54 protein-coding genes, 1 tRNA gene and 1 pseudogene (1 of these 56 running past the window's edge) are annotated in these 57,671 nt (G+C 41.8%); 45 read left to right on the top strand and 11 right to left on the bottom strand.

Annotated features, from left to right (window positions below):
- From ODU34_RS04480 to ODU34_RS04510, 7 genes and pseudogenes are all read left to right on the top strand, one after another.
- Positions 1–222, top strand: a pseudogene (locus ODU34_RS04480) (transposase); the annotation flags it as partial.
- 443 nt (positions 223–665) lie between these two features.
- Positions 666–1,421 (top strand): epoxyqueuosine reductase QueH, encoded by a 756-nt coding sequence (locus tag ODU34_RS04485; RefSeq protein WP_024387922.1) that lies wholly within the window; start codon positions 666–668, stop codon positions 1,419–1,421.
- A gap of 107 nt (positions 1,422–1,528) precedes the next feature.
- A complete protein-coding gene (locus ODU34_RS04490; RefSeq protein WP_136671171.1) occupies positions 1,529–2,119 on the top strand; it encodes a hypothetical protein in 591 nt (196 codons plus the stop codon).
- A gap of 149 nt (positions 2,120–2,268) precedes the next feature.
- Positions 2,269–3,300, top strand: a complete 1,032-nt coding sequence (gene holA / locus ODU34_RS04495) for a DNA polymerase III subunit delta (RefSeq protein WP_105179308.1) — start codon at positions 2,269–2,271, stop codon at positions 3,298–3,300.
- 111 nt (positions 3,301–3,411) lie between these two features.
- Positions 3,412–4,017 (top strand): superoxide dismutase SodA, encoded by a 606-nt coding sequence (gene sodA / locus ODU34_RS04500; protein ID WP_029751647.1) that lies wholly within the window; start codon positions 3,412–3,414, stop codon positions 4,015–4,017.
- Between the two features lie 261 nt (positions 4,018–4,278).
- Positions 4,279–6,303 carry a bifunctional UDP-sugar hydrolase/5'-nucleotidase gene (locus tag ODU34_RS04505; protein ID WP_105179307.1) on the top strand — a complete coding sequence of 675 codons (2,025 nt, stop codon included), beginning with the start codon at positions 4,279–4,281 and terminating at the stop codon, positions 6,301–6,303.
- Positions 6,304–6,499: 196 nt separating this feature from the next.
- Positions 6,500–6,571: transfer RNA gene (locus ODU34_RS04510), tRNA-Arg, on the top strand.
- A 20-nt stretch (positions 6,572–6,591) separates the two neighbouring features.
- On the opposite strand, the gene ODU34_RS04515 is transcribed toward ODU34_RS04510, so the two are convergent.
- The 4 genes from ODU34_RS04515 to ODU34_RS04530 form a co-directional block, all read right to left on the bottom strand.
- Positions 6,592–7,806 carry a chloride channel protein gene (locus tag ODU34_RS04515; RefSeq protein WP_105179306.1) on the bottom strand — a complete coding sequence of 405 codons (1,215 nt, stop codon included), beginning with the start codon at positions 7,804–7,806 and terminating at the stop codon, positions 6,592–6,594.
- Positions 7,796–8,074, bottom strand: a complete 279-nt coding sequence (locus ODU34_RS04520) for a chorismate mutase (RefSeq protein WP_105179305.1) — start codon at positions 8,072–8,074, stop codon at positions 7,796–7,798. Before ODU34_RS04520 ends, ODU34_RS04515 begins: the two co-directional genes overlap by 11 nt.
- An 81-nt stretch (positions 8,075–8,155) precedes the next feature.
- Entirely contained in the window at positions 8,156–8,425 is a 270-nt protein-coding gene (gene rpsN, locus ODU34_RS04525) for a 30S ribosomal protein S14 (protein ID WP_002940393.1), read from the bottom strand.
- A 141-nt stretch (positions 8,426–8,566) separates the two neighbouring features.
- The gene (locus ODU34_RS04530) at positions 8,567–9,028 is read right to left on the bottom strand and encodes a flavodoxin (RefSeq protein ID WP_012775265.1); all 462 of its coding nucleotides are present in this window, start codon (positions 9,026–9,028) and stop codon (positions 8,567–8,569) included.
- A 94-nt stretch (positions 9,029–9,122) separates the two neighbouring features.
- Between ODU34_RS04530 and ODU34_RS04535 the strand changes: the two genes are divergently transcribed.
- From ODU34_RS04535 to serB, 8 genes are all read left to right on the top strand, one after another.
- Positions 9,123–10,067, top strand: a complete 945-nt coding sequence (locus ODU34_RS04535; RefSeq protein WP_105179304.1) for a bifunctional oligoribonuclease/PAP phosphatase NrnA — start codon at positions 9,123–9,125, stop codon at positions 10,065–10,067.
- Positions 10,054–11,082, top strand: a complete 1,029-nt coding sequence (locus ODU34_RS04540) for an FAD:protein FMN transferase (protein WP_105179303.1) — start codon at positions 10,054–10,056, stop codon at positions 11,080–11,082. Before ODU34_RS04535 ends, ODU34_RS04540 begins: the two co-directional genes overlap by 14 nt.
- Positions 11,083–11,200: 118 nt before the next feature.
- Complete coding sequence (locus ODU34_RS04545; protein ID WP_012027466.1) at positions 11,201–11,443, top strand: type B 50S ribosomal protein L31; 243 nt, start codon at positions 11,201–11,203, stop codon at positions 11,441–11,443.
- 449 nt (positions 11,444–11,892) lie between these two features.
- Complete coding sequence (locus tag ODU34_RS04550; protein WP_012027447.1) at positions 11,893–13,122, top strand: FtsW/RodA/SpoVE family cell cycle protein; 1,230 nt, start codon at positions 11,893–11,895, stop codon at positions 13,120–13,122.
- Positions 13,123–13,135: 13 nt separating this feature from the next.
- Complete coding sequence (locus tag ODU34_RS04555; protein ID WP_105179302.1) at positions 13,136–13,675, top strand: DJ-1 family glyoxalase III; 540 nt, start codon at positions 13,136–13,138, stop codon at positions 13,673–13,675.
- A gap of 181 nt (positions 13,676–13,856) precedes the next feature.
- Positions 13,857–15,809, top strand: coding sequence for a DNA topoisomerase (ATP-hydrolyzing) subunit B (gene gyrB, locus ODU34_RS04560; RefSeq protein WP_105179301.1), 1,953 nt, complete (start codon positions 13,857–13,859; stop codon positions 15,807–15,809).
- An 88-nt stretch (positions 15,810–15,897) separates the two neighbouring features.
- Positions 15,898–17,622 (top strand): septation ring formation regulator EzrA, encoded by a 1,725-nt coding sequence (gene ezrA / locus ODU34_RS04565; RefSeq protein WP_398578383.1) that lies wholly within the window; start codon positions 15,898–15,900, stop codon positions 17,620–17,622.
- A gap of 51 nt (positions 17,623–17,673) precedes the next feature.
- Positions 17,674–18,309 (top strand): phosphoserine phosphatase SerB, encoded by a 636-nt coding sequence (gene serB, locus ODU34_RS04570; RefSeq protein ID WP_024406868.1) that lies wholly within the window; start codon positions 17,674–17,676, stop codon positions 18,307–18,309.
- 173 nt (positions 18,310–18,482) lie between these two features.
- Here the strand turns inward: serB and ODU34_RS04575 are convergent, their stop codons facing one another.
- Entirely contained in the window at positions 18,483–19,133 is a 651-nt protein-coding gene (locus ODU34_RS04575; RefSeq protein ID WP_105156077.1) for an HAD family hydrolase, read from the bottom strand.
- 107 nt (positions 19,134–19,240) lie between these two features.
- Here ODU34_RS04575 and ODU34_RS04580 point away from each other — a divergent pair, with 107 nt between their 5' ends.
- Positions 19,241–20,368 carry a glycerate kinase gene (locus ODU34_RS04580; protein ID WP_398578384.1) on the top strand — a complete coding sequence of 376 codons (1,128 nt, stop codon included), beginning with the start codon at positions 19,241–19,243 and terminating at the stop codon, positions 20,366–20,368.
- On the top strand, positions 20,359–20,586 hold the full coding sequence (locus ODU34_RS04585; RefSeq protein WP_105179299.1) for a hypothetical protein: 228 nt from the start codon (positions 20,359–20,361) through the stop codon (positions 20,584–20,586). The genes ODU34_RS04580 and ODU34_RS04585 overlap by 10 nt, the downstream gene beginning before the upstream one ends.
- A gap of 9 nt (positions 20,587–20,595) precedes the next feature.
- On the opposite strand, the gene ODU34_RS04590 is transcribed toward ODU34_RS04585, so the two are convergent.
- On the bottom strand, positions 20,596–21,048 hold the full coding sequence (locus ODU34_RS04590) for a DUF1694 domain-containing protein (RefSeq protein WP_105179298.1): 453 nt from the start codon (positions 21,046–21,048) through the stop codon (positions 20,596–20,598).
- 149 nt (positions 21,049–21,197) lie between these two features.
- Between ODU34_RS04590 and eno the strand changes: the two genes are divergently transcribed.
- Together eno and ODU34_RS04600 are read left to right on the top strand one after the other, a co-directional pair.
- Complete coding sequence (gene eno / locus ODU34_RS04595; protein WP_002935704.1) at positions 21,198–22,505, top strand: surface-displayed alpha-enolase; 1,308 nt, start codon at positions 21,198–21,200, stop codon at positions 22,503–22,505.
- A 413-nt stretch (positions 22,506–22,918) separates the two neighbouring features.
- Positions 22,919–23,566 carry an HAD family hydrolase gene (locus ODU34_RS04600; protein WP_398578385.1) on the top strand — a complete coding sequence of 216 codons (648 nt, stop codon included), beginning with the start codon at positions 22,919–22,921 and terminating at the stop codon, positions 23,564–23,566.
- Positions 23,567–23,593: 27 nt separating this feature from the next.
- Here the strand turns inward: ODU34_RS04600 and ODU34_RS04605 are convergent, their stop codons facing one another.
- Positions 23,594–23,779 (bottom strand): hypothetical protein, encoded by a 186-nt coding sequence (locus tag ODU34_RS04605; protein ID WP_002935693.1) that lies wholly within the window; start codon positions 23,777–23,779, stop codon positions 23,594–23,596.
- Between the two features lie 63 nt (positions 23,780–23,842).
- Positions 23,843–24,847 (bottom strand): lactonase family protein, encoded by a 1,005-nt coding sequence (locus ODU34_RS04610; protein ID WP_398578386.1) that lies wholly within the window; start codon positions 24,845–24,847, stop codon positions 23,843–23,845.
- Positions 24,848–24,982: 135 nt separating this feature from the next.
- On the opposite strand from ODU34_RS04610, the gene ODU34_RS04615 reads away from it, so the two are divergent.
- The 3 genes from ODU34_RS04615 to budA are packed head-to-tail and all read left to right on the top strand — an operon-like array spanning position 24,983 to position 28,088.
- On the top strand, positions 24,983–26,149 hold the full coding sequence (locus tag ODU34_RS04615; RefSeq protein ID WP_014638343.1) for an AI-2E family transporter: 1,167 nt from the start codon (positions 24,983–24,985) through the stop codon (positions 26,147–26,149).
- Complete coding sequence (locus tag ODU34_RS04620) at positions 26,139–27,368, top strand: tetratricopeptide repeat protein (RefSeq protein WP_015647105.1); 1,230 nt, start codon at positions 26,139–26,141, stop codon at positions 27,366–27,368. Before ODU34_RS04615 ends, ODU34_RS04620 begins: the two co-directional genes overlap by 11 nt.
- A 3-nt stretch (positions 27,369–27,371) precedes the next feature.
- Positions 27,372–28,088 carry an acetolactate decarboxylase gene (budA, locus tag ODU34_RS04625; protein WP_015647104.1) on the top strand — a complete coding sequence of 239 codons (717 nt, stop codon included), beginning with the start codon at positions 27,372–27,374 and terminating at the stop codon, positions 28,086–28,088.
- Positions 28,089–28,112: 24 nt separating this feature from the next.
- Here the strand turns inward: budA and ODU34_RS04630 are convergent, their stop codons facing one another.
- Entirely contained in the window at positions 28,113–29,771 is a 1,659-nt protein-coding gene (locus tag ODU34_RS04630; protein WP_015647103.1) for an NFACT family protein, read from the bottom strand.
- Between the two features lie 304 nt (positions 29,772–30,075).
- Between ODU34_RS04630 and licT the strand changes: the two genes are divergently transcribed.
- From licT to ODU34_RS04705, 15 genes are all read left to right on the top strand, one after another.
- Complete coding sequence (gene licT, locus ODU34_RS04635) at positions 30,076–30,915, top strand: BglG family transcription antiterminator LicT (protein ID WP_015647102.1); 840 nt, start codon at positions 30,076–30,078, stop codon at positions 30,913–30,915.
- A 10-nt stretch (positions 30,916–30,925) separates the two neighbouring features.
- Positions 30,926–32,767, top strand: a complete 1,842-nt coding sequence (locus ODU34_RS04640) for a beta-glucoside-specific PTS transporter subunit IIABC (protein ID WP_015647101.1) — start codon at positions 30,926–30,928, stop codon at positions 32,765–32,767.
- A 14-nt stretch (positions 32,768–32,781) separates the two neighbouring features.
- Positions 32,782–34,206, top strand: a complete 1,425-nt coding sequence (locus tag ODU34_RS04645; protein WP_015647100.1) for a glycoside hydrolase family 1 protein — start codon at positions 32,782–32,784, stop codon at positions 34,204–34,206.
- Positions 34,207–34,889: 683 nt separating this feature from the next.
- Entirely contained in the window at positions 34,890–35,891 is a 1,002-nt protein-coding gene (gene trpX, locus ODU34_RS04650; protein WP_015647099.1) for a tryptophan ABC transporter substrate-binding protein, read from the top strand.
- A gap of 22 nt (positions 35,892–35,913) precedes the next feature.
- Positions 35,914–36,780 (top strand): ABC transporter permease, encoded by an 867-nt coding sequence (locus ODU34_RS04655; RefSeq protein ID WP_015647098.1) that lies wholly within the window; start codon positions 35,914–35,916, stop codon positions 36,778–36,780.
- Complete coding sequence (locus ODU34_RS04660; RefSeq protein WP_015647097.1) at positions 36,777–37,535, top strand: ABC transporter ATP-binding protein; 759 nt, start codon at positions 36,777–36,779, stop codon at positions 37,533–37,535. The genes ODU34_RS04655 and ODU34_RS04660 overlap by 4 nt, the downstream gene beginning before the upstream one ends.
- A 182-nt stretch (positions 37,536–37,717) precedes the next feature.
- Positions 37,718–38,203 (top strand): prolyl-tRNA synthetase associated domain-containing protein, encoded by a 486-nt coding sequence (locus tag ODU34_RS04665; RefSeq protein WP_015647096.1) that lies wholly within the window; start codon positions 37,718–37,720, stop codon positions 38,201–38,203.
- Between the two features lie 5 nt (positions 38,204–38,208).
- Entirely contained in the window at positions 38,209–38,613 is a 405-nt protein-coding gene (locus ODU34_RS04670; RefSeq protein WP_002935678.1) for a lipoprotein, read from the top strand.
- 255 nt (positions 38,614–38,868) lie between these two features.
- The gene (locus ODU34_RS04675; RefSeq protein WP_002935677.1) at positions 38,869–40,530 is read left to right on the top strand and encodes a ribonuclease J; all 1,662 of its coding nucleotides are present in this window, start codon (positions 38,869–38,871) and stop codon (positions 40,528–40,530) included.
- A 65-nt stretch (positions 40,531–40,595) separates the two neighbouring features.
- A complete protein-coding gene (locus ODU34_RS04680; protein WP_105179289.1) occupies positions 40,596–41,372 on the top strand; it encodes an alpha/beta hydrolase family protein in 777 nt (258 codons plus the stop codon).
- A 65-nt stretch (positions 41,373–41,437) separates the two neighbouring features.
- Positions 41,438–42,133 carry a M57 family metalloprotease gene (locus ODU34_RS04685; protein WP_105179288.1) on the top strand — a complete coding sequence of 232 codons (696 nt, stop codon included), beginning with the start codon at positions 41,438–41,440 and terminating at the stop codon, positions 42,131–42,133.
- A 10-nt stretch (positions 42,134–42,143) separates the two neighbouring features.
- Positions 42,144–42,509: a hypothetical protein gene (locus ODU34_RS04690; protein ID WP_105179287.1), complete on the top strand. Its 366-nt coding sequence runs from the start codon at positions 42,144–42,146 to the stop codon at positions 42,507–42,509.
- A gap of 100 nt (positions 42,510–42,609) precedes the next feature.
- Positions 42,610–44,508, top strand: coding sequence for an ABC-F family ATP-binding cassette domain-containing protein (locus tag ODU34_RS04695; protein WP_105179286.1), 1,899 nt, complete (start codon positions 42,610–42,612; stop codon positions 44,506–44,508).
- A gap of 447 nt (positions 44,509–44,955) precedes the next feature.
- Positions 44,956–45,432, top strand: coding sequence for a DUF3955 domain-containing protein (locus tag ODU34_RS04700; protein ID WP_105139773.1), 477 nt, complete (start codon positions 44,956–44,958; stop codon positions 45,430–45,432).
- A gap of 1 nt (position 45,433) precedes the next feature.
- Positions 45,434–46,261: a putative RNA methyltransferase gene (locus ODU34_RS04705; protein WP_105179285.1), complete on the top strand. Its 828-nt coding sequence runs from the start codon at positions 45,434–45,436 to the stop codon at positions 46,259–46,261.
- Between the two features lie 38 nt (positions 46,262–46,299).
- Here the strand turns inward: ODU34_RS04705 and gatD are convergent, their stop codons facing one another.
- Positions 46,300–47,085 (bottom strand): lipid II isoglutaminyl synthase subunit GatD, encoded by a 786-nt coding sequence (gene gatD, locus ODU34_RS04710; RefSeq protein ID WP_105179284.1) that lies wholly within the window; start codon positions 47,083–47,085, stop codon positions 46,300–46,302.
- Positions 47,085–48,428: a lipid II isoglutaminyl synthase subunit MurT gene (gene murT / locus ODU34_RS04715; protein WP_105122024.1), complete on the bottom strand. Its 1,344-nt coding sequence runs from the start codon at positions 48,426–48,428 to the stop codon at positions 47,085–47,087. The genes gatD and murT overlap by 1 nt, the downstream gene beginning before the upstream one ends.
- Before the next feature lie 181 nt (positions 48,429–48,609).
- Between murT and cdaA the strand changes: the two genes are divergently transcribed.
- The 8 genes from cdaA to ODU34_RS04755 all read left to right on the top strand — a co-directional run.
- Positions 48,610–49,464, top strand: a complete 855-nt coding sequence (gene cdaA, locus ODU34_RS04720; RefSeq protein ID WP_024399762.1) for a diadenylate cyclase CdaA — start codon at positions 48,610–48,612, stop codon at positions 49,462–49,464.
- Entirely contained in the window at positions 49,454–50,158 is a 705-nt protein-coding gene (locus ODU34_RS04725; RefSeq protein WP_024399761.1) for a YbbR-like domain-containing protein, read from the top strand. The genes cdaA and ODU34_RS04725 overlap by 11 nt, the downstream gene beginning before the upstream one ends.
- 12 nt (positions 50,159–50,170) lie before the next feature.
- Complete coding sequence (gene glmM / locus ODU34_RS04730) at positions 50,171–51,520, top strand: phosphoglucosamine mutase (protein WP_024385421.1); 1,350 nt, start codon at positions 50,171–50,173, stop codon at positions 51,518–51,520.
- 163 nt (positions 51,521–51,683) lie between these two features.
- On the top strand, positions 51,684–53,228 hold the full coding sequence (locus tag ODU34_RS04735) for an ABC-F family ATP-binding cassette domain-containing protein (RefSeq protein ID WP_009910410.1): 1,545 nt from the start codon (positions 51,684–51,686) through the stop codon (positions 53,226–53,228).
- A gap of 131 nt (positions 53,229–53,359) precedes the next feature.
- Complete coding sequence (locus ODU34_RS04740) at positions 53,360–54,136, top strand: class I SAM-dependent methyltransferase (protein WP_105179283.1); 777 nt, start codon at positions 53,360–53,362, stop codon at positions 54,134–54,136.
- A 161-nt stretch (positions 54,137–54,297) separates the two neighbouring features.
- Positions 54,298–55,503, top strand: a complete 1,206-nt coding sequence (sstT, locus tag ODU34_RS04745) for a serine/threonine transporter SstT (protein ID WP_079739250.1) — start codon at positions 54,298–54,300, stop codon at positions 55,501–55,503.
- Between the two features lie 315 nt (positions 55,504–55,818).
- A complete protein-coding gene (gene pepV / locus ODU34_RS04750) occupies positions 55,819–57,219 on the top strand; it encodes a dipeptidase PepV (RefSeq protein WP_398578387.1) in 1,401 nt (466 codons plus the stop codon).
- 202 nt (positions 57,220–57,421) lie between these two features.
- Positions 57,422–57,671, top strand: the 5' portion of a protein-coding gene (locus ODU34_RS04755; RefSeq protein WP_105257184.1) for a GNAT family N-acetyltransferase. The gene runs 209 nt beyond the window's last position; only the first 250 of its 459 coding nucleotides appear in the window; the start codon lies at positions 57,422–57,424; the stop codon falls past the right edge of the window.

A 57,671-nucleotide genomic window follows, 5' to 3' on the forward strand; every position in this document is an offset into this window, starting at 1 on the left:
CTACGTGGAACTATTTCAAGAACTTAGTCAAAGACAAATTGACAAGTAAAGAGGGAGCCCGCATTTATGCCAAACGCAAGGTGGATGTCGAACCTGTATTTGGTAGGATGAAGGGTGTTTTTGGCGTGCGCAGAGTGCATGTCAGAGGTCAAAAAGTGGTTGAAACTGAGATAGGATTCCTCCTAATGAGCATGAATCTCACGAAATTGGCGAAGAAATTAGTCCAAGATAGTAGAAGCAGAAAGAAAAACACAGACAGTTCGGCTGAATTTCATCAGAATCAGCTTGAATCTATCTGTGTTTTTTATTTACTGGCTAGTTTTTGCCCAGTCTCTGTCTCCCACCCTGACAGGTTGTTTTAGGTCGGAAATAGGGACCGTCGGCAGACGGTCTTTCTTTATGTTGAAAATTAAAAACTCTCAGAAACGCCGAAATATCAATGTTTCTAAGAGTTTAATGACTTGCTATCTTTCGCAAACTTCTTCAATTTTTTATATTTTTAGGGGGTTGTCTACGTTCCGAACCGCTGGCAATCGGTTTTCTTCATCACGAGTAGGTTGTTTAAAGTTGGAAATGGGGATTCTTATCAAGCGCTCTCCCTCGTTATTACTATCTATGCAGTAAGCTTCAAATATAGTATAATGAATGTATATTTGGAGGTTTGTATGATTAAAGTTGAAGAGATTTTATCGACTCTATCACCGAATCAAAAGGTTAACTATGATAAAGTGTTTCAAAAAATGGCGAGCACGTGGCAGGAAGCGGGGCTTCGACCGAAAATTCTCATGCATGTCTGTTGTGCACCATGCTCGACCTATACATTGGAGTACTTGACTCAATATGCAGATGTAACCATCTATTTTGCGAATTCCAATATTCATCCAAAGGCGGAGTACCAGCGGCGAGCAGCCGTTACAGCCCAGTTTGTCAAAGAATTTAATCAGAAAACTGGACAGTCGGTAGGCTACCTAGAAGCTGACTATAGCCCTCAGGAATTTTTCAAGAAAACTCAGCATCTTGCCAATGAGCCAGAGGGGGGAGATCGGTGTAAGGTTTGCTATGATTATCGGTTGGATAAGACTGCGGAGAAGGCAGTTGAGCTTGGTTTTGACTATTTTGGTTCGGCTTTGACAATCAGTCCACATAAGAATTCGCAGACCATCAATGCTGTTGGGATTGAGGTACAGAAATTATACGATACCCAGTATCTTCCGAGTGACTTTAAGAAAAATGGAGGCTATCAGCGTTCAGTTCAAATGTGTGAAGAGTATGACATTTATCGCCAGTGCTATTGTGGCTGTGTCTATGGGGCCAATGCCCAAGGTGTCAATCTCGTACAGGTAAAAAAAGAAGCCTTGGAATTTTTAAAAACGCACAGAGATTATTCCCACATTCCTTTCAAGGTGCTGGATAAGAATTGAGTTTTTGAGTTTAGTTTTTACTTAAGGAGCGTTTTTTCTTGCTTTCTCTATGAAATTGGTATATACTAATTATGGTTAATATATTGTACTACTAGGAGAAAAGCAAAATGAAATTGAGAAAAGTATCATTTATTTTAGTTACCTTTGTCATCGGTTTACTATCGTTATCAAGTGTAAAGGCGGAGACTTCAATGTTTGTACCAGTAGGTCAACAGAATGTTCCGGGGGTAGAAGTAGCTCCTTTTAGAACGGGTTCAGATTCTATTCATGTCCATGTTGGCTCATTTGGTTATGTCGCTACATATATAAATGGAGAACGGTTGAAGGTCGAGCCTGTAAAGCATGAACTCAAGTGTCCGAGTTATACTACAGAGAATTGCCAAACTAAAGAGTGGTATACAAGTGGGGAACGTGCGGACGGCAGTGGAGATTATGTTGTAAAATTGAATAAGAAACTCGAAGAAGGTGATGTTGTTACATTAAAATTTGCAGACGATGGGAATTTGTATTTTGGTCAATTAGTATATAAAAGTGAAAAGAAACGAGTTGAACAGAATCAAAAGGAACAAGAGGATGAGTACGCAGATGCCTTGTTCAAACGTTCTATTGAGGAAGAAGAAAATAAGACTTGGAGAGATCGGATAAAGGATACTTTTCAAGATGCTTGGTGGAATTTCAAAGGGTGGTGGAATAGCTAATAAAGGAACTGCTATTTGGAAAATAGGCCATTTGGAGTGATTATCAATTAATTTTTTCTACCTTCCTGATATAAATTTAAATGAAAGAGTCCAGACTTTATGTCTAGGCTCTTTTTGTGGTACAATGAGAAAGGAATTTTGAGGTTTTTATGACAGTAATTGAACAGATTGAAAAATTAAAAAAAGAGAAATTAGAGCTTCTGACCGTTTTATGCGGTGAAGACATCGGACAATACCAAATAGCGAAAGACTTACTTCTGAGGAAGCTTGATTTTGATGCGGCAGATTTAGGTTTTGCCTATTTTGATATGTCGGAGGCTGATTATCATCAGGTAGACTTGGACTTAGTTTCTCTTCCCTTCTTTTCAGACGAAAAAGTAGTGATTCTTGATTATTTTGCAGATTTAACGACAGATAAAAAACGGCATTTGACGGATGATGAACTCAAACAGTTTGAGGCCTATTTGGAAAATCCTGTCGAAACAACACGTTTGGTCATTCTAGCACCAGGTAAGTTGGACAGTAAGCGTCGTCTGGTCAAGCTCCTCAAACGAGATGGACTAGTATTAGAAGCCAATCCCCTGAAGGAGCTGGATTTGGAAAATCATTTCCAAAAGGAGATAATGCGTCTTGGATTGCAGATGGGAGGAGAGGTTTTTCAATATCTTTTAGAAAAGTCCAATTTTGATTTTGCAGAAATCAGTAAGAACCTAGCCTTTCTTCAATCTTATAAGGGAAAAGAGACGATTGAAATTTCAGATATTGATGCGGCTATCCCCAAAACACTACAAGATAATATCTTTGATTTAACACAGTTAATTCTACAATCCAAGGTAGACGAGGCTCGCAACTTAGTTCGTGACTTGCGGTTGCAAGGTGAGGAAGAGGTTAAGTTGATTGCCATCATGTTAACCCAATTTCGAACCTATCTACAAGTGCAAATACTACTAGAGCAAGGCCGAGGGGAACAGCAGATAGTAGCTGAGTTATCAACTATTATGGGGCGTAAGGTGAATCCATACCAAGTAAAGTATGTTTTGCGTGATTCACGCCATCTGTCCATTGGATTTTTGAAAAAAGTCGTCAAGCTCCTAATTGATACAGATTTTCAAATTAAAACAGGCCAATTTGATAAGGATTATTTATTTGATTTGGTATTATTAAAAATCGCGATTGCATAGTAAAAAGAGTATTTTAGATTTAGGGGCAACCATGGTTTCAGACAAATAAATTGAAAAGGCTCTCACATTGGAGTAGAATAGAACTATCACTTAGTATAGGAGAAAACGAAAATGACAATTATTTTACCAGACCTTCCATATGCATACGATGCTTTGGAACCACATATTGATGCAGAAACAATGACCCTTCACCATGGTAAGCACCATGCGACTTATGTTGCAAATGCTAATGCAGCACTTGAAAAACATCCTGAAATTGGCGAAGACCTTGAAGCTCTTCTTTCAAATGTTGACCAAATTCCTTCAGACATTCGCCAAGCTTTGATCAACAACGGTGGTGGTCATTTGAACCATGCTCTTTTCTGGGAATTGCTTTCACCTGAAAAAACAGAAATTTCAGCAGAATTGGCAGCAGATATTGATGCAACTTTTGGCTCATTTGATGCTTTCAAAGAAGTCTTCACTACAGCCGCAACAACTCGTTTCGGTTCAGGTTGGGCTTTCTTGGTTGTTAATAAAGAAGGCAAGTTGGAAGTTATCTCAACTGCTAACCAAGACACACCAATCATGCAAGGTTTGAAACCAATTTTGGCATTGGATGTTTGGGAACATGCTTACTACCTTAACTACCGCAATGTCCGTCCGAACTACATCAAAGCCTTCTTTGAAGTAATCAACTGGGACAAGGTTAACGAACTTTATAAAGCAGCTAAATAAGAACAGTTCTCTTCCTTTGGGAAGAGATTTTTTAGTTGCCAGGATTATTTTTGAGAGAATTGTGTAAGGGAAGAAGGGGAATTTTCGTATTATAGATAAAAATGACAATATATTTTCAGAAAACCGATGTAAAAGTAAGAATAAACGAATATTTTTATAATTTTTTGTTATAAATGACTGATTTAATATTGAAAAGCTGTAAAAAAAGGATTATTATAGATATGTCAATATGAAAAAAATAGAAGGAGCATTGTTTTGCTTATGAAAAAGAATATTCGGTTGAAAAGCAGTATACTAGCTCTTGTAGCTGGTTTTAGCGTTATTGCAACACAAACTGTTTTGGCAGATGAATTAGCTGTCCAAATTATGGGAGTTAATGATTTCCATGGTGCGCTTGATATGACGGGGACAGCGCGATTGGAAGGGGAAACAGTTCGGAATGCAGGAACTGCCGCCTTACTTGATGCTTACATGGATGATTCACAAGCAGAATTTGAAGAAACAGCAGCAGAAACAGAGACACCTGCAGAGTCTATCCGTGTTCAAGCTGGGGATATGGTTGGTGCAAGTCCATCGAATTCTGGACTTTTGCAAGATGAACCAACTGTAAAAGTCTTTAATAAAATGGATGTTGAATACGGGACTTTGGGGAACCATGAGTTTGATGAGGGACTTGATGAGTATAACCGTATCATGACTGGTGAAGCTCCAAAAAAAGGTCAGTTTAATGAGATTGTAGATAATTATACTCGTGAAGCTGCTAAACAGGAGATTGTTATTGCTAACGTTATTGACAAAGAAACGGGTGAAATTCCGTATGGTTGGAAGCCCTACGCTATTAAGACTATTCCCGTGAATGATAAAGAAGCTAAGATTGGCTTTATTGGTGTAGTTACGACAGAAATTCCTAATCTTGTTTTGAAGAAAAACTATGAGCAGTACACTTTTTTGAATGAGGCAGAGACGATTGCTAAATATGCGCGTGAGTTAGCTGAAAAAGGTGTAAATGCGATAGTTGTACTGGCTCACGTTCCAGCTACAAGCAAGGATGGTGTGGCTGCTGGTGAAGCTGCAGATATGATTGCTAAGCTAAATGAAATCTATCCTGAACACTCAGTTGACCTTGTATTTGCTGGTCATAACCATGTCTATACAAACGGTACAACGGGCAAAACCTTGATTGTTCAAGCTACCTCACAAGGTAAGGCTTACGCAGATGTTAGGGCTGTTTATGATACAGATATTGCCGACTTTAAAGCTGTTCCGACTGCGAAAATTATTGCAGTAGCACCAGGGCAGAAAACACCAAGTCCGGAAATTCAGGCAATTGTGGATGAGGCAAATACCATTGTTAAAAAAGTAACAGAGCAAAAAATTGCTACAGCTAGTCAAGCGACAGATATTTCTCGCGAAGTGAATGAATTTAAAGAAAGTGCTGTAGGTAATCTAGTAACATCGGCTCAATTAGCTATCGCTAAGAAATCGGGTTATGATGTTGACTTTGCAATGACAAACGATGGCGGGATTCGGGCAGATTTGAAAGTCCAAGAAGATGGAACAGTTACTTGGGGTGCAGCACAGGCTGTGCAACCATTTGGGAATATCTTGCAAGTTGTTCAGATGACAGGTGAGCAGATTTATACAGCCTTAAATCAACAATATGATGAAGGTGAAAAATATTTCCTTCAAATGTCTGGCATTAAATATATCTACACGAAGACTGACAATCCAACGGAAGAAAATCCTTATAAGGTTGTTAAAGCCTTCAAAGAAGATGGAACGGAGATTGTTCCGACAGAAACCTATACACTTGTCATCAACGACTTCTTATTTGGTGGTGGGGACGGCTTCTCGATTTTCAAAGAAGCTAAACTGATTGGTGCTATCAATCCAGATACAGAAGTATTTGTGGAGTACTTGACTGATTTAGAAAAAGCAGGTCAAACCATTAGTGCAACAATTCCAGGTAGAAAAGCATTTGTAGAGAAGTACGTAGAAGAACCAAAAGTAGAAGAAAAAGGAGATACTGCTGGGACAACTACCGATACGAAAACACCTGAAAAAGCAAGCGACGGTGGCGATAGTGTAGCAAATCAGAAAGCAAACGAGCAACCGGCACCATCTGGAAGTGTGGCTCCTATTTCAAATAAGAAAGCTGAAAAAGCATCAGGAAATCAAACACTTCCAAATACCGGTCAAGAAGCCCTAGGCTCACTTCTTATTAGCTTGGGTGGCTTAGTCTCACTCGGAATGGCTGTTTCAATGAGACGTAAGGAAGGGCAATAGGGATCAAGCATAAAAGTGACAAACTTTCGAAGTATGTTCTAGAATCGCTTCTTTTAGAGACTATCATGAGAGAAATACATAAAAACAATAGTGTTTCATCTTAGAGTAAGTTCTGCTTTTTTGTAAAAATTTGAAAAAACTTACATAACCTTGCTCTTGCAATCTGCTCTCTTCTGGGGTACAATAGAGAGGCAGACTTCCCTTAGTTAAATGGATATAACAAATTCCTCCTAAGAATTAGTTGCAGGTTCGATTCCTGCAGGGGAGATGGAGAGTATACGAAAAAGCCTAAATGATAGGCTTTTTTGCATTATTGAATTTCCTCACCTGCTGTCCATAAATAGTCTGTTTTCTGTTTATAAGATAAGCTATGGCAAGTACAGGAATAGCATAGGGCAGGATATTAGCTCCGAATACTTCATAACTAATGAAGAGAGGAGCCAGTATGGTATTGGAGGCTGTTCCAAATACGGCACAATACCCAAGGGCTGCAACAAGTTCAGTTGGTAGACCTAGTAATCCTGCTAAAACAGCCCCAGCACTTGCTCCAATCGCAAAGAGTGGAGTAACTTCGCCCCCTTGAAAACCTGCAGCCAAACAAAGACAGGTTAGTAGGAGTTTTAGTAGCCAATCGTAAGCAAACACCTGTTCTTCAGCTAAACTGGCATCGATCAAATTGGTTCCGAGACCAGTATAACGACCTTGATGGAAGAAAAATAGTAGAACGGTCAGTCCAACTCCCATGATAGCTATTTTAATGTAAGGATTTGGAAGCCATCGAGTTGAGATGCTTTTTGCTTGCGCCAGAAACCAAGCAAATAAATTACCGACAACTCCAAAGCAGATGGCAATCAGAAGCCATTTAAAACTATCTGTAAAATAGAATGAGGTAGTAGTGATGGTATGCGAAAATTTCTCCAATCCCAGTAAATGGGAAGTAGTAGAAGCCGTGAAAGCGGCAACTAGACAATAGGGGAGACTAGTCCAAGAATATTGGCCAACGATTACTACCTCAATGGCAAAGAAACTAGCAGCCAATGGTGTTTGAAATAACCCTGCAAAACCTGCGGCCATACCAATCTTTGTTACCATGTCTTTGGACAAGTGTGTGAAACCATGTTTTTGTAACCAGTGTGAGAGACTGGCTCCAAGTTGGACAGCTACTCCTTCGCGGCCAACGGAAGCGCCAAAAATATGACTGAGCCAAGTTGTAGTGATGATGAGCGGAATGAGAACTGGAGAAATGTGCACATTCTCACCTTGTCCAACTCTGAAGACTAAGCCCATACCTGCTTGGACTTCCCTCCCCCATTTTTGATAGACGAAAACAATCACCAACCCTGCAAGTGGCAGAAAGGGGATTAGATAAGTAAAGAATTCAGACCGTAAGTCACCAATCCCTAGTAGAATTTTTCCAAAGAGTGTGGTCACCAATCCTGCTATCAGTCCCATAAGAATAGAAAAGGCGAGGAATTGGCTAGCTTGCTTGACTTTACTGGTCATCTTGAGCTAATTTTGCAGCTTGATAGGCTCTCGATTGGGCCATGATATCGCTAAAGGTCGCTTGAATGGCAGAGCGGTAATCATCCTTTTGGACTAATTTTCCAACTCGTTCAAGGACAGCATTTTCTCGGCTGGTATCCAAAACAGGCTTACCTGTTGCTCGTTTGTAGGCTGTGACTTGGTCGACCAACTCCATTCGTTTTTCAAGTAGTTCAACCAATTGGCTATCAATCGTGTTAATCTGTTCGCGGATGCAATCCAAATTCATCTTATAAACCTCCGTATATTGTTTCAGTTGTTTTTTAGTATAGCAAAAAACAAGGCAGAATACTAGCCTTGTTTGAGGAAGTTACCAACTTGCTTTTTTTACCCCAGGAAGTTGACCAAGATGGGCTAATTCACGGAAGGTAATCCGACTCACACCGAATTTTCGCATATAAGCATGCGGACGGCCATCGGTCCTGTCGCGGTATTTCAGTCGATTTGGATTTGAGTCGCGAGGTAATTTTCGAAGTGCTTGATAGTCACCTTTTTCTTTGAGACTTTTTCGCAAATCCGCATAACGTTCGATTAATTCCAACTGTCTCTGATAGCGTGCCATTTTTGATTTTTTAGCCATAAAATTCTCCTTTTTTTAAAAAACTTAACCAGTTAATTATATATCAAAAAAATAAAGATTGCAAACAATAGGTGTACAATCTTAATAAATGGCTAAAAGAAAACAGACTAGACCTATTGATGAAGCCAGTCTGTTTGTCAGTTAATTCATTGTATCTAATTTTGCAACAAGGTCTGTCGCGAATTGCTCAAGGTTAACAATATCCTCATCTTCAGCGGCAAGGTCTACCTTAACATTTTCGGCACCCTTAGTTGCACCACGTGAACCCAACATGACATCAAAGTCATCTACTGCACTACAGAAGTCATCATAGAAGGTATCGCCAGAACCACAAACACCGTAGACCTTACCAGTCAAATCTAAGTCAGCTAGGTCAGCATAGAAATCAACAATTTCATCTGGAAGCTCACCGTCTCCACCGTAAGAATAGGTGTAGCTGGCTACCACGATGAGGTCCGCATCCAAGATTTCTTCGGTTTCAATAGTCGTACATTCGTGAACCTGTACTTCCAAACCTAACTCTTCTAGCTTACTGGCGACGATGTCAGCAATTTCTTCTGTGTTACCAGTCATACTAGCGTAAACTATTTTTGCTAGTGCCATAATTTCCTCCAAATTACATAGTAATTCCATTATACCACACTCCCATCATTTTCAAAAGGGGAAGTTTATGCTAAAATGATGAAAAGGAGTTGCTATGACAATTTACAGTAAAATTATTGAAAAAATTCACGAATACGACACGATTATTATTCATCGACATAAACGACCAGATCCGGATGCCATTGGTAGTCAAGTTGGCTTGCAGAAACTCTTGCAGAAGAATTTTCCTGAAAAAAACATCAAGGTAACCGGTTTTGAGGAACCAAATCTTGCTTGGATGGCAGGAATGGACGCAGTTGCAGACCAAGACTATCAAGGAGCCTTGGTTATCGTGACAGACACTGCCAATACGGCGCGTGTGGATGACGACCGTTATACTCAAGGAGATTTCTTGATTAAAATCGATCATCACCCCAATGAAGAGCCTTATGGCGACCTGCTCTGGGTCAATACGGAAGCCAGTTCATGCAGTGAAATGATTGCGGAACTGGCCATCCAGAGCCAACTGGAACTAGATGGAGAGATTGCTCGTCTACTCTATGCAGGAATTGTGGGCGATACAGGCCGCTTTCTCTATCCAGCAACCAGCTCGCGCACCTTTGAGATTGTTGCTCGTCTCCGCCAAGAAGATTTTGACTTTGCAAGGATGTCTCGCCAGATGGATACCATTGATTTCAAGATTGCCAAGTTGACAGGTTACGTCTACGACAACTTGGAAGTGGATGAACATGGTGCGGCACGTGTCGTTTTGACACAGGATATTCTCGAAAAATATGGCGTGACCGATGCGGACACTTCCTTTATCGTAGGTGCACCAGGACGGATTGGAATCGTTCAATCTTGGGGGATTTTTGTGGAACAAACTGACGGAAATTACAGAGTCCGTTTGCGCAGCAAGTATCTTCCAATCAACGAGATTGCCAAACGCCACGATGGCGGTGGCCACCCACTAGCAAGTGGTGCTAACTCTTATTCACTCTCCGAAAATGAACAAATATACCAAGAAATCCAAGAGGTAGTGAGGAATGCAAGCAAGTAGTCGCTCCCTTCGTCTTATGGGAACCATCATTGAAACCAGAATATGGCATCCTCAGGCAGAACCGATTTTGGATCAGGTAGAAGAGCTTCTCTATCTCTACAAGGACCGCTTTTCTGCCAATGACTTGACCTCTGAATTGATGGAGGTCAACCTCAATGCAGGTGTTCAGGCGGTTCCTGTTGCTGATGACCTGTATGAATTGATTAAGTTGGGCAAAGAACACAGTCTGGCTCAGGGATCTTTTTTGAATATTACCATTGGCCCCCTTGTGCAAAGCTGGCGGATTGGATTTAGCGATGCCAAACTTCCAAACCCAGAAATGATCAGTGAAAAACTCCAACTCATCAATCCAAGGGACATTGAATTAGATGATGAGGAGCAGACAGTCTATTTGAAAAAAGAAGGCATGGCGATCGATTTGGGTGCTCTTGCTAAAGGATATGTGGCAGATAAGATTGTCGACTTCCTTAAAAGAATAGGTGTGGAGGCTGGACTGATTAACCTGGGTGGCAACGTCCTGACCTTTGGTCAAGCTCCTCACAATGCCGATGGCTATTGGCGAATTGGTATACAGGATCCTCAGAAACCACGTGGTGAAAATGCCCTCGTCCTCAAAATAGGAGAAGAATCGGTAGTCACCTCTGGTATTTACGAAAGAACCCTTACCGTGAATGGAAAGACCTATCATCATATTTTGAGTTCCGAGACCGGCTATCCAATCGAGTCGCAGCTGGCTAGTTTGACCATTGTGTCCAAACAATCTGTTGATGGTGAGATTTGGACGACACGACTGTTTGGTCAAGACATAACTCGGATTTATAAGATGGTAGAAGAAACTGATGGTATCGAGGCGGTCTTGATAGGGCTGGATGGGAGGATTCTAGTGACTTCGGGACTTTCTGATAAAGTTCTTGCTGGTAAAGAAAGAATTTCTGATAGCTTGGGCAGTCCTTCAAGAGGCGGATTTGGCGCCAGAGTAACTTCTGACCTTGCTTCGGGTGCTTCCGTACTATAACTTGAAAAAATATTAAAAAAATAGGTAAAAAGACTTGCCATAAGAACAAACTTTTGGTAAACTTAAATGGTTATAATCTATGGCTCGGAAAGAGTCCATGGCAGAAAGGAATTTTAAAATGAAAAAAGATATCCATCCAGAATATCGCACTGTTGTCTTCATGGACACAACTACTGGCTACAAGTTCCTGAGCGGTTCAACTAAGAAATCTAACGAAACAGTTGAATTCGAAGGTGAAACTTACCCATTGATCCGTGTGGAAATTTCATCAGACTCACACCCATTCTATACTGGACGTCAAAAGTTCACTCAAGCAGATGGACGTGTGGATCGCTTCAACAAAAAATACGGTCTCAAATAAAAAAACAGTCCTTAACGGACTGTTTTTTCACGAGCTTGAAAACAAAAGAGCGAGTTATGGTCCAGTGGACCATTTTTTCTTTGCCTCTAGAAATTGGAGAGGGCTTTTTTGGTGCGTGATTGCCAAAATGATTGCCATTGGTTTACATACTCATGGCTTTGGCAAACTTAAGGGGTGTGTGAAGGTAAAGCATTATATTTCAGCCTGTTCGAAGGTATGAAGATACACGTATTTTATGATTTGTGCACTAGTAATACTCTTCGAAAATCAAAATTATCCGTTGTCAACTTGCCTTGATGAACTCCAGTTCTATCTTCGACTTCGTTTCCTAGGCTACTTTTGATTTTCGTTGAGTATAAATCGTATCCCCTCAGATGTAACTAGATTTTTAGTTTCAATGAGAGATGATTTTTGCTATAATGGAACGAGTAAGAATTTGAAGTGAAAGTATGAGGAAATTGATGAAAAATAGGGGAACAATCGATAGTCGAGTAGACTACTCACTTATTTTACCGGTCTTTTTTTTATTAGTTGTGGGGATTATTTCTCTCTACATTGCGGTTAGTCAAGATTATCCGGATAATGTTGTACAGATGGTTGGTCAACAAATTGCTTGGATAGGAATTGGAACAGTGGCAGCTTTTTTGGTCATGTTCTTTTCCACTAAGTTTCTGTGGCAAATCACACCTTACTTGTACGTACTTGGGCTAGGACTTATGGTATTGCCTTTGTTTTTCTACAGTCCAGACTTAGTAGCATCAACGGGAGCAAAAAACTGGGTAACGATTGGTGGAATGACTCTTTTCCAACCATCCGAATTTATGAAAATAGCCTACATCATTATGTTGTCAAGGGTGATTGTCACCTTTCATAAGTATTATCCAAATCGAAAAATTCGTGAGGATTTTATGTTGATTGGTTATATGACACTGTTTACTATCCCAGTCCTGATTTTGTTGGCCTTACAGAAAGATTTAGGAACTTCCTTAGTATTTGTAGCAATCTTTAGCGGAATGCTTCTGTTATCAGGAGTTTCTTGGAAAATTCTATTACCGACTGCCTTAACGGGGATTGTTTTGGTTGGTGGATTTATGCTGATTTTTATTTCTCCTGGTGGAACAACATTCCTCCACAATTTGGGGATGGATACTTATAAAATCAATCGTATTGCAGCCTGGCTTGATCCCTTTAAAAATGCCCAATCAACGACCTACCAGCAAGCTCAAAGTTTGATAGCTATCGGAAGTGGTGGCTTAAAAGGACTAGGTTTCAATAAAACAAATCTTCTTATCCCTGTTCGAGAAAGTGATATGATTTTTACGGTGATTGGCGAGGACTTTGGCTTTATTGGAGGGACGGTATTGATTGGACTATACTTGTTGCTCATTTATCGAATGCTGCGGGTAACGTTGAAGTCAAATAATCGATACTACACTTACATATCAACTGGCTATATCATGATGCTGTTGTTCCATGTGTTTGAAAATGTTGGCGCTGCGACTGGTTTGTTACCTTTAACAGGTATTCCTTTGCCGTTTATCTCCCAAGGTGGTTCGTCCATGGTTTCAAATCTGATTGGTGTTGGTCTAGTGCTGTCAATGGGGTATCAGTCACGACTAGCTGATGAGAAGGAAACAAATCGATCACGTCGCTATAGAAAAATTACGATAAAACGTTAGAAAGTTGGTTTATATGACAAGAGTTGCGGTTGTTTTAGCCGATGGTTTTGAAGAAATCGAAGCATTGGCCCCTGTAGATGTATTTCGTCGAGCTCATTTTGACTGTCAGATTGTTGGTTTAGATAGTCATGAAGTGGAGGGATCGCACGATATTCGTGTTCAAACTGACCAAGTCTTTGATGGAGACTTGTCTTCCTTTGATCTGATTGTTTTGCCAGGAGGAATGCCAGGTTCTGTTCACCTTAGAGATTCAGAGTCACTGATTACGGAATTGCAAAGAGCGGTTGCATCGGGAAAATCAGTAGCAGCAATTTGTGCGGCACCAATTGTTCTGGATAAGGCTGGTTTGTTAGATAGTCGTCACTATACATGTTTCCCAGGGAAAGAAAAAGACATTCCGTCAGGTATTCATCTGGAAGAGGATGTGGTCGTTGATGGTCCAATTATCACTAGCCGAGGCGCTGGAACAAGTTTGGATTTCGCCTATAAATTGGTTGATTTATTTGGTGGAGATGGGGAAAGCCTAGCTCAAACAATGGTTTATCATAGTTAAAGTAATGAAGAAGATGGAGCTAATGTTTCCTCTTCTTTTTTCTATCAAAATATTAGAAAATATGGTATAATAAGGGGTATTCGTTAGAATGATTTTTGCTCTAAAAATATGTCTCGCTTTTATCCAGATGGATTGGTTTTTCTATTTTTAAGGAGCAACAAATAGAAAATAAGGAAAAGAAATGACAGAAGAAATCAAAGATTTACAAGAGAAGGCTCAAGAATATGATGCCAGTCAGATTCAAGTCTTGGAAGGTCTTGAAGCTGTTCGAATGCGTCCAGGGATGTATATCGGCTCAACATCTAAAGAAGGTCTCCATCACTTGGTTTGGGAAATTGTCGATAACTCAATCGATGAGGCGCTGGCTGGTTTTGCGGATAAAATTGAAGTTTATATTGAGCCAGATAACTCTATCACGGTTATTGATAATGGACGTGGTATTCCGGTAGATATTCAGGAAAAAACTGGTCGTCCAGCGGTAGAAACTGTCTTTACAGTGCTCCATGCAGGTGGTAAATTTGGCGGAGGCGGTTATAAGGTCTCAGGTGGATTGCACGGCGTAGGTTCATCAGTCGTAAACGCCCTATCTACTCAGCTAGACGTCCATGTCTACAAAAATGGTCAGGTCTATTTCCAAGAGTATAAACGAGGTGAAGTCGTTGCAGATTTGGAGGTTGTTGGAGAAACAGACCGTTCTGGTACAACTGTACATTTTACACCTGATCCAGAAATTTTTACTGAGACGACTGAGTTCGACTTTGCAAAATTAAATAAGCGGATTCAAGAATTGGCCTTCCTAAATCGTGGTTTAAATCTCTCTATTACGGACAAACGTGAGGGAGTAGAGCAAACAAAGGAATATCACTACGAAGGTGGTATTGCTTCCTACGTTGAGTATCTTAATGAGAACAAGGATGTCATTTTTGAGACCCCTATCTATACAGAAGGTGAAATGGATGATATTACCGTTGAGGTTGCCATGCAATATACAACGAGTTATCATGAAAACGTAGTTAGTTTTGCCAACAATATTCACACGCATGAAGGTGGTACTCATGAGCAAGGATTCCGTACAGCTCTGACACGTGTTATCAACGACTACGCCAAGAAAAATAAAATTCTCAAAGAAAATGAGGACAATTTGACTGGTGAAGATGTGCGTGAAGGCTTGACAGCGGTCATTTCTGTTAAGCACCCAGGGCCTCAATTTGAGGGACAAACTAAGACAAAACTTGGGAATAGTGAAGTGGTCAAAATTACCAACCGCCTTTTCTCTGATGCCTTTGCAGAATTTCTTTTGGAAAATCCACAGATTGCTAGACGGATTGTTGAAAAAGGGATCTTGGCAAGCAAGGCTCGTATTGCTGCTAAGCGTGCGCGTGAGGTAACTCGTAAGAAATCGGGTCTTGAAATCTCAAACCTCCCAGGTAAGTTAGCGGACTGTTCCTCAAATGATGCAACGAAGACAGAGCTTTTCATTGTTGAGGGGGACTCAGCCGGTGGTTCAGCTAAATCCGGTCGCGACCGTGAATTTCAGGCTATTTTACCGATTCGTGGTAAGATTTTGAACGTAGAAAAAGCCAGCATGGACAAGATTTTGGCCAACGAAGAAATCCGTAGTCTATTTACAGCTATGGGAACTGGCTTTGGTGCGGATTTCGACGTTAGCAAGGCACGTTATCAAAAATTAGTCATTATGACAGATGCCGATGTCGATGGTGCCCATATTCGGACACTCCTTCTGACATTATTTTACCGCTACATGCGTCCTGTTGTAGAAGCGGGATACGTACATATCGCTCAACCACCTATTTACGGTATCAAGGTTGGAAGTGAGATAAAAGAATATATTCAACCTGGGGTTAATCAAGAGCAAGAATTGCAAGATGCCTTAGAAAGATATAGTACGGGACGGTCCAAGCCAACGATCCAACGTTACAAAGGTTTGGGAGAAATGGATGATCATCAGTTGTGGGAAACTACGATGAATCCTGAAAATCGTCTCATGGCACGCGTTTCAGTTGATGATGCGGCAGAAGCCGATAAGATTTTTGACATGCTAATGGGGGATAAGGTTGAACCTCGTCGAGAGTTTATCGAGGAAAATGCTGTTTATTCAACATTGGATGTTTAAAAACTAAAAAAACAAGTGCATATACTAGAGATTTATGGTATAATTAAGCGATATTTTCTAGTAATTACTATGAGCTAAGGAGATTTACATGCCTACAGGAACAATCATCTTAATCGTTTCGATTGTTATTATTTTAATCATTGCCTATGTAGCTTGCCTGATTGTTCGTAAACGAAATGACAACCTTTTGGTTGCATTGGAAGAACGTAAGGAAGAGCTATTTAACCTTCCAGTTAATGAAGAAGTCGAAACTGTCAAAGCACTTCATTTGATTGGTCAAAGTCAGGTGTCATTCCGTGAATGGAATCAAAAATGGGTTGATTTGTCTCTCAATTCATTTGCCGATATTGAAAATCATATCTTTGAGGCAGAAGGCTATAACAATGCCTTTCGCTTTGTGAGTGCAAAGAACGCTATCGAGAGTATCGACAGCCAAATTGATTTAATTGAAGAAGATATTGCCTCTATCCGTCAAGGTTTGATGGAGTTGAAGGAGCAAGAAGAGAAAAACTCTGGTCGCGTAAAACATGCGTTAAACTTGTTCGATAGTTTACAGGAAGCTGTTCGTGAAAATCCAGATAGCTACGGTGAGACACTACCAGAACTTGAGAAACAATTGAAAAATATTGAAGTTGAGTTTTCTGAATTTGTGATGCTCAATTCCTCAGGTGACCCGATTGAAGCTTCTGAAATCCTTGATAAGACTGAAGAGCATATGATTGCTCTCAATCAAATCATGGATCGCATTCCAAGTTTGATTGAACGAGTTACAAAAGACTTCCCAGAGCAATTGGAAGATTTGGAGTCGGGTTATCGTAAACTGGTTGAGCAGAATTATTTGTTCACAGAAGCTAACATCGAGTCACAGTTCCAAAATATTCGTGTTTCAATTCGTGAAAATACTGCTTTGATTGTTTCCTTTGATTTGGATGCGGCAGAAGCTGAAAATGAGGGAATTCAAGCAAAAATTGATCATTTGTATAAAGTCTTCAATCGTGAAATCGAAGCGAATAAGGAAGCTGTTAAGATTAGTAAAAACTTGCCAAAATTCTTGGAGCATGTTGTCCAAAATACACAGCTCTTGGATGAGGAAAGCCAACGCCTAAACGCAACTTACTTGCTGGCAGATAGCAAACTTTCACGGATCAATCAGCTTAAAGCTCGTTTGGAATCGATTGAAATTGTTGTTACAGAAAGTGTGGAAGACATTGAAAATCCACAAGTTGCATATTCTATTTTGGAAGAGCGTTTGGACCATTCATTGGCAAGCTTGAAAGAAATCGAAGAGGAGCAGCTTGTTTTAGCTGACTATCTTAAATCACAAGAATTGTCAGAGAGCACAGCGCGTAAGAAAGCTACACTTTATATCAACAAATTGCATACCCTTAAGCGTTATATGGAAAAACGCAACCTTCCAGGAATTCCAGCTGAATTTTTAACAAACTTCTTTAGAACGAGCGATCATGTGGAAGCCTTGATTGCCGAGCTAGACTATAAACGAATCAATATCGAAGTTGTTAACCGTTTGTTGGAAAATGCAACGTATGATATGAATCAATTGGAAGAGTTAGCGTATTTGATTGTGCAAAATGCGACTTTAACAGAGCAGTTGCTACAATACTCTAACCGTTATCGTTCATTCGATGAAAGTGTGCAAAAAGCATTTAACCGTTCATTATCAATTTTTGAAAAGGATTTTGATTACCAAGCAGCATTTGAAGAAATTTCATTTGCTCTGGAAACAGTTGAACCTGGTGTAACAGAGCGTTTTGTACGTTCATACGAAAAAACTCGCGAAGCCATTCGCTATTAGATAAAAAGCCATTTGGCTTTTTATTTTTATACTTTGAAAGGAATATCGGAAATGACAACTGGATTATTAGTTATGGATGTTGATTCAACATTAATTTTGGAAGAAGGAATAGATCTACTTGGAGAAGAGGCCGGTTTAGGAGCGCAAGTTGCAGCAATTACCGAACGTGCTATGCGTGGGGAATTGGATTTTGAAGAAGCCTTACGTGAACGTGTGGCGTTGTTAAAGGGACTGCCTGTTTCTGTGTTTGATCGAATTATCAAAAAAATCCACTTTACGCCTGGAGCAGCAGAATTAGTCTCAGAATTAAAAATGCGAGGCTATAAGGTAGCAGTCGTTTCAGGCGGGTTTCATGAAACAGTCGATCGACTAGCTGCACAGTTAGAGTTAGACTATGTTCGGGCTAATCGATTAGAAGTAGTAGATGGAGTATTGACGGGACAAGTATTGGGTGAAATTGTAACGAAAGATACTAAAAAAGCATGTTTAGAAGAATGGGCGACAGAAAATGGGCTGAGTCTATCTCAAACGATTGCCATGGGGGATGGAGCAAATGATCTACCAATGATTCAACGAGCAGGAATTGGAGTAGCTTTCTGTGCTAAACCGATTGTCCAAGAACAGGCGCCCTACCAAATAAATGAAAAAAATCTCTATAAACTAATAGAGATTTTAGATAGTAAATAATGGGAGCGGGAAAGAACTCGACTAGTCAAAAAAAGAGTTCGTCTTCCCGCCCCCGCACAGTTGATTAGGTCAGATTTGGAGTGTAAAACACGAACAAATCTGCCAATCAACCACTGCGCTGAGATGTTGACACGAACCCTGAGAAGCGAGGTTGGTCTTTTTGCCCAGCCTCTTTATTCTGTTGTCAGTAAAATCCTTTTCAAATCTTGGACGGTTTCGACAATCATGGTGGCCCCAGCCTTTTCAAATTCCTGTTTGTTCCCATAGCCGTAAAGAACACCGATAGCGGGAAGTTGGTGTTTGCGTGCTCCTTCAATATCATGTTCCCTATCTCCAATCATCACAGCATGGTTTGGAAATGCTTCTAATTGATTTATAGCATAGCCGATGACGTCCGCCTTACTGATGCGACTACTATCCAGACTAGCACCGGCAATGACATCAAAGTAGTGAGCAATACCAAAATGTTCTAGAATCTGTTTGGCAAATATTTCTGGCTTTGAGGTAGCAATTACTAGTGTTTTTCCAGCTGTTCTCAATTCTTCAAGCAGAGGGATGATTCCAGGATAGAGTTGATTTTCAAACATTCCTTTTTCTTTAAAATAGATACGGAAAGCATCAACTGCACTTTGTGTATCTTCAGGGCTGAGTTGGTAGAATCGTGAAAAAGATTCATAGAGTGGCGGGCCGATGAATCGGTTTAAATTGGCTGTATCTGGTTCTTCAATTCCCATTTTTTCTAGTGCGTAGGCGACGGAGTTTAAGATTCCTTGTCCAGAATCAGTAAGAGTTCCATCTAAGTCAAATAATATAGTTTGATACATACTTATCTCCTTTCTTTCAGTATAACACAGACGATGAAAAACAGAAAAGATTTATTGAAAGCTGAATAGTAGCGTGATATACTAATAATATAAAGGAGGTTAGTATCATGCATATTCTCATTGCTCCAGATTCATTTAAAGAGTCTCTTTCAGCTACAAAGGTTGCTGAAGCGATTAAAAAAGGATTTTCTAAGGTTTATCCACAAGCAGGGTATGACTTAATTCCCCTAGGAGATGGTGGCGAAGGGACAGTTGAGAGTCTAATGCAGGCCTTATCCTTGGATGTAACCCAGACTTGGGTGACAGGCCCATTTGGAGATAAAATTAAGGTTTCCTATGCGGTTAAAGATGATCTTGCGGTTTTTGAAATGGCTGAGATTGTAGGGCTTGCAAGTATCCCGCATGGAAAAAGGAGTCCTCTCTTTATTAAGACACAAGGAATTGGGGAGCTGATTGTAGAGCTCGTTCAAAACGGTGTCAAACGCATATTTATAGGAGTAGGTGGCTCTGCCAGCCATGATGGTGGTATCGGAATGGCGGCAGGTTTAGGAGTGAAATTTTATAATCGAGAGGGAAAAGAAGTAGAGGCAATTGGAGCTCATATCGGGGAGATTGTCAGTTTTTCCACAGAGGATATGTTGGTAGATTTATCTCAGGTCAGGATTGATTTGGTAACGGATGTGGAGAATCCGCTTTGTGGACCAGCGGGAGCCACATTTGTTTTTGCAGGTCAGAAAGGTCTTGCCTCTGCTGAATTTGAACTAGTAGACAAGAAAATGGAGTCCTTTTATAAATTAGTTAATCCAATGCTACTCGATTTGGCTGGAGCGGGTGCTGGAGGAGGTATGGCAGCAGGTTTAGTCCAATTTGCTGGTGCTCGCATTCAAAAAGGCATTGACTTTGTCTTGGACCAGTTGGATTTTGATCATTGCGTTGCCAAAGCGGATCTGGTTGTGGTCGGAGAAGGGCGGATGGATGCCCAAAGCTTATCAGGGAAGACTCCGATAGGAGTAGCTAGACGTACGCCGACTGGGATTCCCATCATTGCAATTTGTGGTAGCCTCAAAGACGATCTTCCCGAGTTTCCTTTTGAAAATATCTGCGCCGCTTTTCCGATCATTGCAAGCGTTGAAAGTTTGGAGGACACGCTTCAAAAAGCAGAAAAAAAACTGGTCCGCACGGCAGAACAGGTGGCAAGAATTCTTCAGTTAGGAGGTCAACAAAGATGGAATTAGTGAAATATGTGGCTATTATCTTATTTATTGTTATTTGTCTTGCAAAGCTAGTATCTGTTATGAGACTTTCCAAAAAAGAAAGAGGAATGGAAACGAATGTAATAAAGGCAAATGGAGCAATGTTCTTTTTCAATGAAAAAAATGAAAGAGGCAGATTGCTAGGAATCCTTTGTCTAACCTGTATTATTTTTACTTTAATATTTATACTGCTTTATTGATAAATAAGTCTAACCAAATAATTTTTTCCAGAAGGAAGGTTTTGCATCTTCCTTTTTTTCTTCTGGTTTTGAGATAAGATTTGGAAATATAGATTCTAAGCTAACTTCTTCATTATCCACAGCGTGGTCTGTATGAAAGACAAGTGCGTAGGGAGATTGTCCTATTTTTTCATCGATGATAGCGGTAGTAATGCCGAAGTTCTGAGCAATTTTTAGTAGTGAAATTTGTTGCTTGTCAGACAGGGCTGGCGAGAGTTTGAGGAATAGAGGAGAGTAGCTACTTGCTAGTTTTTGGCAAATTGTATCGAACTTATTTCCGACGACTTCACTACTCAAATCGTCAAAGGAAACGAGCAGGACAACCCGTTCGCGATAGGTTCCCATGTATAGACGTTGTTCATCTGGATTCAATCGTGTTTCGCCAGAGGCTTTCTGTAGTATGGTAGTATTTAAATCATTCATGGTTTCAGTATAACATACTCAGTTAACTTTGAAAAGGAAGGCGTTTACATTATTTCTTTCAGTAAAATAACCTGTTTTTTCTTGAAAAATCCCTTCTTTTAGGGTATGATAGCTATGTAACAATTTTAAACTCAAAGGAGAGTAATATAATGTCAATTATTACTGATGTTTACGCTCGCGAAGTCCTTGACTCACGCGGTAACCCTACACTTGAAGTTGAAGTTTATACTGAATCAGGTGCTTTCGGACGTGGTATGGTTCCTTCAGGAGCTTCTACTGGTGAGCACGAAGCAGTTGAGCTTCGCGACGGTGACAAATCTCGTTACCTTGGTCTTGGTACTCAAAAAGCTGTTGACAACGTGAACAACGTGATTGCTGACGCTATCATCGGTTTTGACGTTCGTGATCAACAAGCTATCGACCGCGCTATGATCGCTCTTGACGGTACTCCTAACAAAGGTAAATTGGGTGCAAACGCAATCCTCGGTGTTTCTATCGCTGTTGCGCGTGCTGCTGCTGACTACCTTGAAGTGCCACTTTACACTTACCTTGGTGGATTCAACACTAAAGTATTGCCAACTCCAATGATGAACATCATCAACGGTGGTTCTCACTCAGATGCTCCAATCGCTTTCCAAGAATTCATGATCTTGCCAGTTGGCGCTCCTTCATTCAAAGAAGGTCTTCGTTGGGGTGCTGAAGTATTCCACGCTTTGAAGAAAATCTTGAAAGCTCGTGGTTTGGTAACAGCTGTTGGTGACGAAGGTGGTTTCGCTCCTAAGTTCGAAGGAACTGAAGACGGTGTTGAAACAATCATCGAAGCTATCGAAGCTGCTGGTTACGAAGCTGGCGAAAACGGCATCATGATCGGTTTCGACTGTGCGTCATCTGAATTCTACGACAAAGAGCGTAAAGTTTACGACTACACTAAATTCGAAGGCGAAGGTGCTGCTGTTCGTACATCTGCAGAACAAATCGACTACCTTGAAGAATTGGTTAACAAATACCCAATCATCACTATCGAAGATGGTATGGATGAAAACGACTGGGATGGCTGGAAAGCTCTTACTGAGCGTCTTGGCAAACGCGTTCAATTGGTTGGTGACGACTTCTTCGTAACAAACACTGACTACCTTGCACGTGGTATCAAAGAAGGTGCTGCTAACTCAATCCTTATCAAAGTTAACCAAATCGGTACTCTTACTGAAACATTTGAAGCTATCGAAATGGCTAAAGAAGCTGGCTACACTGCCGTTGTATCACACCGTTCAGGTGAAACTGAAGATTCAACAATCGCTGACATCGCAGTTGCAACTAACGCTGGCCAAATCAAGACTGGTTCATTGTCACGTACAGACCGTATCGCTAAATACAACCAATTGCTTCGTATCGAAGATCAACTTGGTGAAGTTGCAGTCTACAAAGGCTTGAACTCATTCTACAACTTGAAAAAATAAATTAGTACAGTGTACTAATTTATCCCCGAGCTAGAATAGCGAGGGTTATAATAAGAACAAGTCTGGAAAGTTCCAGACTTGTTTTTCAATGTCTGGGAGACTGTTTTATCCCCGAGCTAGTATAGTGAGGGTTATAGTAAGAACAAGTCCGAAGATTTTTGGACTTGTTTTTCTATGTACATTGTACTAATTTATCCCTGAGCTAGAATAGCAAGGGTTATAATAAGAACAAGTCTGGAAAGCTCCAGACTTGTTTTTTCGTCGTACAGTGTGCTAATTTATTTTCGGACTAACAAAGTGAGGGACAGCAAAACTCTCTAGGGAGTTTTCTTTGTCTTGATATTGATAAAATGATATTCTAAAAAGGCAGATCAACTTAAGTATTCTCATTTTGAAAAGAGATGGAGAGTGGGATGATAGAGTGGATATTTTTTGATTTGGGTTCAACGCTTTTAGATGAAGAGGCTGCTTATGGTTATTATATAGACAAGTGTGTGAAGAAGTTAGAGTCTCTGGATATAGAGGTTTCATCAGATTCTTATAAAAAGAAAATGGTGGAGTATGCTCATAAGTCGCTGGACCCCATTCGTGTGACCTGGCAATATTTTGCACCGACCGAGCCACGTCCTTTGTGGACAAATGAGGGTGTGAGCCTGTATCCTGAAACAATAGATGCTCTAGAGAAGTTATCACAAAACTATCGATTGGGGATTATTGCCAATCAGTCTAGTAGTATTAGAGAACTGCTTAAAGAGTGGGGAATTGAGTCTTATTTTCAACTCATCGTCCTCTCTGAAGAGGTTGGGCTATCTAAACCAGATACAACGATTTTCACACTTGCCTTGCAAAAAGCAAACATCCCTGCAGATAGAGTTGTCTATGTCGGGGATAGGTATGATAATGATATTCTACCTGCTAAATCTTTGGGAATGTGGACTGTACGGATACTGACAGGTTTTGGAAAGCATGCCAGTGAAAATGAAAAATTGAAGAGTGATTTGGTAATTCCTTCATTGCAAGAGATAACAAATATTTTTGAACAAACAAAAAAACTAGACTGAACCTCCTCAGCCTAGTTTTTACATGTATTAGAACAAGCCTTTAACTTTATCTAAAAGACCGTTAACACCTTCAGAACCTGATAACAAGCCTTTTGCTTGTTCCAAGTATTCACCGAATTGGTCCTTGTTTTCTTCGATAAATTGTTTTGCACCATCAAAGTCTTTGTTTGCAATCAATTCTTTTACTTGGTTAAAAAGATCTACTGGATTCATGTTGAAATCACCTCCTATGAGACTATTAAACCAAAACTGTACGGATTTCACAACTGAAACGACTTATAAAAATGTAACGCAAACTGCTTCAGGAACATAGAAATCGTGTGAGAGCTCAGTCAAACAGCCATTTTCGGCATCTCTTTCGAATACAGTTGCATTGTCAGAATCTTGATGGACAACAATCAAATGCTTTTCATCAGGACTAAGCGTGAAATCGCGAGGAGTTTTTCCATTTGTTGGGACGATTTCAACTAATTCTAAGCTGGCATCAGCAAGCGTTTTGTAGACTGCGATAGAGTCGTTTCCGCGGTTGGATCCATAAATAAATTTACCATCCTTTGTGATGCGAATAGCGGCAGTACCGTTGAAACCAGTATGGTCTTCTGGGAGAGTAGAGACAGTTTGTAGGTGTTCAAATTGTCCCCAGCCGTCATAGATAAGCACCTCAATAGTTGAATTGAGTTCACAGATGAGATAGGCGATTTTTGCGACAGGATGGAAGACAATGTGACGTGGACCACTTCCTGGTGCAGCCTGATAGGTTGCGATTCTCTCTACTTTTCCTTGGTCAGATACCTTATAGGTTACCACTTGATCACATCCTAAATCACAGGTTACTAAAAATTTATCGGGCGTCAAATCAGAAAAGTGAACGTGGGCGGAAGCTTGGTTTTCGTGCGGCCCAGATCCTTCGTGTTGAGCGACATCAGCTAATTCTAGTGACCCATCCGCCAAACGTTTATAAACAAGTAGTTGCCCTTTGTGGAAATTGGAGCCATAAACTAAATCTCTTGCTTCATCTACAGCGACATAGCAAAGTGGTGCACCCTCTGATACAACATGGTTGAGTAGAGTATAGTCAGCATTAAAGGCAGCGATACCTCCTAGACCATTTTCAGCGCCGACGGAGTATAGATGTCCGACCTTATCAAAGGCAAGGTAGGTAGGGTTAGGTTCTTCAGTGACCAATTCTAGATTGCTAAGTTGTCCTGTTTCAGAGTCAAAATTTGCTTTATAAATTCCTTTTGATTCACGTTTTGTGTAGGTACCGAAATAGATAGTCATAGGATTCTCCTTTTTGGAAATGATTGATAAAATTATACCATGTTTTTCTGAGAAAGTCGTATAAATTCTGTAGTTGATTTTTACAAAAATCCTTTCTCCATGTTACAATAGAAAAAAAGACTAGGAGTGTATTAGATGGAGGATAAGCATCAAAAATTTAGTCTGACTTGGTTTTTCCGCTTGTTTTTGAATAGCCAAGCAGTGACATTTTTATTAGTAACCTTGCTGACTTTTTTGACCATATTTATTTTTAGTAAAATTAGTTTTTTATTCAGACCAATAGGAAGCTTTTTAGAAATTGTATTGTTACCGATGATTTTAACAGGTCTTTTGTATTACCTGTTAAATCCGATGGTTGACTGGATGGAAAAGCATAAAATTTCTCGTACAGTTGGTATTTCCATTCTCTTTGTTTTAATCAGTCTTCTCATTATCTGGGGACTGGCGGTGGCAATTCCGAGTATTCAAGAGCAAGTGACATCTTTTGCGCAAAATCTTCCTTCGAATATCCAGAAAATCGAAGGACAGGTAACAGGGCTCCTACAGGATCAGCGCTTTGAACAATTTAGACCAACAGCTCTGGAGATGTTAAATAAGGTCAATGATCAGGTCGTTGCCTATGCTCAGAAGTTTTCTTCAAGCGCTGTGAACTGGGCAAGTAATTTGATTTCAACCGCTTCGCAGATTATTGTTGCTATTTTGATTATGCCTTTTATTCTCTTTTATCTGTTACGGGATGGTCAGTATTTGAATAAACACATCACCCAATATCTACCAACCAAGTGGAGAGAGCCGATTGGAACAGTACTATCAGATGTGAATGGGCAATTATCAAACTATGTTCGTGGTCAGGTGACCGTTGCGATTATTGTTGCCCTGATGTTCTCAGTGATGTTCTCAATCATTGGTCTTAGCTATCCAATAACCTTGGGGGTGATGGCTGGTTTCCTCAATCTAATTCCGTATTTGGGTTCTTTCTTGGCCATGATTCCAGCTGTTATTTTAGGATTGATTGCTGGTCCAATCATGCTGATAAAGGTTTTAGTAGTCTTTATGATTGAGCAGACTATAGAAGGTCGTTTTGTGACACCATTGATTATCGGAAGCTCCCTAAGTATTCATCCGATTACCATCTTATTTGTATTATTGACAGCTGGTCAGATGTACGGTGTCCTGGGAGTTCTTCTGGGAATTCCAATATATGCCTCTATTAAGGTTTTAGTGAAAGCGGCATTTGAGTGGTACAAGGCACACAGTAGTTTGTATGAAGATGAAGAAAATGAGGTTGTGAATGAACAATAGTGAAAAAATGTTGGTTTGTTTGGACCAACAGGATTTAGATAAGGCAGATAAGTATTTCAAGCGGGCCTTGGTGCAAGATGATAGTGAAACGCTTTTGTCCTTGGCAGCCTACTTAGAAGGCATTGGTTTTTTCCCACAGGCTAGACAAATCTATGAACAGGTCAAAGAAGAATTTCCCGAAGTACTAATCAATCTTGCCCAAATAGCATTTGAAGATGGCTTGGTTGAAGAAGCTTTCGGATATTTGGAGGAAATTTCGGAAGACAGTCCTGTCTATGTGGAAGCCTTGTTGGTCAAGGCGGACCTGTATCAGGCAGAAGGCTTGTCGGATGTGGCGCGTGAAAAATTGTTGGAAGCAAGTCACTTATCAGATGAACCCATCATCCTTTTTGGCTTAGCAGAATTGGATATGGAACTGGAGCTTTTTAATGAGGCTATTTCCTATTATGCCCAGTTAGACAATCGTGAAATCTACGAATTAACGGGAGTTTCTACCTATCAGCGAATTGGTATTGCCTATGCAAGTTTAGGGAAATTTGAAGCAGCCATTGAATTTTTGGAAAAAGCTGTTGAGTTGGAATATGATGATCAGACGGTCTTTGAATTGGCAGCTCTGCTATTTGAACGAGAAGAATACCAAAAAGCCAATCTCTATTTCAAGCAGTTGGATACGATCAATCCTGATTTTGAGGGCTATGAATATGCCTATGCACAGTCGCTTCATGCCGAGCATAAGATTGATGAAGCCTTGGCTATGACGCAAAAAGGCCTGGCTAAAAATGACTTTGATGCCAATCTCTTGCTCCAGGCTTCTCAGTATGCCTATGAATTGCATGACGAGGCGGGGGCAGAAGATTATCTTCTACGGGCAAAAGAGGTGGCAGATGATAGTAACGAACTAGCTCTGCGCTTGTCCAACCTGTATCTTGAACAGGAGCGATTTGAAGAGGTTGTGGCTTTATTTGATGAAGAGGTAGATAACGTTCTAGCTCGCTGGAATGTGGCCAAGGCCTATCAAGCTCTAGAAAGAGATGATGAAGCTATTGAGCTTTACGATGAATTGGCCGGAGAATTGGCTGAGAATCCTGAATTTTTGGCTGATTACGTAGCGGTTTTACGTCAACTTGGTCGCTTGGATGAGGCAAAAGAGCAAGCTAGTCGTTATATCCAATTGGTGCCAGACGATTTAGCCATGCAAGAATTTTTGAATGAAGAGTAGGTTATGCAAGTAAATCGATTATTTCAATACAATACACTCGGTGCCTTGATGGCTGGACTGTATGGCGGCTCCTTGACGGTTGGCGAATTGTTGGAACATGGTGATTTGGGTTTGGGAACCCTGGATTCCATTGACGGCGAGCTGATTGTTTTAGATGGAAAGGCCTATCAGGCCAAGGGAGCAGGGGAAAAACCAGAAGTGGTTGAAGTTCCTGCTGATATGAAGGTCCCCTATGCGGCGGTCATTTTCCATGAGGCAGAAGTCATTTTCAAACAACGCTTTGAAATGACTCATGAGGAACTGCATCAGCGGATTGAATCCTATTATGATGGGGAAAATCTCTTTCGCTCCATCAAAATCAAGGGGATGTTTGCTCGGATGCATGTCCGCATGATTCCCAAATCGGCTTCGGATGTTCGTTTTGCAGAGGTGGCTAGTCGCCAGCCTGAATATACGGCTGAGAACATTTCGGGTACCATTGTTGGTATTTGGACGCCAGAGATTTTTCACGGAGTTAGCGTGGCTGGCTATCATTTGCATTTTATCTCTGATGATTTGACCTTTGGTGGGCATGTCATGGACTATGTTATCTCAGAAGGAATGGTTGAAGTAGGACCAGTAGATCAACTAGACCAACGCTTTCCAGTCCAAGACCGCCAGTATCTTTTCGCTAAGTTCAACGCTAAGGAAGTCAGAGAAGATATTGACAAGGCGGAGTAGTTTCAATACAGAAAAATCCATGAACTAGATTTTCATGGATTTTATTTTGTCTTCTGTTGGGGTGACACGGAGGGTCTTCTGACCGCGGTAGGTTACAAAGCCTGGCTTGCCACCTGTTGGCTTATGCAGTTTCTTGGCCTCAATCATATCGACTTGGACCAAATTGGAATGTCTAGCCTTGGAGAAGTAGGCAGCCAGCTCCGCCGCGTCTGTCTTGACCTCGTCGCTTGGGTCCAAGTTATCTGTGATGACCACGTGACTGCCTGGAATGTCTTTGGCATGGAACCAGAGTTCGCCTTTCTTGGCCATTTTGAAGGTCAACTCATCATTTTGCAGGTTATTTTTCCCGACCAGAATAATGGTCTTCCCGTCCGTCGCCAAGTACCGCTCGGGCTTCTGGCGTTTATGGATTTTCTCACGGTGGCGACGTTTGAGGTAGCCTGTTTCAATCAATTCCTCGCGGATTTCATCGATTTCTGCCAGACTAGCCTGTCCCAGCATGGTGTCAACGGACTCCAGATAGACAATGGTTGCCTTGGTTTCCTCAATCAAGTTGGTCAGGTGCTTGACCGCCTCCTTGAGTTTCTGGTACTTCTTGAAGTACCGCTGGGCATTTTGGCTAGGAGTCAAAGCCACATCCAACTCAATCTCCAGTTCCTGACCCGTATAGTAGTTGTCTAAGGTCACACTAGCCTGGTCATTTGGCACTTGATGCAGATAGGTGGTCAGGAGCTCGCCCTTTTGCCGCACCAACTCCGCCGTCTCCGTATCCGCCAATTCCTGCTCCTGCTTGACCAGTTTCTTGCGATTTTTCTCCAACTCACTGGCTACCCGCTTGATCAGCTCATTGGCCTGCTGGGCCACCCGATCCCGCTCCGCCTTGTCCTGATAGTAGAAGTCCAGCAGACTGCTCAGGCTCTCAAAGTGTGGCTGTTTTTCAGGGCTATTGGCAAATGGCAGAGCAGCATAGGATTTGTCTGTCAGGCTAGGCTGAGTTGCCTGTTCAAAAAAGGCACGGAAGTTCTTCAGGCGGTCTGACTGCAAATGACTGGCCAGTTCAGAAGCCGTATCCCGACCCAAACCTTGAAAAAGTTGTTGGAGATTTTTTGGACTCAGTTCCTGAGTCGATAAGATTTCAAACAATTTCTCATCAGACACCGTATAAGGATTGAGAGAATGCGTTTCCGGTGGACGAATGTAGGTGGAGCCTGGCAAGATGGTTCGGTAGGAATTTTGCGAGAAACCAACATGCTTAATTGCCTCGATAATCTTCTGTTCGGACTTATCTACCAAGATGATATTGCTGTGCTTGCCCATGATTTCCACAATCAAGGTAGCTTGAATATGGTCGCCAATCTCGTCCTTGTTGGACACCGAAAATTCTAAGATGCGGTCATTGTCCAACTGACGAATCTCCTCGATAATGGCTCCCTGCAAGTATTTCCGCAGAATCATGGTAAAGGTATTGGGAACCTTTGGATTGGTAAAGTCCGACTGGGTCAGCTGAACCCGACCGAAAACCGAATGGGCGGACAGGAGCAATTTATGGCTCTGACGGTTGCTACGGATGTTCAGAACAATTTCCTGTTCAAAGGGCTGGTTGATTTTCTGAATCCGCCCACCTTCTAAATTGGCCCTTAACTCAGCCGTCATGTGATGTAAAAAAAATCCGTCAAAAGACATGGTGTTCCTCTTTCTAATCGCTCTAACTCAGTCTAGTATATCATAAATCAGTGACTTTTTAACGAAGGGTACTAAAAGAAGTATTCTTATATTTTATAAATTATTGACAAATTCTTTAATTTATATTAAAATTGAAAATGGTTACAGAGTTATTAAATTTTTTAAGCTAGAAGTACCAACTAATAATTGAAATAAAAGGATGTTATCGCTTTAAGGCGAGCAGGAACCTATTTAAATGAATCGATACGATATATGTCGATTTCTTTTAAGTAGGTTCTTTTATTTTAAGTTTAAAGGAAAATTTATGATCATAAAGCGTGTATTAAATCATAATGCAGTCATAGCACAAAATAATAAGAACGTTGATATCTTGTTGTTTGGTAAAGGAATTGCATTTGGAAAGAAGGTCGGAGATGCGGTCCCACCTTCTTCGATAGAAAAAAGTTTTTTGCTCAAGAATAGCGATAATATGAATCGCTTTACGGAACTATTTATCGATGTTCCTATTGAATTGGTTTATGTTTGTGAGAAAATAATAAATTTAGGAAAGATAACACTTGGAAATCATTTTGATGAGATTATTTACATCAATTTGACAGATCATATCAATTCTAGTATAGAAAGACATAAGGAAGGAGTAGTCGTTACGAACCCTCTTAGATGGGAAATTGCCAAATATTATAAAGAGGAGTTTGAACTGGGGAAAAAAGCATTATCCATCATAAAAAAAGATTTACATGTCGAACTCCCAGTTGATGAAGCAGCCTTCATCGCTTTGCATTTTGTCAATGCGAATTTGGAAAATATTTTTCAAGAATCTTATCGTATTACTGGAATTATCATGAAGATTGAACAAATTATTCAAGACTATTATTCTACAGAATTCAATCAGGATTCTATTGATTATTACCGATTCATCACACATGTTAAGTTGTTTGCTCATCGTTTGGTAGAAGGGAATGAATACCATGATGAAGATGATGTGGATCTTTTAGAGTTAATGAAAAAGAAGTATCCAAGAGAGTACCAATGTGGAACTCGAGTAGCGGACTTTATTCGGTTAGAATATGATTATCTACTGAGTCCAAGTGAATTAGTCTATTTAATTGCTCACATTCGCCGTTTAACAAAAAATTTATCATAAGGAGTCTATTATGAAGTACAAGAATACTGCATTGGCAATCCTAGAGGCAGTCGGAGGAGAAAAGAATGTTCTTCGTGCAACCCATTGCGTTACTAGATTGCGACTGGAATTGAAAGATGAGAATATCGTGTCCGATGAACGTGTTAAATCCATTTCTGGAGTACTCGGTATTATGAAGAAAAATGGACAGTATCAAATTATCTTAGGTAATGATGTAGCTAATTACTATAAAGAATTTACTGCATTAGGAAAATTTGATTCTGATTCAGTTCAACAGGTTAAAAAAGCAAATGTCTTAGAACAAGTCATCGAGTATATCGCTGGCTCTATGACACCTCTTATTCCAGCTATGCTTGGTGGAGGTATGATAAAAGTTCTAGTCATTGTCTTACCGATGTTGGGGCTTTTAAAAGCTGATTCCCAATCTATTTCATTTTTAGCCTTTTTTGGAGATGCACCATATTACTTTATGCCGATTTTTTTGGCCTACTCAGCTTCACAAAAACTCAAAGTTACACCTGCTTTAGCTATGTCGGTTGCTGGTATTTTGCTACATCCTAATTTTGTTCAAATGGTATCTACAGGTGATCCACTTCATTTTTTAGGTGCCCCTGTTACACCTGCTAGCTATGGTTCATCAGTTATTCCAATTCTTATTATGGTTTGGCTAATGAAGTATATTGAAGCTGTTTTCAACAAGGTCACTCCAGCTGTAACGAAAAGTTTCTTACAGCCAACCTTGGTCCTGCTTGTTTCAGGTTTCATAGCTTTAGTTCTTGTTGGACCTCTCGGCGTTATTGTTGGTGAAGGATTATCGCAATTGGTTGAACAAATGCATGGTGTAGCTGGTTGGTTAACTTTAGCAGTTCTTGGAGCAATCATGCCATTTATCGTTATGACCGGTATGCACTGGGCTTTTGCACCGATTTTCTTGGCAGCTTCAATCGCGACACCTGATGTATTGATTCTACCAGCGATGTTAGGTTCTAACTTGGCACAAGGTGCCGCTTCTATGGCAGTTGCATTTAAGAGTAAAAATAGTAACACGAAACAAATAGCCTTTGCAGCTGGATTTTCAGCTTTATTTGCTGGTGTCACTGAGCCTGCTTTATATGGTGTTACTCTAAAGTATAAAAAACCATTGTATGCAGCAATGATTGGTGGTGGTCTAGCAGGATTATTTGTTGGTTTGACAGGTGTAAAAGCATACCTTTTTGCAGTACCTTCTCTCATTGCTTTGCCACAATTTATTTACTCTGAAGCAGCTTCAAACATTACTAACGCTATGATTGCTGCGGCAATTTCAATTATTGTCACATTTATTTTGGCCTATTTCCTAGGTATCGATGAAGAAACGTCAACAGTTAATTTAGAAAAAGTAGCACCTGGCATTTCAAGTAGAAAAAATGTCTTCTCTCCTCTTTCAGGTCAAATTCTCCCTTTAGAAAAAGTAAATGATGCAACATTTTCAAAAAAAATGCTTGGAGAAGGAGTTGCAATTATCCCTAAGGATGGAAAAGTCTATGCTCCATTTGACGGGGCTGTTACCAGTCTTTTTCCAACAAAACATGCAATCGGTTTAACAAGTGATGAAGGGGTAGAGTTGCTTATCCACTTTGGATTAGAAACAGTCGAGCTAAAAGGAAGAGGTTTTGTAAGTCATGTTTCAGATGGGGAAAAAGTTGAAAAGGGTCAACTGATGCTGGAAGTGGATGTAGAAATGCTTGTCGCAGAAGGGTACGATATAGTGACTCCTGTAGTTGTTACAAATACACAGGAATATCTGGATGTTCTCTTGCTTTCGACAAAAGAGGAAGTCAACTATGCTGATGATTTATTAGCAGTCTTATAATTCGAGGAGGGTATATGTCAATTTTTCCAGACAATTTCTTATGGGGAGGAGCAGTAGCTGCAAACCAAGTAGAAGGTGCATATAATGAGGGAGGAAAAGGATTATCCGTTCAAGATGTTCTCCCCAATGGCGGACTGGGTGAAGCTACCCAAGAACCAACGGAAGATAATTTGAAATTACAAGCTATTGATTTTTACCATCGATACAAGGAAGATATAGCCCTGTTTTCAGAGTTGGGATTTAAGGTATTTAGAACATCAATTGCTTGGAGTAGAATATTTCCGAATGGAGATGAAGAATTTCCAAATGAAGAAGGGCTACAGTTTTATGATGAACTTTTTGATGAACTTCTAAAGAATGGTATAGAGCCTCTTGTAACTCTTTCTCACTATGAAACTCCCCTGTATCTGGCAAGGAAATATCATGGCTGGGTGGATAGAAAAATGATTCAATTTTTTGAAAAATTTGCTCGTACAGTTTTTGAGCGATACAAAGATAAGGTTAAGTACTGGTTGACATTTAACGAGGTCAATTCTGTCTTAGAACTGCCTTTTACAAGTGGTGGAATTGACTTGCCGAATGAAGAACTTTCAAAACAAGATTTATATCAGGCCATTCACCATGAACTTGTAGCTTCTAGTCTTGTTACCAAAATTGCTCATGAAATTATTCCGGACTGTAAGGTTGGCTGTATGGTCTTAGCTATGCCGACCTATCCAATGACACCCAATCCTGAAGATGTTTGGGCGGCTCATGCCTATGAAAATTTGAACTATTTATTTTCGGATATACATGTTAGAGGATATTATCCTAATTATGCCAAAAGGTACTTTAAAGAAAATGGCATAAAGATTACTTTCATGGAAGGTGATGAAGAGTTATTAAAAAATAATACGGTTGATTTTCTCTCCTTCAGTTATTATATGAGTATTACTCAGGCAGCAGATCCATCAAAATATTCATCTGGAAGAGGAAATATCTTGGGTGGTTTGGTCAATCCTTATTTAGAAGCTTCTGATTGGGGTTGGCAGATTGATCCAATTGGTTTAAGATTGACACTAAATCGTTATTATGATCGATACCAGATTCCTTTATTCATTGTTGAAAATGGTTTGGGAGCTAAAGATCAGCTAGTGAAGGATGAGGCTGGTGGTTTGACTGTTCATGACGATTATCGAATTCAATACATGCAAGAACACCTTTTACAAGTTGCGGAGGCGATACAGGATGGCGTAGAAGTCATGGGTTATACTTCTTGGGGCTGTATTGATTGTGTATCTATGTCTACCGCACAATTATCTAAAAGATATGGACTAATTTATGTTGATAGAAATGATGATGGAAGCGGCAGTCTAACTAGATATAGAAAGAAATCATTTTACTGGTATAAAGAAGTTATTCAATCCAATGGCAGTATCCTGAGCAATAGCTCAAAATAGACTCTTAAGGTATTAAAAAGTTTTCAGAAAATTTAATCAAAAGTATTGACAAAGACTGATGGATGCCGTATAATCATCTGTAATCAGAAGAAGTAGTAAAGCAGAAGTCTTCAGGGAGCCTGTGGTGCTGAGAACGGGTGGCGGAGTTTTATGAAATGGGCTGATGTGCATTTATGTCTATTTTATGACGTCGTTAGTCGTGCTTGCCGTACCACCAGTACTGCCTTCACCCGACTGCCTAGTCCTAAAATGTCCTAAATTCACAAGGATTGTTTGGCATAACTTACTTTCAGTAATCGACCAAATCAATCACGCAAATGAACTTAAAACAATGATAGTTCGGTCCGCACACCTTACAGTGCAACTCCTTGTTAGAGGAGATGAGATATGGGAGGATTCTAGACAATTCCCATAAGTGAGGTGGCACCGTGTCATTGACGCCCTCGCAGGAAGTTTTTTCCTGCGGGGGCTTTTCCATTGTCTTCGTAGAGTGCTTTTATATTGCGTCACATTCGGCTTGCCTAACTTGAGTTATGTCTGCGCCTCCGTTCCTTATCTAAAAGCAACCTACTTTGACAATTATTAACAAAATGAGGTAATCATGATGAAACGATGGCGATGGTGGAATAAAATTTTGAAGACGTAGAAATTGGATATTGTGCATTTTTAAAAGGAGATTGGATATGTTGAAAAATAAAAATTTACTTGCTACAATTGTTGCCCTTACTGTTATGGTAGTTGCTGCTTTGTTTATGACACAGAAAGAGCAGAACAATTCATCTACATCAACGGAGAAAGTTAAGATTGGGGTTCTTCAGTTTGTAACCCATGATTCACTAGACGAAATTTACAAGGGAATCAAAGCAGGACTTGAAGAAGGTGGTTATACCACAACGGATAATTTAGAAATTGATTTTATGAATGCTGAGGGTGATCAATCCCAAGTTCAAACCATGAGTAAAAAATTGGTGGACAATGGCAATGAATTATTGATTGGTATCGCAACACCTGCTGCACAGGGATTAGCAAACGCTACGACAGAATTACCTATCATCATGGGGGCTGTAACAGATCCTGTTGGTGCTAACTTGGTAACTGACTTGAAAAATCCTGGTGGAAATATCACAGGGGTATCAGACCAAACACCAGTAGCAGACGCAGTTTCTCTCATTAAAGAAATTACACCAGACGCTAAAACTATCGGTGTCCTCTATTCTTCAAATGAGGACAATTCAAAAATTCAAGTAGCGAAATTTAAGGCAGCAGCAGAAGAGGCTGGCTATACTGTTCTTGAATATGCAGTTGCTTCTAGTAATGAAATTGCAGCGACAGTAGAGGTCGCAAGTAGTAAAGCAGATGTTCTCTTTACACCAGTAGACAACACAGTTGCCTCAGCATTTTCAACTGTCGTATCTGTGGCAAATAAAACCAAAACTCCGATTTTCACCAGCGTAGAAGATATGGTAGAAGGCGGAGGTATCGCATCTGTTACCCTTAGCCAATATGACTTGGGTGTGGCAACTGGTAAGATGGCTGCGAAAATTCTTGATGGTGCCAATCCAGAGGATACACCTGTACAAATCTTTAACGAGGGTACCGTTGTTGTCAACCAAAAAGTTGCTAAAGAATTAGGAATTACCTTGTCAGATGATGTGATTAGTAAAGCAAGCAAGGTTATCGAATAAGAGATAAGAGAAAAGGAAAAATATGATTGTATCAACAGTTTCACAGGCTCTTTTATGGGCTGTACTAGGTTTGGGAATATTCGTTACCTTTCGGATTCTGAATTTTCCTGATATGACGACAGAGGGCTCTTTCCCGCTTGGAGGAGCGGTTGCTGTTACCTTATTGACGCAAGGAGTTCATCCTATCTTGGCTACTCTAGCAGCAGTTCTTGTTGGCTGTTTGGCGGGCTTTGTCACAGGCTTGCTTTATACCAAGGGGAAAATCCCCACTCTCCTAGCTGGTATCTTGGTCATGTCTTCCTGTCACTCTGTCATTCTATTTATCATGGGTAGGGCAAATCTAGGCTTACTGAATACCAAACGTTTACAAGATTTCCTTCCTTTTTCTGAGCAAATTAATGGTCTCTTGCTAGGTCTAGGTAGCCTAGCGGTGGTGATTGGTGCCTTGATGTTCTTCCTCTATACTCGCCTTGGACAGGCCTTTATTGCAACCGGGGATAATCCAGATATGGCTCGCAGTTTTGGTATCAATACAAGTCGAATGGAGTTGCTAGGTCTTGTTCTTTCAAATGGGATCATCGCTCTTGCAGGTGCCTTGATTGCACAACAAGAAGGCTATGCGGATGTGTCGCGTGGTATTGGTGTCATTGTGGTCGGTATGGCTAGTCTGATTATCGGTGAGGTAATTTATGGTAACCTTACTATGTTAGAACGGTTCTTGGCCATTGTTGTCGGAGCGATTTTCTATCAGTTCTTAATTTTGGTGGTCATTTCCCTCGGTATCAATACCAGCTACCTCCGTATCTTCTCGGCCATGATTCTGGCAATTTGCCTCATGGTTCCTGAGTTGAAAAATAAACTTCTGAAAGGAGCCAGTCTGTCACGATGAAAGCAATTGTTGAATTAAAAAATGCCACCAAGGTGGTGACAAACGGTTTTGATGAAGAACGTGTGATTTTGGACAATGTCAATCTGACCATCTACCAGGGTGATTTTATTACCATTTTGGGTGGCAATGGTGCTGGGAAGTCAACCCTCTTTAATGTCATTGCTGGAACCCTACCCTTGACTAGTGGTTCAGTCCATATTCTTGGTGAGGACGTAACCAATTGGCCTGCAGAAAAACGTGCTAAGTATCTGTCACGTGTTTTCCAAGATCCTAAAATGGGTACAGCGCCACGGATGACGGTGGCAGAAAATCTACTTATAGCTAAGTACCGTGGCGAGGGACGGGGCTTAGTGCCACGCAGATTAGCCCAACAGACGGAAGAATTTGCCCAGCTTTTGCCGAGAGTGGGAAATGGTCTAGAAAAACATCTGGACACGCCAGCAGGACTTTTATCAGGTGGTCAACGCCAAGCATTGAGTTTGTTGATGGCGAGTTTGAAACAGCCTGAACTTTTACTCTTGGATGAGCACACTGCAGCCCTTGACCCTAAGACCAGCCAATCCTTGATGCAATTAACGGACGAGTTGATTGAGACCAAGGGAATGACGGCCCTCATGGTCACTCACCAGATGGAAGATGCTCTGCGTCACGGTAATCGCTTGATTGTCATGAAAAATGGTCAGATTATTCAGGACCAAACGGCTGAAGAAAAATCCAAGATGAAACTGGAAGATTATTATAAGTTGTTTGATTAAGAACCTGTGTGGATAGTTCGCAACTTCCAACCAAGTTTGGTTTTGGCTAAAACTGAATCTTATATCAAACACATCACTTGTGAATACAGGTCTAAAGTCTGGAGTAATCCAGGCTTTTATTATCCTTTGAATTTTTAGTTAAAAAGCAGTATAATATACTAAATATGTCGAGAGGTGCTGTCATGGATAAATTGGTTTTTGAAAGCTTAGCTGACTTGGGAATGGACTATACCATTGTAGAGCATCCACCAGCTCGGACAACTGAGGAAGCAGACCGTTACATTGAAGGGTTAGAAGGAGTACGGACCAAGTCCATGTTTCTGACTAATAAGAAAAAGACTGCATTTTATTTACTGATCATGGATGACCAGAAGCAACTGGATATGGACCAGTTTCGTGATTTGGTGGGAGCCAACCGCATTCGGATGGCCTCGAGTGATAGCTTGATGGAAAAAATGCACTTGCCTGCGGGTGCGGTATCTGTTTTTGGCTTGTTACATAATGTTGATAAGGATATTCAAGTCTTTTTTGATAAAGAAATCCTTTCTGAACCCATTCTAACCTTCCACCCCAATGTTAATACGAAAACGATTTTTGTAAAGACAGAGGATGTTTTACGTTTTGTCGAAGAGATTGGCTTTTCAGCAACGATTGTTGACTTGGGGTAACAAAGATGAGAAAATGTTTAGCTATTTGTAGTCTGTTGTGTTGTCTTTTTTTGGTAGGATGTCGGACAGGAGCAGCTTATCAGGCAGAGATTGAACCGATGGAACAATCAGAATTGTATACGGAAAAAGAGATTGAGGCGGCTATTCTTGTAGTTCAAGATTACTTTGATCACCATTTTAACAGTTGTAAATTGCTGACTATCGGTTACAGTGGTGATAATGAGAAGGAATTTGATGAGTGGGCGGAGCACTATGGTGCAGAGGAAGCTATTATCCTAACTTCGTCTTTTAAGGTAGCAGCTGAGGGTGCAGAGCCCACCTTAGAGCCTAATAGTACCCATACGGATTGGAAATGGATTTTAGTGCGGAATGTTGGTGGTAAGTGGGAACATAAGGGACATGGTTACTAATGTATATGTAGAACTTCGTTGATTTTCAGCGGAGTTTTTTGTAAATTTTCTTGAAAAAATGTATAATAGAAGCGATAGCTATTTAGGTATTTCTATTTAGAAGTTGCGTTGATGGTTGAATATAATTTTGAACCAAAGTGTGTCTTTTGCAAATAGAGCTCCGACATAGCAGACTGTAATTCGACTTGGGCATCCCAAGGACCGTTGGTAAGAAAAATAAAATGGACACCTGTGGGATGTCCAAAAGGAGTAAAGATGAGTACAATTAAAATTATGGCTCTTGGGGGTGTGCGGGAAAATGGAAAAAACCTGTACATTGCCGAAGTGAACGAACATATTTTTGTTTTGGATGCAGGGGCAAAATATCCTGAGAATGAACAGTTAGGTGTGGATGTAGTCGTCCCTAATTTCGATTATTTGGAAGAAAATAAGCACCGTGTAGCGGGGGTCTTCCTATCTCACGGACATGCAGATGCTATCGGAGCGCTTCCTTATCTCTTAGAGAAAGTGAAAGTGCCAGTATTTGGTTCGCACTTGACTATCGAATTGGCTAAGCTACTTGTCAAGGGGAATAATGCTACTAAGAAATTTAATGATTTCCATGTTATCAATGCTGAAACTGAAATTGATTTCGGGGATTCAGTGGTATCTTTCTTTCAGACGACTCACTCTATTCCAGAGAGTTTAGGAATTGTCGTTAAGACGGATGAAGGAAATATTGTCTACACAGGTGACTTTAAGTTTGACCAGGCGGCAGATAAGTTTTATCGTACGGATTTTGGGCGATTGGCTGAAATCGGTAACGAAGGTGTGTTGGCCCTCTTGTCAGACTCAGCTAATGCAGATAGCAATGTTCAAGTAGCGAGCATGCATGAGGCTGGGGAGGAAATTCTCAATACGATTGCTGACTGTGACGGGCGTGTTATTGTGGCAGCAGTTGCCAGCAATATTGTACGTATTCAACAGATTTTTGACGCGGCAGAAGCAACTGGTCGTCGTGTCGTGTTGACAGGACATGATGTGGAAAACATTGTCCGAACAGCGATTCAATTGAAAAAACTTCGTTTGGTCAGCGAACGCTTGTTGGTAAAACCAAAGGATATGAACAAGTATGAAGACCATGAATTGATTATTTTAGAAACTGGTCGTATGGGCGAGCCGTTAAATGGATTGCGTAAAATGTCCATCGGTAGACATCGCTACGTTGAAATCAAAGAAGGTGATCTAGTTTATATTGTTACCACTCCAAGTATTTCAAAAGAAGCGGTTGTTGCTCGTGTGGAGAATTTGATTTACAAGGCTGGTGGTACCGTAAAATCTATCACAAAGAATCTTCGCGTCTCTGGGCATGGGAATGCGCGTGATTTGCAGCTCATGCTCAACATCATGAAGCCTAAATATCTTTTCCCAGTTCAAGGGGAGTATCGTCAATTGGATGCTCACGCTAAGGCTGCGCTTGAAATTGGTATGTATCCAGAAAACATTATCATCGTTAAGCGTGGGGATGTCATGGCTTTTGAAGAGGGGGATTTTGTCCATAGCGGAGCGGTTCCTGCTGGTGATGTCATGATTGACGGAAATGCCATGGGCGATGTTGGAAATATTGTCCTTCGTGACCGTAAGATCCTCTCAGAAGACGGTATCTTTATCGTGGCTATCACTGTCAACCGCCGTGAGAAAAAAATCATTTCTAAAGCCAAGGTCAATACTCGTGGTTTTGTCTACGTGAAAAAGAGCAAGGACATCTTGCGTGAGGCATCAGAATTGGTGAATACAACGGTGGAAAATTACTTTACAAAGGATAGCTTTGACTGGGCAGAGCTTAAGAGTGCTGTTCGCGATGATTTAGCAAAATTCCTCTTTGACCAAACTAAACGTCGCCCAGCTATTTTGCCGGTGATTATGGAAGTCAAGTAAGCTGATTTATAATACATAAGAAGAGCCGAGGGAAACTCAGGCTCTTTACCATAAGGAGAAGATTTATGGCAATAATGAAAATTGAATACTACTCAGAAGCTCTAGATATGTCTAGACAGGTTACGGTTTTATATCCAGATCGAAATCGTGTGGAAAATCCTGATGACAACGACATTCCTGTCCTATATCTTTTGCACGGTATGGGAGGAAATCAGGATTCCTGGTTGAATCGTTCTACAGTGGAACGGTTGGTTCGTTATACCAATCTTATCGTGGTTATGGTCAATACAGATAAAGGCTGGTATACCAATACTACTTACGGTATGAATTATTATGATGCTATTGCAGTAGAGTTGCCTCAAATTCTCAAACGATTTTTCCCAAATATGTCTGACAAGCGGGAGAAGAATTTTATCGCTGGTTTGTCTATGGGTGGTTATGGGACCTTCAAGATTGCCATGATGACCAATCGTTTTTCACACGCAGCTTCGCTTTCAGGCGCATTGTATTTTGATTTTGATAATCCAGCGGCAGCAGAATTGGGAAGTCTTTCGTATTGGCGAGGAGTATTTGGTGACATTTCTGATAAACAGAATCCAAATAATTTGTTAGAAATTGCTAAACAATCCGATAAAAAGACCAAATTTTATGCCTGGTGTGGTGAGGAAGATTTTCTCTTTGAGGGGCATCAAAAGGCAGTTGAGGAGTTAAAAGAGCTGGGATTTGATATAGAGGCAAGTTTCGGACCTGGTAAACATGAGTGGTACTACTGGAACCAACAGATTGAGAAAGTTTTGGCCTGGCTGCCCATTGATTTCAAATTGGAAGAAAGATTATCTTAGATTTTAAGAAAAGTTTCAGAAAAGTACACTATACTGAAATCTATTTCTAGAAAGAGGTATAGTCTATGAAACTTATTGGAAATATTCTACGGTGGATTTGGCGGACATTTTGGGGTCTGATTTGGGTATCAATGGTGTTATTGGCTTGTGGTCTAGGTCTGTTATTCTATTTTCAACAGGAAGCAGCGCCTCAGATGTTACAAACTCTAGCTCAAGAAGTGCAATTGATGGTCAAAGGGCAGTCTGAAGTGACGATTGAAGAAGGTGTTAATACCATTAAGCACCTGACGACGGATACGGTCAATACAGCTGATCATGGTCGATGGGAAAGCAATACTGCGACTGTTTACATTGAAACCCAGAATCCAACATTTGTAGCTGCCTATGAAACAGCTATTGCCAATTGGAATGCGACAGGGGCCTTCACTTTTGTGATGACAAGTGACCCAAATCAGGCTGATATTATTGCGACTGAGATGAATGATGGAAATACCCAGGCAGCAGGCGAGGCTAATTCAACGACTAATTTATTAACCAATTATTATAGCTCTGTAACGGTGCGTCTGAATAGTTTTTATTTATTAAACGACCAATATGGTTATGATATGGATAGAATTATCCATACAGCTGAGCATGAGTTGGGCCATGCTATTGGCCTAGATCATGAAGATAGTCAGACCTCCGTTATGGAATCGGCAGGTTCTAATCATGGTATTCAGCAGGCAGATATTGATGCGGTCCTTGCCTTGTATTCAGAATAGAAGGGAAAATATGCTTCGAACAATTACAAACACAATAAAACGTTATCCTGAGCAAGCTCTGCTCTTTCTCTATAATGCTGGGATTTTTGCATGGATGCAGTCTACCAGTCATTCGATTATGGAACAAATTGGTATAGATAGTACTTGGTTTGATAAAATCCCCGAACCTATCAAGACCTGGACAGGTGCAAGTCTAGAGAGTATGCAAACCTTACTCAATTCTTACGCTTGGGGATGGCTGATTGTATCTATGATATTGATGTTGGTCATCCGCTTTGTCAAGGGCTTGATTAAGTTTGTCATCATGCTGATTATTATCGGCGGTGGTCTTTATCTACTCTGGCAGAATAAGGAATTGCTTAGCGGTTTGGTCTAAATATTTTTTGAGAAGGACAGTGACGGTAAAGTCGCTGTTTTTTCTTGAAATCAGAAAAAGGATTCCGCACTGTTACCCTAAATTATGGTACAATATTTTTATGATTATTCTAAGTGGAAACAAGATTGAACGCTCTTTTGCGGGCGAGGTTTTATTTAATAATATCAACATTCAAGTGGACGAGCGGGACAGGATTGCCCTTGTCGGAAAAAATGGGGCAGGCAAGTCCACCCTACTCAAAATCCTTGTCGGAGAAGAAGCTGCGACAAGCGGTGACATTTCAACCAAGCGTGATTTGTCCCTCTCTTATCTGGCACAGGATAGCCGTTTTGAGTCGGAAAATACCATTTATGATGAAATGCTCCATGTCTTTGACGACCTGCGGATGACGGAGAAACGCCTGCGGTCTATGGAAGAGCAAATGGGCAGTCTTTCTGGTAATGAACTCGACCAGCTCATGAAGACCTACGATAGTCTGTCGGAAGAATTTCGTCTGGCAGGTGGTTTTAACTATGAGGCAGACATCCGTGCTATTTTGAACGGCTTTAAGTTTGACCAGACCATGTGGGACATGAAAATCTCCGAACTCTCTGGCGGTCAGAATACTCGTCTTGCACTGGCAAAAATGCTTCTTGAAAGCCCAGAGTTATTGGTGCTGGATGAGCCGACCAACCACCTGGACATTGATACGATTGCCTGGCTGGAAAACTACCTAGTGCATTACAAGGGAGCCTTGATTATTGTCAGCCATGACCGCTATTTCTTGGACAAGGTGGCGACACTGACACTGGATTTGACCAAGCATTCCTTGGATCGTTATGTGGGGAATTATTCTCAGTTTGTCGAACTCAAAGAGCAGAAGTTGCAAACGGAATTGCAAAACTATGAAAAGCAACAGAAGGAGATTGCCAAACTAGAAGACTTTGTCCAGAAAAATATTGTCCGTGCTTCGACTACTAAGCGTGCCCAGGCTAGACGCAAGCAGTTGGAAAAGATGGAGCGACTGGACAAGCCCACAACTGGGCAGAAGTCTGCCAACATGACTTTTCAGTCGGACAAGACTTCTGGCAATATCGTCTTGACAGTGGAAAATGCTGCGGTGGGCTATGATGGAGAAATACTTTCTCAGCCTATTTCCATTGACCAACGAAAGCTGGATGCCATTGCCATTGTCGGTCCGAACGGAATCGGAAAAACAACCCTGCTCAAATCCATCATCGGAGCTCTGCCATTTATCAAAGGGGAAGCTAAGCTAGGTGCCAATGTGGAAGTGGGCTACTACGACCAGAACCAGTCGGCCCTGACGCCTTCCAACACGGTCTTGGAGGAGCTCTGGTCAGCTTTTCCGACCACGCCTGAAGTGGAGATCCGCAACCGCCTTGGAGCCTTCCTCTTCTCAGGAGACGATGTCAAAAAGTCCGTGTCCATGCTGTCTGGTGGGGAAAAAGCCCGCCTGCTCCTCGCTAAGCTGTCCATGGAAAACAACAACTTCCTCATCCTCGACGAGCCGACCAACCATCTGGACATCGACAGCAAGGAGGTCCTGGAAAATGCCCTGATCGACTTTGACGGCACCCTGCTCTTTGTCAGCCACGACCGCTATTTCATCAACCGCGTTGCCACTAAGGTGCTGGAAATCTCGGAAACTGGCTCCACGCTCTACTTGGGCGACTATGATTATTATTTGGAGAAAAAGGCAGAGCAGCAAGCAGAAACCCAGCCTGATCAGCTAGAAAGTACCAGCCAATCAGCCGGAGCCATGGACTACCAAGCCCAAAAGGAAAACCAAAAAGAGCAACGCAAACTGGCTCGCCGCATCGAGCAAATCGAGGCAGAAATTGACAACATCGAAAACCGCCTAAGCGAGCTCAACCAAGCCATGCTAGAAACCAACGATATCGGACAGCTGACCGATTACCAGAAAGAAATCGACCAACTGACAGCCCAACAAGAAAGCCTCATGGAAGAATGGGAAGCATTATCAGAGCAGATGGGCTAGGTTGACAGCAAGTTGACACTAGCCTAAAACCTTGATAGAACAGACTTGCAAGCAGGTCTTGCGATGAAAAAACTCTGCCACAAAATTCTCTTGCGGTCAAAAATGTTATTTGCAAGCCAGCCTTTCTTGGCAAATGATTAGCGTCAGACTAAGATAAGTATAGAGATTAGCATCACTTCTCGAAGTTGGTGTCAACATCTCGGCGCAGTGGTTGATTGGCAGATTTGTTCGTGTTGCACACTTCAAATCTGACCTAACGAATGTTGCGAACTTTGTTCGCTTTATTCCCAACCTTAAACTGTCCCCCAGACAGTTTAAGCTGTGCGGGGACGGGAGTAAAACGGGCTGGGGATAGACCGTTTTAGCTCAACAACTAGAAATAAAGACTTGTTGACGAACTCTTTCTCATTTTTTGAGTTCTGTCCCGCTCCCGGAAAGGAGAAAGAAATGAACTTTGGACAACAAATCAAAGACTTACGGAAGAAGGAAGGTTTGACCCAGGAGCAGTTTGCTCTCAAGCTCAATGTGACACGGCAGGCTGTTTCCAACTGGGAAAATGACAAAAACCTACCCGACTTGGAACTCTTGATTCTCATGTCCTCTGTCTTTTCAATCTCCCTAGATCAACTTATCTTAGGAGGAACTGACATGAACAACATGACAGAAAAACTAGTCAAGGACGGTCGCGAAGGTCGCCGTACCCAGATGCACCTGACCATTACCATTATCGGAAGCTTTCTCATGGTCTTAGGCTTTGTTTGCTTTATCATCAAGGCCAATTCCGTCGAATATGTCGATGCCAAGGGTATCCTGCATGAAAATTTCTACCTGCTCCCAGTTGGATATTTGCTAGTTTTTACAGGAGCCATTGCCACGCTCCTATCCGGACTAGCCCTCCACCGCTTTAGAAAAGAAAACAAGTAACATGACCAAACACCCACGTTTCCTTAATAGCGACCAATTTTTCACCTGTCCACATTGTGGGCAGGCTCTTGGTCTTGACCTAAACAGCCTCCGTTGCCCCAACCGCCACACCTTCGACATCGCCAAGCAGGGCTATGTCAATCTGGCGCCCCAGGTCAAGCAGTCCGCCAACTACCACAAGTCTAGCTTTGAAAACCGCCAGGCCTTTTTGGAGGCGGGCTATTACGATCATCTCTATGAGGCTTTGGAGGGGAAAATAGCAGAGCTGGGCTTGCAGTCTGTCTTGGACATCGGCTGTGGGGAGGGCTTTTATTCCCGTAAGTTAGCCGAGAAAATGGACTTGGACATTCTTGCTTTTGACATTTCCAAGGATTCCATACTCCTAGCAGCTAGATCTGACAGCAGCAAGTCGGTCAAATGGTTTGTTGGTGACTTGACAAAGTTGCCCATTCAAGACAAGACAATTGACGGCATCTTGGACATCTTTTCCCCAGCCAATTATCAGGAATTTGCCAGAGTGCTGAAAACTGGTGGGGCTATTCTCAAGCTGGTCCCAGGTCCCAATCACCTCAAGGAGCTCCGCCATTTAGCCAAAGACCAACTCCGCAAGGAGTCCTATGATAACCAGGATATCGTGGACCATTTCAGGTCTTACGTGGGGCAGGTGGAGCAGGTGATGGTCAGTCGGACTCTGCCGATTACAGCCGCCCATGCTCAAGTCCTGGCAGACATGACACCCCTCTTTTTCCAAGTGGACCAGTCCAAGTTGGATTTGAGCCAGTTGACGGAGATTACGGTTGAGGGAGTGCTTTTGGTAGGAACGATATAAAAAATGAAACCGCCTCTGGATTCAGAAGCGGTTTTGCTTTATTTCTCAAACTCTGCCTTGCTTTTCACATCGCCGTATTCTTCAACGACTTCTTTGCTGAGGATATCAGCGTAGCTGGCAAGTTGGATGTCTTGTCCGTATTTTTTACGGAGGGCAGTTGTGACCAAGCGGTAGGCTAGGTTGGCATTGCGGGACAGGATTGGTCCGTGGAAGTAGCTGCCGAAGGTGTTTTTGTAGTGCAGGCCTTCGCCGCCGTCTTCCTTATTGTTGCCATTGCCATAGACAACCTTGCCCAGCGGTTTTTGGTTGTCAGCTAGGAAGGTACGGCCTTGGTGGTTTTCAAAACCATAGTAGGTTTCGTTGAATTCATCATTGTGAATTTTGATGTCACCGATGTAGCGGTTGTTGGTCTGGTTGAGGGTGTAGTGGCCCATGATACCTAGACCGTCAATCTTGCGGCCGCCAGCTTCGATGTAGTATTGTCCGAGCAATTGGAAGCCACCACAGATAGCCAGCATGACACCGTCGTTTTCGATGAAGTCTGCCAGGCTGTCTTTTTTAGTTGGTAAATCTTTTGCAAGAATAGATTGTTCATAGTCCTGACCACCACCGAAAAAGGCGATATCGTAGAAATCCTTGTCAAATTCATCTGTTAGGGAAACGATGTCCACCTGGACACGAGCCCCCAGCTTTTCAGCCACATACTTGAGCATGAGGATATTGCCATTGTCGCCGTAGGTATTCATCAAATCACCGTAGAGGTGGGCGATGTGGAGATCATAAGCGTAGTCTTTTTCAGGACTTTTTAATGATGTATAGACCATTATTTCATCTCCTTTCCAACAGCTTGGCGTTGAGCCAGTAAGTCACGGAATTCCAGCATAGCCGTATAGGTTGCGAGGATATAGGCATGCTGACTGCTGGACTGCTCAATCAAGGTCATGATGTCTTCCAGTTTTGGTGTTTCAGTAATCTGGTCCTCTGGATAGCCAGTCACACGGAGGCGACGGGCAATTTCAGACGAGCGAACACCGCCTGCAAAGACTTGTGGAATGTCCATTTGAGTGATTTGTTCAAAGTCGGCGTCCCAAATCCAGCTGGTATCAATTCCGTCAGCGTAGTTGGCATTGAGAAGGACGGACAGGCTGAAATCGTAAGGAGCCAGTTTCATCATTTCAATGGCCTGGGTTGCACCGACAGGGTTTTTAATCAAGACCAGGGTACAATCTTTATCGCCCAATTTAAAGGTTTCTTGGCGACCGAAAACGGCCTTGGATTTGTCAAATCCTGCTTTGATTTTCTCAGGAGATACGCCGAAAAATTCTGCCACGCTGACAGCTGCCAGGGCATTGTAGATATTGTAAAGCCCACCGATGTTGATTTTGTAATCCTGACCGTCAATGGCAAAGGTAGAAGAAGTATTAGTAATTTCCTTCAACTCAGTTAACTTGTAGTCCAGCTCAGGTCGGCTAAAGCCACAGTTGTTACAGATATAGCTGCCCAAGTTAGCGTAGGTATTGAGCTTGTACTGGATAATCTGGTGGCAATGCGGGCAGAGAACGCCTTCGGTATTGTAATGGGCCAGATGAGGCTCATGCTCTTCCGTCGCAAAACCGTAGTATTTTACTGGATTGATAACGGAGGTCGAATTGAAAAGCGGGCTGTCACCGTTGGCGAGAATGGTCGCCTGAGGTGCCTTGGCAGCCCCGTCCAAAATCATCTGGTAGGTGGTATAAATCTCGCCATAGCGGTCCATTTGGTCGCGGAAGATATTGGTGAAGACAATCAGGCTAGGCTTGATAAAGTCGGTCACACGGGCCAGGCTGGCCTCATCAATCTCCAAGACGGCAATCTTCTTGCCATTTTTATTTTTCTTGGCAGACAGGAAAGTAGCCGTAATCCCTGTAATCATATTGGCACCGCTGGTGTTGGTCGTAATTTCTCCAAAAGCTTCCTGAAGGATACCGACTGTCAGGGCGGTGGTCAGGGTCTTACCGTTAGTACCTGTTACAACAACGACTTCATAATCCTTAGCCAAACTATCTAAAATATGTTTATCGAATTTGAGGGCAATTTTTCCAGGCAGGGTAGTACCACGTCCTAGTTTTTTCAAAATGAACTGGGAACTTTTTCCTGCTAGAATACCCAAAGCTGTATTTATTTTCATGGGACTATTTTATCATAAAGGTCACTGATTTTCTAGAATGGAGTGTGTTGGAATGTGATATATTCCTGCAGTAAATCTGTAATATTTTTAACAGGAAGGTCACTATTTTCTAAAGAAAAGGGGAAAAAATATGGTATAATGAGTACATTACTATGTATGAGTTAGAAAGTATGAGAATGATATGTTAAACCTAAACCAGTTACTGGATACAGGGTATTGGTCGAGTTTGATAGCCAGTCCTTGGACCGCACTGTTGCACCTAATTGATATTAGTATAGTTGTTTATTTGATTTATAATTTTAGTAAGGCTATTGCAGGTACTAAAATTATGACATTGATTCGAGGGGTTTTTCTCTTCATTATTGTCCAGATTATAGCTAGTTTATTCGGTCTGCAGACGATTGCTTGGCTGATTAATCAAGTAATCACGTATGGAGTTATTGCAGCAGTAGTTATTTTTGCACCAGAGTTGCGTGCCATGCTTGAAAAACTTGGTAGGACAACTCAGATTTTTGGGGCAAATACTGTGAGTGCAGAAGAAAAGCTAATTGTTGCTTTTCTCAAATCTGTTGCTTATATGTCTCCGCGTAAAATTGGTGCACTTGTGGCAGTAGAACAAGCCCAAACATTGCAAGAATATAGAGCAACGGGGATTCCTCTCAATGCGGATATATCTCAGGAATTGTTAATAAATATTTTCATCCCGAATACACCGTTACACGATGGGGCCGTAATTGTCAAGGAAGACAAGGTAGCGGTTGCTTGTGCTTATTTGCCCCTGTCAGAGAGCGCAGGAATTTCAAAGGAATTTGGAACACGACACCGTGCAGCCATTGGCTTATCGGAGGTATCTGATGCGTTTGTGTTTATTGTTTCTGAAGAAACTGGCAGTATCTCTATTGCACGAAACGGGATATTCAAACATGACTTGACTTTGGATGAGTTTGAAGCAGAGTTGCGAGCGACTTTTATTTCTGAAAATGTAGAGAAAAAGTCCATCTGGAAGCGATTAGGAGGTGGCAAACATGAACGATAAGTTTAAAGCTGTAGGTCACTTAGCCCTATCTATTTTTCTAGCATTGTTGCTCTTTTTCTATGCAACAACCACCAACTATAAAAATTCAGAATCAGCTGCACAGAACACGGAGTCAGAAACCTATGTTCACACACTGAACAATGTACCGATTGAAATTGAATATGATACAAACAAGTATTTTATTTCTGGATTTTCTTCGACGGTGGCAGTTGAATTAAGGGGCTCTAATCGTGTTCTCCTACAGAGAGAATCAGATGAGTCAACTCGGACTTTTCAAGTGACTGCGGATTTGAGAGAGTTGAGTGATGGGACACAAACTGTCAAGCTACAATTGACCAATTTGCCGGCAGGAGTGAGTGCGACACTGGCACCTGATGCGATCACCGTCAAGATTGGTAAAAAAGTTAGCAAGGCATTCCCAGTAGCTGGTAGAGTCTATAGTAATCAATTGGCAGAAGGTTACAGTCTGTCTAAGGTTTCAGTCAACGTAGATACCGTTAAAGTGACAACGGATGAAGAAACAATGGCTAAGATTGATCGAGTCGAAGCTGTTGCGATGGATGTGAGCAATCTGTCTGAGAATTATAGTGGCACAGCTAAATTACAGGCTGTAGACAGTGATGGCAATGTCTTGCCAGTTGTACTGTCTCAGACGGAAGCAAATATGCAAATTATACTTACAAAAACAAAATAAGAGGTTATGAAAATGGGTAAATATTTTGGGACAGATGGTGTCCGTGGAGAAGCAAACGTAGAATTAACGCCAGAATTAGCATTCAAATTGGGGCGTTTTGGTGGTTATGTCCTTAGCCAGCATGAGACAGATGTTCCTCGTGTCTTTGTGGCGCGTGACACACGTATCTCAGGTCAAATGTTAGAGGCTGCCTTGATTGCAGGACTTCTATCAGTAGGGATTCATGTGTATAAATTGGGAGTTTTGGCGACACCGGGTGTTGCTCACCTAGTCAAAACTGAAAAAGCAAGTGCAGGTGTCATGATTTCTGCAAGTCATAACCCAGCGCAAGATAACGGTATCAAATTCTTTGCTGGTGATGGTTTCAAATTGGATGATGCATTGGAAGCGGAAATTGAGGCTCTTCTTGACGCTGAGGAGGACACATTGCCACGCCCATCTGCTCAAGGTTTAGGAGATGTGGTAGAATATCCAGAAGGTCTACGTAAGTACCAGCAATTCTTGGTGTCAACTGGTACAGATTTGGACGGTATGAAAGTTGCACTCGATACAGCCAATGGTGCTGCAGCAACATCTGCGCGTCAAATTTTTGTAGATTTGGGAGCAGATTTGACAGTAATGGCTGAAAAGCCAGATGGCTTGAACATCAACGAAGGTGTTGGGTCAACTCATCCTGAAAAATTGCAAGAACTGGTCAAGGAAACAGGTAGTCAAATTGGACTTGCCTTTGATGGTGACAGTGACCGCTTGATTGCTGTCGATGAAAATGGTGATTTGGTAGACGGTGACCGTATCATGTACATCGTTGGTAAATACCTTGCTGATCGAGGTCTATTGGCCAAAAATACAATTGTGACTACAGTTATGTCCAACCTTGGTTTCCATAAGGCTTTGGATCGTGAAGGTATTGAAAAAGCTGTGACCGCAGTTGGTGACCGTTATGTGGTCGAAGAAATGCGCAAGGAAGGCTACAATGTCGGTGGTGAGCAGTCAGGACATGTGATTCTGATGGATTATAACACCACAGGAGACGGCCAGTTGACCGCTGTGCAATTGACCAAAATCATGAAAGAAACTGGTAAGAAGTTGTCAGAATTGGCAGCAGAAGTGACCATTTACCCACAAAAATTGGTCAATATCCGTGTGGAAAACAGCATGAAAGACAAGGCAATGGAAGTGCCTGCTATTGCAGCTATCATTGAAAAAATGGAAGCAGAAATGGCTGGCAACGGTCGTATTTTGGTTCGCCCAAGTGGCACTGAGCCCCTCTTGCGTGTTATGGCAGAAGCGCCAACGGATGCTGAAGTCGATTACTACGTGGACACTATTGCCGATGTGGTCCGTGCGGAAATCGGGAGTTAGACAGAAATCAGTAACTCGTAGAGTTTGATTTCGTTGTCTAACCCCCGCAAGGTTGAGTAGGAATTTCACAGCTGATAGGCGAAGAAATTCCACTCAACTACTGCGAAAATAAAAGTAAAAACTGGGGTTTGTTACTCCAGTTCTTTGATGTTATGAGGAAATTATGAGTATTTTAGAAGTAAAGAATTTGAGTCATGGTTTTGGTGACCGTGCGATTTTTGAGAATGTCTCCTTCCGTCTCTTGAAAGGGGAACATATCGGTCTTGTCGGTGCCAATGGAGAAGGGAAATCGACCTTTATGTCCATCGTGACAGGTCAGCTGCAGCCAGACGAAGGCAAGGTTGAATGGTCACGTTATGTAACGGCAGGTTATTTAGACCAGCATGCTAAACTAGAAAAAGGTCAATCAGTCCGTGATGTCTTGCGGACAGCATTCGATGAACTCTTCAAGACAGAAGCTCGTATCAATGATATTTATATGTCTATGGCAGAAGAGGGAGCCGATATGGATGCCCTCATGGAAGAGGTTGGTGAGCTGCAAGACCGTCTGGAAAGCCGTGATTTCTATACGCTTGATGCCAAGATTGACGAAGTAGCGCGTGCGCTTGGTGTCATGGACTATGGCATGGACAAGGATGTGACGGAGTTATCGGGTGGACAACGGACTAAGGTTCTTTTGGCAAAATTGCTCTTGGAAAAACCTGACATCTTGCTTCTGGATGAGCCGACCAACTATCTAGATGCCGAGCATATTGACTGGCTCAAACGTTACTTGCAGAACTATGAAAATGCCTTTGTCTTGATTTCGCACGATATTCCTTTCTTGAATGATGTGATTAACATTGTCTACCATGTGGAAAATCAGCTTTTGACTCGCTACACAGGTGATTACTACCAATTCCAAGAAGTCCATGCTATGAAGCGGGCTCAGTTGGAGGCTGCCTATGAGCGCCAGCAGAAGGAGATCGCAGATTTGCAGGACTTCGTTAACCGTAACAAGGCCCGAGTTGCAACTCGAAACATGGCCATGTCTCGTCAGAAGAAGCTGGACAAGATGGAGATTATTGAGCTTCAAGCAGAGAAACCCAAGCCATCATTTGATTTCAAAATGGCTCGAACTCCAAGTCGCTTTATCTTCCAAACGACTGATTTGGAAATTGGTTATGACCGTGTATTGACACGTAAACCGCTCAATTTGACCTTTGAACGCAACCAGAAGATTGCCATTGTCGGTGCCAACGGTATCGGTAAATCTACTCTTCTTAAAAGTTTGCTGGGGATTATTCCACCGCTGGGCGGTTCTGTGGAGCGCGGGGAATATTTGGAACTAGGCTATTTCGAGCAAGAAGTAGCTGGTGGCAATCGTCAGACCCCGCTGGAAGCCGTTTGGGATGCCTTTCCAGCCCTTAACCAGGCAGAAGTACGGGCTGCCTTGGCTCGTTGCGGTCTGACTTCCAAGCATATCGAAAGCCAAATTCAAGTTCTTTCAGGTGGTGAGCAGGCCAAAGTTCGCTTCTGTTTGCTTATGAACCGTGAAAACAATGTCTTAGTTCTCGACGAGCCGACCAACCACTTGGATGTGGATGCCAAGGATGAACTCAAACGTGCCCTTCAAGCCTATAAGGGCTCAATTCTCATGGTCTGTCACGAGCCTGATTTCTATGAAGGCTGGGTGGACGATGTATGGGATTTTAATGAATTGACTTAAGAAACTAGCTGCCGAAAGGTGGTTTTTTCTTTGTGCTTATACTATAATAGAATGAGCATAGTAAAGGAGGTAAAAATATGAAAAGAATAGAACGAGGTCAGATTTGCTAGGCCTCTCCAGAGGAGATAAGAATGACAGATTATGTAAACTACAATCAAGAACGTTGGAATCGAGTTTCAGCTAGACAGGGAAATGCCTATACGGTTCCGCTCAGTCATGAGGAATTTCTTGTTGCCAAAGACAAGCCCTTATCTGTTTCTCTGACGGTTGGAAAGACGGTGCCGCTTGACTGGTTTGAAAAGGTCCAAGGCAAGAAATTGTTGGGGCTGGCCTGTGGTGGTGGTCAACAGGGACCGATGTTTGCGGCTCACGGTTACCAAACGACCATTATGGACTTCTCCAAGGAACAGTTGGACAAGGATAGGCTAGTTGCTGAGCGAGAAAATCTAGATTTGCAGACGGTGCAGGCAGATATGACACAGCTTTTTCCTTTTGAAGACGAGAGTTTTGACATCATTTTTTGCCCTGTTTCAAATGTCTATATCGAAGACTTGGAAAATATGTGGCAGGAGTCTTATCGGGTTTTGAAAAAAGGTGGACTGCTCATGGTTGGTTACATGAACCCTTGGATTTATGTCTTTGATGCTGATGATGTTTGGGAGCATCCAGACAGAGCATTGGTTCCAATGTACAGCCTACCTTTCAATGCACGACAATTAGAAGAAACAGGACAAATTACAATTGACCCAGAATATGGCTATGAATTTAGCCACACCTTAGAAGAGCAGATTGCTGGGCAATTACGAGCTGGTTTTGCCATGATTGATTTTTATGAATCCAAAGATAGTCGCAATCGCTTGACTCAATTTGCCTCAGATTATATAGCGAATTTATCGATAAAGTGGTAGAAACAAGCCACCGAAAGATATCCTTTTCAACTCAGTAGGTAAAGTTGAAATGATTGTGCAAGATTTTTCAGGCTTCCACTGTGTAATACCTCATTTTTTATGCTATTGACCAACCTTCATTTTTCTGATATGATGAAAAATGTTTGTTCGGAGGTCTATGAGTGAAAGACATATTTTCTATTTTGAAAAAAATGAGTTTAATACGAAAAATTAGTATCGGGGTGTTTGTGGGATTAGTCCTTGGATTGACAGTTCCTCAGTTGACAATGATTTCATTATTGGGAAGTCTATTTGTAGGAGCATTGAAAGCTATAGCCCCTCTTTTGGTTCTGACACTAGTTGCGCATGCTCTATCACAAGCTCCTGCTGGTCAAAAATCGAATATGAGGACAGTTATCTGCTTGTATCTATTTGGCACTTTTGCTGCGGCCTTCATTGCTGTAGGAGCAAGCTATTTATTCCCTATTAAACTGGTTCTTTCTACTACAACGACTACGGACATTACTCCTCCACAAGGGATTGCTGAAGTATTCCAAGACCTCTTGTTGAAGGTCGTTGACAATCCAATCAATGCTCTTGCAACGGCTAATTATATTGGTGTTTTGACATGGGCGGCAGTGTTTGGCTTGGCCTTTCGTCATGCAAGCAAGACAACCAAAGATTTATTGCAATCTGCTGCGGAAGTGACTTCTAAAGTTGTAGGCTGGATTATTGGTCTGGCACCATTTGGTATCATGGGCTTGGTTTTCGATACCATTGCAAATAATGGTCTGACAGCTTTAAAAGACTATGGCTTACTGCTCTTACTCTTGGTTGGAAGCATGTTTTTTGTCGCGCTTGTTGTCAATCCCTTGATTGCTTTTCTTGTAATGAAGAAAAATCCTTACCCGCTGGTGTTTGAATGTCTTCGGGTTAGTGGGGTTACGGCATTTTTTACAAGAAGTTCAGCAGCTAATATCCCTGTCAATATGCAGCTCTGCAAACGTTTAGGAGTGGATCCAGATACATACTCAGTATCCATTCCACTCGGTGCCACAATTAATATGGCTGGCGCGGCTATTACGATTAATATTTTAACAATGGCAGCTGTTCATACACTTGGCATCAGTGTTGATTTCAGCTCAGCTCTTCTTTTATCCGTTGTTGCATCACTATCAGCAGCAGGAGCATCTGGGGTAGCAGGTGGCTCGCTTCTCCTCATCCCAGTAGCATGTAGTCTTTTTGGCATTCCAAATGAGTTAGCCATGCAAGTAGTTGGAGTCGGATTTGTGGTCGGAGTGATTCAGGACTCTTGTGAAACAGCCCTCAACTCATCAACCGATGTTTTGTTTACAGTTGTAGCAGAACGATCTGCTTGGAAAAAATAGAAAGAAGTTGGGAGACCAACTTTTTTTCTTCGCTTTACTTCTGAAATCTCTTACATTTTGTGATAAAATAGACTTACTTTAATCTAGTCTTTTGGTTTACTTTTATTACTAGCTTCAAAGGTTCGGGGAACCTTTGAAGGTCGGAGATGAAACAAACGAAGTTTGTGTCAACAGCCGCAGGCATAACTGGAGTTAGGCAAGGTGAGTTCAAACACTCCAGTGGAGTGTTTGAAGTTGGAAATAAGGAAACGATGTTTCCTCGCTCGTCGAAGTAATAAAAGATAAACCAAATGACGATACTGAAAAGGAGAACATATGACAGTAGATTTTAGAGCAGAGTTTGACAAACGCAAAGATGAGTTTCTAGCGGACCTCTTTGACCTCCTCCGCATCAATTCCGAGCGTGACGACAGCCAGGCAGATACCCAACATCCATTTGGACCAGGCCCAGTGCGTGCCTTGGACAAGTTCCTGGAAATCGCTCAGCGTGATGGTTACCCAACCAAGAACGTTGACAACTATGCAGGTCACTTTGAGTTTGGCGAGGGCGACGAAGTCCTCGGTATCTTCGGTCACTTGGACGTGGTGCCAGCAGGTAGCGGCTGGAACACCGACCCGTACGAGCCGCAAATCATCGACGGTAAGCTCTTTGCCCGCGGATCCTCTGACGACAAGGGACCGACCATGGCTTGTTACTACGGCTTGAAAATCATCAAGGAGTTGGGTCTTCCGACCTCTAAAAAAGTCCGCTTCATCGTCGGTACCGACGAAGAGTCAGGCTGGGCGGACATGGATTACTACTTCGAGCACGTCGGCCTTCCCCTGCCAGATTTCGGATTTTCTCCAGATGCTGAGTTCCCGATTATCAATGGCGAAAAGGGCAATATCACAGCTTATCTTCATTTTGCGGGGGAAAATAGCGGAGCTGCTAAACTGCATTCCTTCGCAGGCGGTTTGCGTGAGAACATGGTGCCTGAGTCTGCGACAGCTATTATCTCTGGCGACCTGGCAGACCTAGACAGCAAGTTGGCAGATTTCACAGCAGCCTATGGCCTAAAAGCTGACGCGGAAAACCTTGAAAACGGTCAAGTTCAAGTCACCGTCATCGGAAAATCAGCCCACGGTTCAACCCCAGAAGAAGGTGTCAACGGAGCTACCTACTTGGCTAAATTCCTCAGCCAATTCGTCTTTGACGGAGCAGCCAAAGCCTATCTTGACTTGGCAGGACAAGTCCTTATAGAAGACCATGACGCTAAAAAACTTGGCGTAGCCATTTACGATGAGCAAATGGGAGCTCTTTCTATGAACGCAGGTGTTTTCAAGTTTGATGAAACCTCATCTGACAACACCATTGCCCTCAACTTCCGTTATCCAAAAAATACCAACCCTGAAGCTATCAAGGCTGGTTTGGAAAAACTTGGCGTGGAAGCTGTCAGCCTGTCTGAGCATGGTCATACCCCACACTATTGCCCGATCGATGACCCAATGGTTGCGACCCTCTTGTCTGTTTATGAAAAACACACAGGCTTGAAAGGTCACGAACAAGTGATCGGTGGCGGAACATTCGGACGCTTGCTCAAACGTGGTGTTGCCTACGGAGCTATGTTCCCAGGCGATGTCAACACCATGCACCAAGCCAACGAATTTATCGAAGTTGAGCAACTCTACCGCGCCGCTGCCATTTACGCAGAAGCTATCTATGAATTGATCAAATAATACGAGCCCATATTTACAGTACAGCACTTTTATCTAAGGCTAGTTTTTCAGCTACTCATTGTTCGTTTTTTTCAAAATACAGTCGGTATTCCTTCAAAAAACTACCTTGATTAGCGAAAAACTATCTCTTATATCAAAGCACTTTACTTGTGAATACGGGTTCATATCAAGACGGGTTCGCCCGTCTTTTTTAGGAGGGAAAATGGAACTGAAAGAACTCACACTTGCAGATATAGAAATGGTCAAACAGCTCTTCTTATCTGTATTTAGTCAGGAGCCATGGAATGACGATTGGTCTGACGAGGAACAATTAGACCGTTACATAGGTGATTTACTAGAGCACCCCAGAGCACTTTGTTTTGGATTGCTTGACCAAGGTAGCCTCATTGCCCTTTCTCTAGGGCATATTCGCTACTGGTATGAGGGGACCGAATACCGTGTTGAAGAGCTCT

The organism is Streptococcus sp. 2018WUSS126 (genome assembly GCF_044427425.1).
In the GTDB taxonomy this organism is placed as follows: domain Bacteria; phylum Bacillota; class Bacilli; order Lactobacillales; family Streptococcaceae; genus Streptococcus; species Streptococcus hashimotonensis.

Coding starts and splice junctions, on each gene's coding strand:
- ODU34_RS04590 (WP_105179298.1), bottom strand. CDS start 21,048: ATGAATGATTTAAATACTACCATACTACAGAAAGCCTCTGGCGAAACA.
- ODU34_RS04540 (WP_105179303.1), top strand. CDS start 10,054: ATGCAAGCAAGTAGTCGCTCCCTTCGTCTTATGGGAACCATCATTGAA.
- ODU34_RS04690 (WP_105179287.1), top strand. CDS start 42,144: ATGCTTCGAACAATTACAAACACAATAAAACGTTATCCTGAGCAAGCT.
- ODU34_RS04575 (WP_105156077.1), bottom strand. CDS start 19,133: ATGTATCAAACTATATTATTTGACTTAGATGGAACTCTTACTGATTCT.
- ODU34_RS04695 (WP_105179286.1), top strand. CDS start 42,610: ATGATTATTCTAAGTGGAAACAAGATTGAACGCTCTTTTGCGGGCGAG.
- ODU34_RS04580 (WP_398578384.1), top strand. CDS start 19,241: ATGCATATTCTCATTGCTCCAGATTCATTTAAAGAGTCTCTTTCAGCT.
- ODU34_RS04645 (WP_015647100.1), top strand. CDS start 32,782: ATGTCAATTTTTCCAGACAATTTCTTATGGGGAGGAGCAGTAGCTGCA.
- ODU34_RS04630 (WP_015647103.1), bottom strand. CDS start 29,771: ATGTCTTTTGACGGATTTTTTTTACATCACATGACGGCTGAGTTAAGG.
- trpX (WP_015647099.1), top strand. CDS start 34,890: ATGTTGAAAAATAAAAATTTACTTGCTACAATTGTTGCCCTTACTGTT.
- ODU34_RS04485 (WP_024387922.1), top strand. CDS start 666: ATGATTAAAGTTGAAGAGATTTTATCGACTCTATCACCGAATCAAAAG.
- ODU34_RS04725 (WP_024399761.1), top strand. CDS start 49,454: ATGAACGATAAGTTTAAAGCTGTAGGTCACTTAGCCCTATCTATTTTT.
- ODU34_RS04735 (WP_009910410.1), top strand. CDS start 51,684: ATGAGTATTTTAGAAGTAAAGAATTTGAGTCATGGTTTTGGTGACCGT.
- gyrB (WP_105179301.1), top strand. CDS start 13,857: ATGACAGAAGAAATCAAAGATTTACAAGAGAAGGCTCAAGAATATGAT.
- ODU34_RS04505 (WP_105179307.1), top strand. CDS start 4,279: ATGAAAAAGAATATTCGGTTGAAAAGCAGTATACTAGCTCTTGTAGCT.
- ODU34_RS04680 (WP_105179289.1), top strand. CDS start 40,596: ATGGCAATAATGAAAATTGAATACTACTCAGAAGCTCTAGATATGTCT.
- ODU34_RS04610 (WP_398578386.1), bottom strand. CDS start 24,847: ATGACTATCTATTTCGGTACCTACACAAAACGTGAATCAAAAGGAATT.
- cdaA (WP_024399762.1), top strand. CDS start 48,610: ATGTTAAACCTAAACCAGTTACTGGATACAGGGTATTGGTCGAGTTTG.
- ODU34_RS04700 (WP_105139773.1), top strand. CDS start 44,956: ATGAACTTTGGACAACAAATCAAAGACTTACGGAAGAAGGAAGGTTTG.
- ODU34_RS04665 (WP_015647096.1), top strand. CDS start 37,718: ATGGATAAATTGGTTTTTGAAAGCTTAGCTGACTTGGGAATGGACTAT.
- ODU34_RS04490 (WP_136671171.1), top strand. CDS start 1,529: ATGAAATTGAGAAAAGTATCATTTATTTTAGTTACCTTTGTCATCGGT.
- ODU34_RS04530 (WP_012775265.1), bottom strand. CDS start 9,028: ATGGCACTAGCAAAAATAGTTTACGCTAGTATGACTGGTAACACAGAA.
- ODU34_RS04655 (WP_015647098.1), top strand. CDS start 35,914: ATGATTGTATCAACAGTTTCACAGGCTCTTTTATGGGCTGTACTAGGT.
- ODU34_RS04555 (WP_105179302.1), top strand. CDS start 13,136: ATGACAAGAGTTGCGGTTGTTTTAGCCGATGGTTTTGAAGAAATCGAA.
- ODU34_RS04620 (WP_015647105.1), top strand. CDS start 26,139: ATGAACAATAGTGAAAAAATGTTGGTTTGTTTGGACCAACAGGATTTA.
- ODU34_RS04585 (WP_105179299.1), top strand. CDS start 20,359: ATGGAATTAGTGAAATATGTGGCTATTATCTTATTTATTGTTATTTGT.
- sodA (WP_029751647.1), top strand. CDS start 3,412: ATGACAATTATTTTACCAGACCTTCCATATGCATACGATGCTTTGGAA.
- ODU34_RS04550 (WP_012027447.1), top strand. CDS start 11,893: ATGAGGAAATTGATGAAAAATAGGGGAACAATCGATAGTCGAGTAGAC.
- licT (WP_015647102.1), top strand. CDS start 30,076: ATGATCATAAAGCGTGTATTAAATCATAATGCAGTCATAGCACAAAAT.
- ODU34_RS04515 (WP_105179306.1), bottom strand. CDS start 7,806: ATGACCAGTAAAGTCAAGCAAGCTAGCCAATTCCTCGCCTTTTCTATT.
- ODU34_RS04605 (WP_002935693.1), bottom strand. CDS start 23,779: ATGAATCCAGTAGATCTTTTTAACCAAGTAAAAGAATTGATTGCAAAC.
- ODU34_RS04675 (WP_002935677.1), top strand. CDS start 38,869: ATGAGTACAATTAAAATTATGGCTCTTGGGGGTGTGCGGGAAAATGGA.
- gatD (WP_105179284.1), bottom strand. CDS start 47,085: ATGGTCTATACATCATTAAAAAGTCCTGAAAAAGACTACGCTTATGAT.
- eno (WP_002935704.1), top strand. CDS start 21,198: ATGTCAATTATTACTGATGTTTACGCTCGCGAAGTCCTTGACTCACGC.
- holA (WP_105179308.1), top strand. CDS start 2,269: ATGACAGTAATTGAACAGATTGAAAAATTAAAAAAAGAGAAATTAGAG.
- ODU34_RS04615 (WP_014638343.1), top strand. CDS start 24,983: ATGGAGGATAAGCATCAAAAATTTAGTCTGACTTGGTTTTTCCGCTTG.
- ODU34_RS04600 (WP_398578385.1), top strand. CDS start 22,919: ATGATAGAGTGGATATTTTTTGATTTGGGTTCAACGCTTTTAGATGAA.
- budA (WP_015647104.1), top strand. CDS start 27,372: ATGCAAGTAAATCGATTATTTCAATACAATACACTCGGTGCCTTGATG.
- ODU34_RS04705 (WP_105179285.1), top strand. CDS start 45,434: ATGACCAAACACCCACGTTTCCTTAATAGCGACCAATTTTTCACCTGT.
- ODU34_RS04640 (WP_015647101.1), top strand. CDS start 30,926: ATGAAGTACAAGAATACTGCATTGGCAATCCTAGAGGCAGTCGGAGGA.
- ODU34_RS04740 (WP_105179283.1), top strand. CDS start 53,360: ATGACAGATTATGTAAACTACAATCAAGAACGTTGGAATCGAGTTTCA.
- serB (WP_024406868.1), top strand. CDS start 17,674: ATGACAACTGGATTATTAGTTATGGATGTTGATTCAACATTAATTTTG.
- ezrA (WP_398578383.1), top strand. CDS start 15,898: ATGCCTACAGGAACAATCATCTTAATCGTTTCGATTGTTATTATTTTA.
- ODU34_RS04670 (WP_002935678.1), top strand. CDS start 38,209: ATGAGAAAATGTTTAGCTATTTGTAGTCTGTTGTGTTGTCTTTTTTTG.
- pepV (WP_398578387.1), top strand. CDS start 55,819: ATGACAGTAGATTTTAGAGCAGAGTTTGACAAACGCAAAGATGAGTTT.
- glmM (WP_024385421.1), top strand. CDS start 50,171: ATGGGTAAATATTTTGGGACAGATGGTGTCCGTGGAGAAGCAAACGTA.
- murT (WP_105122024.1), bottom strand. CDS start 48,428: ATGAAAATAAATACAGCTTTGGGTATTCTAGCAGGAAAAAGTTCCCAG.
- ODU34_RS04660 (WP_015647097.1), top strand. CDS start 36,777: ATGAAAGCAATTGTTGAATTAAAAAATGCCACCAAGGTGGTGACAAAC.
- ODU34_RS04545 (WP_012027466.1), top strand. CDS start 11,201: ATGAAAAAAGATATCCATCCAGAATATCGCACTGTTGTCTTCATGGAC.
- ODU34_RS04685 (WP_105179288.1), top strand. CDS start 41,438: ATGAAACTTATTGGAAATATTCTACGGTGGATTTGGCGGACATTTTGG.
- ODU34_RS04520 (WP_105179305.1), bottom strand. CDS start 8,074: ATGAATTTGGATTGCATCCGCGAACAGATTAACACGATTGATAGCCAA.
- rpsN (WP_002940393.1), bottom strand. CDS start 8,425: ATGGCTAAAAAATCAAAAATGGCACGCTATCAGAGACAGTTGGAATTA.
- ODU34_RS04535 (WP_105179304.1), top strand. CDS start 9,123: ATGACAATTTACAGTAAAATTATTGAAAAAATTCACGAATACGACACG.